General features: G+C 68.7%; 39 protein-coding genes. 19 read left to right on the top strand and 20 right to left on the bottom strand.

The window, feature by feature from the left end:
* Nucleotides 1–812 precede the first annotated feature (812 nt).
* Entirely contained in the window at nt 813–1,574 is a 762-nt protein-coding gene (locus DT074_RS21865) for an SDR family NAD(P)-dependent oxidoreductase (protein ID WP_119421993.1), read from the bottom strand.
* A 334-nt stretch (nt 1,575–1,908) separates the two neighbouring features.
* On the opposite strand from DT074_RS21865, the gene DT074_RS21860 reads away from it, so the two are divergent.
* Entirely contained in the window at nt 1,909–3,087 is a 1,179-nt protein-coding gene (locus tag DT074_RS21860) for a KamA family radical SAM protein (RefSeq protein ID WP_368744838.1), read from the top strand.
* A 1-nt stretch (nt 3,088) separates the two neighbouring features.
* Here the strand turns inward: DT074_RS21860 and DT074_RS21855 are convergent, their stop codons facing one another.
* Nucleotides 3,089–4,312, bottom strand: a complete 1,224-nt coding sequence (locus DT074_RS21855) for an MFS transporter (RefSeq protein WP_119421991.1) — start codon at nt 4,310–4,312, stop codon at nt 3,089–3,091.
* A 22-nt stretch (nt 4,313–4,334) separates the two neighbouring features.
* Entirely contained in the window at nt 4,335–5,255 is a 921-nt protein-coding gene (locus DT074_RS21850) for a DMT family transporter (protein ID WP_119421990.1), read from the bottom strand.
* Between the two features lie 133 nt (nt 5,256–5,388).
* Between DT074_RS21850 and DT074_RS21845 the strand changes: the two genes are divergently transcribed.
* From DT074_RS21845 to DT074_RS21830, 4 genes are all read left to right on the top strand, one after another.
* A complete protein-coding gene (locus DT074_RS21845) occupies nt 5,389–6,687 on the top strand; it encodes an LLM class flavin-dependent oxidoreductase (protein ID WP_119421989.1) in 1,299 nt (432 codons plus the stop codon).
* Between the two features lie 100 nt (nt 6,688–6,787).
* Nucleotides 6,788–7,828: an NAD(P)H-dependent glycerol-3-phosphate dehydrogenase gene (locus DT074_RS21840; protein ID WP_368744837.1), complete on the top strand. Its 1,041-nt coding sequence runs from the start codon at nt 6,788–6,790 to the stop codon at nt 7,826–7,828.
* A gap of 28 nt (nt 7,829–7,856) precedes the next feature.
* Complete coding sequence (locus DT074_RS21835) at nt 7,857–8,264, top strand: EVE domain-containing protein (RefSeq protein WP_162915095.1); 408 nt, start codon at nt 7,857–7,859, stop codon at nt 8,262–8,264.
* Between the two features lie 32 nt (nt 8,265–8,296).
* Nucleotides 8,297–9,916 carry an AMP-binding protein gene (locus DT074_RS21830; protein ID WP_119421986.1) on the top strand — a complete coding sequence of 540 codons (1,620 nt, stop codon included), beginning with the start codon at nt 8,297–8,299 and terminating at the stop codon, nt 9,914–9,916.
* Between the two features lie 3 nt (nt 9,917–9,919).
* Here the strand turns inward: DT074_RS21830 and DT074_RS21825 are convergent, their stop codons facing one another.
* Nucleotides 9,920–10,522: a 2-hydroxychromene-2-carboxylate isomerase gene (locus DT074_RS21825; protein ID WP_119421985.1), complete on the bottom strand. Its 603-nt coding sequence runs from the start codon at nt 10,520–10,522 to the stop codon at nt 9,920–9,922.
* An 18-nt stretch (nt 10,523–10,540) separates the two neighbouring features.
* Complete coding sequence (locus tag DT074_RS21820) at nt 10,541–12,370, bottom strand: potassium/proton antiporter (protein WP_368744836.1); 1,830 nt, start codon at nt 12,368–12,370, stop codon at nt 10,541–10,543.
* Between the two features lie 120 nt (nt 12,371–12,490).
* Between DT074_RS21820 and DT074_RS21815 the strand changes: the two genes are divergently transcribed.
* The 6 genes from DT074_RS21815 to DT074_RS21790 are packed head-to-tail and all read left to right on the top strand — an operon-like array spanning nt 12,491 to nt 18,819.
* Nucleotides 12,491–13,753, top strand: coding sequence for an NADH:flavin oxidoreductase/NADH oxidase family protein (locus DT074_RS21815; protein WP_368744835.1), 1,263 nt, complete (start codon nt 12,491–12,493; stop codon nt 13,751–13,753).
* Complete coding sequence (gene gpt, locus DT074_RS21810) at nt 13,750–14,238, top strand: xanthine phosphoribosyltransferase (protein ID WP_119421983.1); 489 nt, start codon at nt 13,750–13,752, stop codon at nt 14,236–14,238. Before DT074_RS21815 ends, gpt begins: the two co-directional genes overlap by 4 nt.
* A 45-nt stretch (nt 14,239–14,283) precedes the next feature.
* Entirely contained in the window at nt 14,284–15,909 is a 1,626-nt protein-coding gene (locus DT074_RS21805; protein WP_119421982.1) for an efflux RND transporter periplasmic adaptor subunit, read from the top strand.
* A complete protein-coding gene (locus tag DT074_RS21800; protein ID WP_119421981.1) occupies nt 15,906–16,631 on the top strand; it encodes an ABC transporter ATP-binding protein in 726 nt (241 codons plus the stop codon). Before DT074_RS21805 ends, DT074_RS21800 begins: the two co-directional genes overlap by 4 nt.
* Nucleotides 16,628–17,863, top strand: a complete 1,236-nt coding sequence (locus DT074_RS21795; protein ID WP_119421980.1) for an ABC transporter permease — start codon at nt 16,628–16,630, stop codon at nt 17,861–17,863. Before DT074_RS21800 ends, DT074_RS21795 begins: the two co-directional genes overlap by 4 nt.
* A gap of 38 nt (nt 17,864–17,901) precedes the next feature.
* Nucleotides 17,902–18,819, top strand: a complete 918-nt coding sequence (locus DT074_RS21790) for an SMP-30/gluconolactonase/LRE family protein (protein WP_119421979.1) — start codon at nt 17,902–17,904, stop codon at nt 18,817–18,819.
* A gap of 9 nt (nt 18,820–18,828) precedes the next feature.
* Here DT074_RS21790 and DT074_RS21785 read toward each other — a convergent pair whose 3' ends face one another.
* The 4 genes from DT074_RS21785 to DT074_RS21770 are packed head-to-tail and all read right to left on the bottom strand — an operon-like array spanning nt 18,829 to nt 22,321.
* Nucleotides 18,829–19,470, bottom strand: a complete 642-nt coding sequence (locus DT074_RS21785; protein ID WP_162915094.1) for an ABC-type transport auxiliary lipoprotein family protein — start codon at nt 19,468–19,470, stop codon at nt 18,829–18,831.
* A 4-nt stretch (nt 19,471–19,474) separates the two neighbouring features.
* Entirely contained in the window at nt 19,475–20,503 is a 1,029-nt protein-coding gene (locus DT074_RS21780; protein ID WP_119421977.1) for an MlaD family protein, read from the bottom strand.
* 5 nt (nt 20,504–20,508) lie between these two features.
* Nucleotides 20,509–21,288, bottom strand: coding sequence for an ABC transporter ATP-binding protein (locus tag DT074_RS21775; protein ID WP_119421976.1), 780 nt, complete (start codon nt 21,286–21,288; stop codon nt 20,509–20,511).
* A complete protein-coding gene (locus DT074_RS21770) occupies nt 21,272–22,321 on the bottom strand; it encodes an MlaE family ABC transporter permease (protein WP_368744834.1) in 1,050 nt (349 codons plus the stop codon). The genes DT074_RS21775 and DT074_RS21770 overlap by 17 nt, the downstream gene beginning before the upstream one ends.
* A 136-nt stretch (nt 22,322–22,457) precedes the next feature.
* Between DT074_RS21770 and otnI the strand changes: the two genes are divergently transcribed.
* Together otnI and DT074_RS21760 are read left to right on the top strand one after the other, a co-directional pair.
* The gene (gene otnI / locus DT074_RS21765; RefSeq protein ID WP_119421974.1) at nt 22,458–23,240 is read left to right on the top strand and encodes a 2-oxo-tetronate isomerase; all 783 of its coding nucleotides are present in this window, start codon (nt 22,458–22,460) and stop codon (nt 23,238–23,240) included.
* A gap of 57 nt (nt 23,241–23,297) precedes the next feature.
* Nucleotides 23,298–24,752, top strand: a complete 1,455-nt coding sequence (locus DT074_RS21760; RefSeq protein ID WP_119421973.1) for an amidohydrolase family protein — start codon at nt 23,298–23,300, stop codon at nt 24,750–24,752.
* Here the strand turns inward: DT074_RS21760 and DT074_RS21750 are convergent.
* Genes DT074_RS21750 through DT074_RS21735 form a run of 4 tightly spaced genes read right to left on the bottom strand, consistent with a single transcriptional unit; the run spans nt 24,749 to nt 27,398 of the window.
* Nucleotides 24,749–25,822, bottom strand: a complete 1,074-nt coding sequence (locus DT074_RS21750) for an alkylhydroperoxidase-related (seleno)protein (protein ID WP_438503704.1) — start codon at nt 25,820–25,822, stop codon at nt 24,749–24,751. The genes DT074_RS21760 and DT074_RS21750 overlap by 4 nt on opposite strands.
* 60 nt (nt 25,823–25,882) lie before the next feature.
* Complete coding sequence (locus DT074_RS21745; RefSeq protein ID WP_119421970.1) at nt 25,883–26,416, bottom strand: chromate transporter; 534 nt, start codon at nt 26,414–26,416, stop codon at nt 25,883–25,885.
* On the bottom strand, nt 26,413–26,958 hold the full coding sequence (locus tag DT074_RS21740; RefSeq protein WP_119421969.1) for a chromate transporter: 546 nt from the start codon (nt 26,956–26,958) through the stop codon (nt 26,413–26,415). The genes DT074_RS21745 and DT074_RS21740 overlap by 4 nt, the downstream gene beginning before the upstream one ends.
* Entirely contained in the window at nt 26,955–27,398 is a 444-nt protein-coding gene (locus DT074_RS21735; RefSeq protein ID WP_119421968.1) for a DUF3237 domain-containing protein, read from the bottom strand. The genes DT074_RS21740 and DT074_RS21735 overlap by 4 nt, the downstream gene beginning before the upstream one ends.
* 82 nt (nt 27,399–27,480) lie before the next feature.
* Between DT074_RS21735 and DT074_RS21730 the strand changes: the two genes are divergently transcribed.
* From DT074_RS21730 to DT074_RS21720, 3 genes are all read left to right on the top strand, one after another.
* The gene (locus DT074_RS21730; RefSeq protein ID WP_119421967.1) at nt 27,481–28,659 is read left to right on the top strand and encodes a M20 aminoacylase family protein; all 1,179 of its coding nucleotides are present in this window, start codon (nt 27,481–27,483) and stop codon (nt 28,657–28,659) included.
* A 31-nt stretch (nt 28,660–28,690) separates the two neighbouring features.
* A complete protein-coding gene (locus DT074_RS21725) occupies nt 28,691–30,109 on the top strand; it encodes an FAD-binding oxidoreductase (protein WP_119421966.1) in 1,419 nt (472 codons plus the stop codon).
* Between the two features lie 81 nt (nt 30,110–30,190).
* Complete coding sequence (locus DT074_RS21720) at nt 30,191–31,777, top strand: lysine--tRNA ligase (RefSeq protein WP_119421965.1); 1,587 nt, start codon at nt 30,191–30,193, stop codon at nt 31,775–31,777.
* Here DT074_RS21720 and DT074_RS21715 read toward each other — a convergent pair whose 3' ends face one another.
* From DT074_RS21715 to ispH, 3 genes are read right to left on the bottom strand one after another with little or no spacing between them, the layout of a single operon-like run.
* The gene (locus DT074_RS21715) at nt 31,778–32,671 is read right to left on the bottom strand and encodes a S1 family peptidase (RefSeq protein WP_119421964.1); all 894 of its coding nucleotides are present in this window, start codon (nt 32,669–32,671) and stop codon (nt 31,778–31,780) included. It lies immediately after the preceding gene.
* Nucleotides 32,658–33,620, bottom strand: coding sequence for a homoserine kinase (locus DT074_RS21710; protein WP_119421963.1), 963 nt, complete (start codon nt 33,618–33,620; stop codon nt 32,658–32,660). The genes DT074_RS21715 and DT074_RS21710 overlap by 14 nt, the downstream gene beginning before the upstream one ends.
* Nucleotides 33,621–33,639: 19 nt before the next feature.
* Nucleotides 33,640–34,593: a 4-hydroxy-3-methylbut-2-enyl diphosphate reductase gene (gene ispH, locus DT074_RS21705; RefSeq protein ID WP_119421962.1), complete on the bottom strand. Its 954-nt coding sequence runs from the start codon at nt 34,591–34,593 to the stop codon at nt 33,640–33,642.
* Between the two features lie 134 nt (nt 34,594–34,727).
* On the opposite strand from ispH, the gene DT074_RS21700 reads away from it, so the two are divergent.
* Both DT074_RS21700 and DT074_RS21695 read left to right on the top strand, forming a co-directional pair.
* Nucleotides 34,728–34,967, top strand: a complete 240-nt coding sequence (locus DT074_RS21700; protein ID WP_119421961.1) for a CDGSH iron-sulfur domain-containing protein — start codon at nt 34,728–34,730, stop codon at nt 34,965–34,967.
* Between the two features lie 53 nt (nt 34,968–35,020).
* A complete protein-coding gene (locus tag DT074_RS21695) occupies nt 35,021–35,500 on the top strand; it encodes a hypothetical protein (RefSeq protein WP_162915093.1) in 480 nt (159 codons plus the stop codon).
* Here DT074_RS21695 and DT074_RS21690 read toward each other — a convergent pair.
* From DT074_RS21690 to DT074_RS21675, 4 genes are all read right to left on the bottom strand, one after another.
* Nucleotides 35,494–36,018 (bottom strand): Mpo1 family 2-hydroxy fatty acid dioxygenase, encoded by a 525-nt coding sequence (locus DT074_RS21690; protein ID WP_119421959.1) that lies wholly within the window; start codon nt 36,016–36,018, stop codon nt 35,494–35,496. The genes DT074_RS21695 and DT074_RS21690 overlap by 7 nt on opposite strands.
* Nucleotides 36,019–36,056: 38 nt before the next feature.
* Nucleotides 36,057–36,929: a 4-(cytidine 5'-diphospho)-2-C-methyl-D-erythritol kinase gene (locus tag DT074_RS21685; RefSeq protein ID WP_119421958.1), complete on the bottom strand. Its 873-nt coding sequence runs from the start codon at nt 36,927–36,929 to the stop codon at nt 36,057–36,059.
* Nucleotides 36,926–38,668, bottom strand: coding sequence for a tetratricopeptide repeat protein (locus tag DT074_RS21680; protein ID WP_162915092.1), 1,743 nt, complete (start codon nt 38,666–38,668; stop codon nt 36,926–36,928). The genes DT074_RS21685 and DT074_RS21680 overlap by 4 nt, the downstream gene beginning before the upstream one ends.
* A 94-nt stretch (nt 38,669–38,762) precedes the next feature.
* Complete coding sequence (locus DT074_RS21675; RefSeq protein ID WP_119421956.1) at nt 38,763–40,787, bottom strand: methylmalonyl-CoA mutase family protein; 2,025 nt, start codon at nt 40,785–40,787, stop codon at nt 38,763–38,765.
* A gap of 206 nt (nt 40,788–40,993) precedes the next feature.
* Here DT074_RS21675 and ccrA point away from each other — a divergent pair, with 206 nt between their 5' ends.
* Complete coding sequence (ccrA, locus tag DT074_RS21670; RefSeq protein ID WP_119421955.1) at nt 40,994–42,295, top strand: crotonyl-CoA carboxylase/reductase; 1,302 nt, start codon at nt 40,994–40,996, stop codon at nt 42,293–42,295.
* Nucleotides 42,296–42,471 lie beyond the last annotated feature (176 nt).

The raw sequence follows: 42,471 nt of genomic DNA, 5'->3' as shown, positions 1-42,471 counted from the left end.
ACCGTCGAGGACACCTGGCGCCACATCGGCGACCTCGTCGAAGCCATCACACCCGTCGAATGTCAGAGCTACTTCGCCAATGCCGGATACGCTTCAACCAAATCGTGAAACGCTCTAGAGAGAGTGAGGAGTAATGGGTTGACCTGGCAGTTCCATCTTGCCGCCCTGGCCAGACCGCCCAGGACGGTTGCCCCGTCAATTTCCAGCCAGAGGAACAGCTGCGCCGCATTGGCGAGAGGGCGAAAGGACGAGGCGGCGCCGAGGAACGGATGCGCCGCCCGCTTTGCTCCAAGGAAGGGGTCAAGGGAACAGATGCGCCGCAGAACGGGTACGCCATGCTCCTACCAATGGGCCTCGGCCGGGGTCGGTCCTGCGGAACAAATGCGCCGCAACGGCCAGCATACGGAAGGAACAGAGGCGCCGAGGAACAGACGCGCCGCCCCGTTTCTCCCAGAACGGGCCCCCGGAACAGATCCGCCGCGCCGGATAAGCAGGCGACGCGAGGAACAAATGCGCCACGGAACAGCTGCGCCGCGCTGGCTGGCGACGCCGGAGGAACAGATGCGCCGAGGAACAAATACGCCGCTACCCCGTCCCCACCTCCCCGTGGGCGATTGCGGAACAAATGCGCAGCCGACGCTGTCCCCAGGAAGGGCTGAGGGAACAGATGCGCCGCGCCGCTGGAGTAGACGACACGAGGAACAGATGCGCAGCGGAACAGACGCGCCGCCTAACCCGCCCTGGCCACCCGGCCTCCGCCCGGAATGAGGCAGGCGGAACAGATGCGCCGCCGCCCGCCTCCCCCGTCTCTCTCAGCGGACCGTCACCCCGCCATCCGCCACGATCACCTGCCCGGTGATGAACGAGCCCGCCTTCGAGGCGAGCAGCACGGCGATGCCGCCGATATCGTCCGGCTCGCCGAGGCGGCGCAGCGGCGTCTCGCTCTCGCGGGCCGCCTTGCGCGCCGGGTCCTCGTAGAGGGCGCGGGCGAAATCGGTCTTGATCAGGCCGGGCGCGATGCAGTTGACGCGGATGTTCTTCGGCCCCCACTCCACCGCGAGGTTGCGGGCGAGCTGGAAATCCGCCGCCTTGGAGATGCAATAGGCGCCGAGCTCGGCCGAGCCCTTCAACCCGCCGATCGACGACACGATGATGATGGCGCCGTCCTTGCGCTCCGCCATCTCCGGCTGCACCAGCTTGCAGAGCCACAGGTTGGAGAGCACGTTGTTCTGCATGATCTTGCCGAACACCTCGTCCGGCAGGCCAACCATCGGGCCGAAATAGGGGTTCGAGGCGGCGTTGCAGACCAGGATGTCGACGCGGCCCCAGGCCTTGCGGGTCGCGGCCACCAGGTTCTCGAGCTGCGCCTTGTCCGAGATGTTGGCGGGCACCACCATCGCCTCGCCGCCGCGCTGGCGGATGCCGGCTGCCACCTCCTCGCAGGCCGGCGCCTTGCGGCTGGAAATCACCACCTTGGCCCCCGCCTCGGCCAGGTTCTCCGCGATCGAGCGGCCGATGCCCTTGCTGGAGCCGGTGACGATGGCGACCTTGCCCTTGAGATCGAACAGACGCATGCGCTTCCTCCAAATGAACCGTGTTGTGTTCGAGCGAAGATTAGCGCGATGTCCGTTTGGATTGCATCGCGGATCTGGCGGCCTCGTGCCGGCAACGGGGGAGCAGGCGGCGCAGCCCCCCATCCTACCTTCCCCCGGCGGGGGAAGGTTTTCCGTGCTGCGGCGGCCGAACTCTCGAAGCCTCCCCCGCCGGGGGAGGTTGGTGGGGGGCGTCGGCCGCGGCTGTTCGCCGTTCCAGACGGCATCACGGGCGGGGCTGGCGCCAGGCGCCCCGCCGCACTAGGTTCCGCCGGCTTTCCCGAGGAGCCTCGCCCTGTCCGCTGACCGCAAGCCCGTGGCCCGATTTCCGCTGAGCCCGGCCGCCCGCGCCTTCAAGCGCCGGTTCTTCCCCGACGCCACGCTGGCGGAGTGGAACGACTGGCGCTGGCAGCTCCGCGCCCGCATCCGCGACCTCGCCGGGCTCGAGCGCGTCTTCGCCCTCTCGGGCGACGAGCGGGCGGCCGTGGCGCGCCACCGGGGCCCGCTGCCGGTCGGCATCACCCCCTACTACGCCCATCTGCTGTCCCGCGACGACCCGAGCCAGGGGCTGCGCCGCACCCACATCCCGGTCGGCGCCGAATATGTCCGCGCGCCTGGCGAATACGACGACCCGCTCGGCGAGGACGCGCATATGCCGGTGCCCGGCCTGGTGCACCGCTACCCGGACCGCGCCCTCTTCCTCACCACCGGCTTCTGCTCGACCTATTGCCGCTACTGCACCCGCTCGCGCCTGGTCGGCGAGGTCGGCGGCGAGCACACCTTCAGCCTGCCGCAATGGGAGCGCGCGGTGGCCTACATCGCCGCGACGCCCCAGGTGCGCGACGTGCTGCTCTCCGGCGGCGACCCGCTCACCATCCACGACGACAAGCTCGGCTGGCTGCTCGGCCGCTTGCGCGCCATCCCGCATGTCGAGTTCATCCGCCTCGGCTCCAAGGTGCCGATGGTGCTGCCGCAGCGCGTGACGAAGGATCTCGCGCGCCTGCTCGGCAGGCACCGAATCTGGCTCAGCCTGCACGCGACGCATCCGGACGAGCTGACGCCGGAGGCTTCCGAGGCGCTCGACCGTCTCGCCGATCGCGGCGTGCCGCTGGCGAGCCAGACCGTGCTGCTGAAGGGCGTCAACGACGACGTCGCCACCATGACGCGCCTGATGCACGGCCTGCTCCGGAACCGGGTCAAGCCCTACTACCTGTTCCAGAGCGACCCGATCGCCGGCTCCGCGCATTTCCGCACCTCGGTCGACAAGGGGATCGAGATCATCCGCGGCCTGCGCGGTCACACGTCAGGCTATGCGGTGCCGCATTACGCGATCGACGCGCCGGGCGGCGGCGGCAAGGTCACCCTGGTGCCCGACTACATCCAGGGGCGCGACGGGGCCGACCTGCTGGTGGAGAATTTCGAGGGCAAGGTCTATCGCTACCACGACCCGGAGGGGACACTGGGCAGCGCGGCGCTGCTGCTCGCCGCCGAATAGCTCAGTCGCTGTCGCTGGTGCGCGGGTCCATCTCGGCGGCGGCCGGGGTGGTCGGGGTCTTGCCGACGAACGGCGCCGCCATCGGCGAGGGCCGCCGCGTCATCCGCCACAGCGCGAAGACGAAGACCAGCCCGGCGATGCCGGTGAGGTAGAAGAACAGGCCCTGCGGCCCCAGGTGATCGACGGCGATGCCGGCCAGGGTCGGGCCGGCGATCGAGCCCGAGGCCCAGGCGAGCAGCATGCCGGCCGAGACCGCGATGCGCTGGCTCTGGCTCGCGAAGTCGTTGGCATGGCTGAGACTCAGCGAATAGATCGTATAGGCGAAGCCGCCATAGGCGGCGCCCAGCACGATCAGCAGCAGGTGCGACCGGCCGCCGAACAGGGCGACGACCAGCGCCAGCGCGGCGACCGCGGCCAGCACCCCGGCGATCACCTGCCGCCGGTCCAGCCGGTCGCTGAGCCGCCCGAGCGGCCATTGCAGCAGCAGCGCGCCGAAGAACACCGCCGACAGGAACTGGCCGATCTGGCCCGGGGTCAGCCCGGTCTTCACGCCATAGAGCGGCGCCATGCTGCCGAAGGCGGTGTTGATCAGCCCGGCCGCCACCGCGCCGACGATGCCGAGCGGCGACAGCCGGTAGAGGTCGACCACGTTGAGCGCGGTCGCCTGGCGATGCGCCGGCGCCGGCTGGGTCGACAGCGCCACCGGGATCAGGCTGAGGCTGAACATGGCGGCGGCGATCATGAAGAAGGTCTGGCCATGCGGGTCGGCGATGCCGAGCAGCCACTGGCTGGAGCCGACCGCGCTCATGTTGGAGATCATGTAGACGGCGAAGACCTTGCCGCGGATCGCCGGCGGCGTCTTGTCGGAGAGCCAGCTCTCGCCGATCATGAACAGGCCGGCCGCCGCGAACCCGGTCGCGGTGCGGACGACCAGCCAGAACCACGGATCGATGATCGCGGCGAAGACCAGGGTCAGGCAGCTCAGCAGGGCCGCCATCGCGGCAAAGGCGCGGATATGGCCGACCGCGCCGATCAGCCGCGGCGAGACCAGGCAGCTGATCAGGAAGCCGAGCGGGTAGCCGGTCGCCACCAGGCCGATGACCGGGGTGGAGAAGTTCTCCAGCGCCATCCTGAGGGTCAGGAAGCTGCCGAACATCCCGTTCGCCCCCTGCAGGACGAAGATGCCGGCCATGATGGCCGCGAGCTGGACCAGGGCTGCGTTCATCGCCCGAGGCTAGCCCGGATTCTCAAGGCTTTGGAGGGGCCTTCGCTTTCCGCGCCATGGCCTCGCTGCGGGCCACCCAGCTGGCGGCGACGAAGATCATGGTGCCGCCGGCGAACACCCAAATGCCCGGCACCTGGCCGAACAGCAGATAGCCCAGCACCGCGCCCCAGATCAGCTTGGTGAAGTCGAGCGGCAGGATGGCGCTGGCATCGGCCTCCTTCATCGCCTGGTTGAAGGTGATATGGGCGAGGGTGCCGAAGGCGCCGATCAGCAGCAGCAGCAGGAACTGCTCCGGTGTCGGCCATTGCCAGACGAAGAAGGCGGCGATGCCGGTCAAGGGCGTCAGGTAGATCACCATATAGGCGGCGATCGCCGAGGCGCTGTCGGTCCGCGTCAGCACCTTGATGCACATCATCGCCGCCGCCCAGAACACGGTGGAGCCGACGATCAGGATGGCGCCGAGCTCGATCGGGATGAAGCCGGGCTGGATGATGACCAGCGCGCCGGCGAATCCGACGGCGAGCGCGATCAGGCGGTCGCGGCCGAGCCGCTCGCGGAACACGACAGCCGCGCCGATCACGCCGAACAGCGGCGCGGTGAAGCTGAGCGCGGCGGTGGTGGCGAGCGGCGTGATGCTGACGGCGTAGAAGAACGACAGCATGGCCCCGACCTGGATGAAGCCGCGCGCGGCATGCAGGCCGGGCCGGCTGGTCCGCAAGTCGCGGAACCGGTTGCGGGCCAGCACCGGCACCAGGAAGACCAGCCCGAAGAAATTGCGGAAGAAGGCGATCTCGAAGGGATGCAGGCCCTCCCGCGCCACCAGCTGGATCGTGGCGTGCATGCAGGCGAAGGTGAAGACCGAGAACAGCATCAGCCCCACGCCGCGGAGACCGGGCGGCACGGCGAGATAGCGGCTGCTGACGGCTTGGAGAATGGCGTTCATCGGGAGGGCGGCGGCATCCTGCCGGCCCCCTCCCCGATTGTCAGCCTTCGTATGTGCAGGGCTGGCTTGCAGGGCGATTGAGGCCGCTCTTCGCAGTTCCTACACTCGCGCCCGAACGCGGCGGAGGAAAGCAATGAAGTTCGGCATCTTCTACGAGCACCAGCTGCCCCGGCCCTGGGCCGAGGGGGCGGAGCTCCGCCTGTTCCAGGAGGCGCTCGACCAGGTCGAGCTCGCCGACAAGCTCGGCCTCGATTACGCCTGGGAGGTCGAGCACCACTTCCTCGAGGAATACTCGCATTCCTCCGCGCCGGAAGTCTTCCTCGCCGCCTGCTCCCAGCGCACCAAGCGCCTCCGGCTTGGGCACGGCATCGTGCTGATGCCGCCCGGCTACAACCACCCGGCCCGGGTGGCCGAGCGGATCGCGACGCTCGACCTCGTCTCCGGCGGCCGGGTCGATTGGGGCACCGGCGAGAGCGCGGCGGCGGCCGAGCTCGGCGGCTTCGGCATCGCGGTCGACGACAAGCGCGCGATGTGGCGCGAGACCGTCGAGCAAGCCGCCAACATGATGGCGATGACCCCCTATCCCGGCTTCCAGGGCAGATATTTCTCCATGCCCTGCCGCAACGTGGTGCCGAAGCCGGTGCAGAAGCCGCATCCGCCGATCTGGGTTGCCTGCTCCAAGCGCGAGACCATCCACCTCGCGGCGCGGCTCGGCATCGGTGCGCTGACCTTCGCCTTCATCGATCCGGCCGAGGCGGCGAAATGGGCCGGCGAGTACTACGAGATCATTAAGTCCGATGAATGCGTGCCGATCGGCCACAGCGTCAACGCCAACATCGCCATGGTCTGCGGCTTCTCCTGCCATGGCGACGCGGCGGAGGCCGAGCGGCGCGGCCTCGACGGCTTCCGCTTCTTCGGCTACGCGCTCGGCCATCACTACATCTTCGGCGAGCACATACCGGGCCGCACCGACATCTGGTCGGCCTACGAGCAGGCGCGCGACCACATGCCGCCGGGCGGCGGCCGCGCCGGCATCGGCACGCCGGCGCAGATCACCGCCAACCTCGCGCAATTCGCCGAGGCCGGCGTCGACCAGGTGATCTTCGTCCAGCAGGGCGGCCGCAACCAGCACGCCCATATCTGCGAGAGCCTGGATCTCTTCGCCCGCGCGGTCATGCCGGCCTTCAAGCGCGACGAAGCGGCACGGGAGGCAAAGAAGCAGGCCGAGCTCGCGCCCTTCATCGCCCGCGCCATGGCGCGCAAGCAGCCGATGGCGCCGCTCGCCGATGCCGAGATTCCGAAGATCCTCGCCCTCGGCCGCCTGGTGGCGCAGACCCAGGAGATCTCCAGCGACGGCAAGACCGCCGATTTCGGCCGCGGCGACATCGCCGTCCCGCTGCAGGACCCGGCGAAGCAGGCGGGGGTGCGGTAGCGGCGATGCGTGAACCTGACTTCACCAGCATCGTCAGATCGTCATGGCCGGGCTTGTCCCGGCCATCCACGCCGGCGGGCAGTGCGGCGGAGAGCCGTGGATGCCCGGGACGAGCCCGGGCATGACCGCGGAGGGCTACTTGCCATTGCACCGCGCCGCCGTGATCGGCGCCGGGGCGTGGGGTACGGCGCTGGCCAATGTGTGCCGGCGGGCCGGGCTGGATGTGGTGCTGTGGGCGCGCGAAGCGGAGGTGGTGCAATCGATCGCCGCGCGGCGGGAGAACGATCTCTTTCTTCCCGGCGTGCCGGTTGACCCGGCCGTTCGCGTGACCGGCGATCTTGCGGAAGCGGCCGGCACGGATCTCGTCCTGATGGTCGTGCCGACCCAGCATCTGCGCAGCGTCGCTACCGGACTGGCTTCGCATCTCGCGCCGAACGTGCCGGTGGTCGACTGCGCCAAAGGGATCGAGATCGCGACCGGCGAGTTGCCGAGCGAGATCCTGGCCGAGGCGCTGCCCGGCCATCCGATCGCCGCGCTCTCCGGCCCGACTTTCGCCGCCGAGGTGGCGCGCGGGCTGCCGACGGCGATCACCTTGGCGGCGCCCGATCTGGACCTCGCGCGCCGGCTCGCCCAGGCGATCGGCCTGCCGACCTTCCGGCCCTATGCCAGCGACGACCTGCCCGGCGTCGAGGTCGGCGGCGCGATCAAGAACGTGCTGGCAATCGCCTGCGGCATCGTCGAGGGCAAGGGGCTCGGGCAGAATGCCCGCGCGGCGCTGATCACCCGGGGCCTCGCCGAGATCGTGCGGCTCGGCCGTGCCAAGGGCGGCCGGACCGAGACGGCGATGGGCCTGGCCGGCCTCGGCGATCTGGTGCTGACCTGCTCCAGCACGGCGTCCCGCAACTATTCGCTCGGCCTCGCCATCGGCCGTGGCGAAAGCCTGGCCGACATCCAGGCCCAGCGGCGCTCCATCGCCGAGGGCGTGCCGACCGCGGCGGCGCTGGCGGCTCTGGCCAGCCGTCTCGGCATCGAGCTGCCGATCGCCGCCGCCGTGAACGCGATCCTGCACCAGGGCGCCGAAATCGACGCTACCATTGCCGCCCTGCTCGCCCGTCCATTCCGCGACGAGGCGGAGACCTGACGAGGCCAAGAAACAAACGAGGATGCGCATGGCCTATTGGCTGATCAAATCGGAACCCAGCTCGTTCTCCTGGGACGACCAAGTGAAACGCGGTGTTGCCAACTGGGACGGTGTGCGCAACCACCAAGCGGCGGCCAATCTGCGCGCCATGAAGAAGGGCGATCGCTGCTTCTTCTATCACTCGGTCGACGAGAAGCAGATCGTCGGCATCGTCGAGGTGGTGAAGGAAGCCTATCCCGACCCCAAGGACCCGACGGGCCGGTTCGTGCAGGTCGACGTCAAGGCCGTGAAGCCGGTGCCAAAGCCGGTGACGCTGGCGCAGATCAAGGCGGAGCCGTCGCTGAAGGACCTCGCCTTGATCCGCCAGTCGCGCCTCTCCGTTTCGCCGGTCGACGCGGCGGCCTGGAAAACGCTGAGCCGGATGGCGGGCCTGTAGAGTTCGAAGAACAAGAAGAGTCGGAGGAAGCGATGACCCGAAGCGATGCGGCGGTGCCGGCCGCCGCCGATTGCGTGATGCGCGATCTGATCGAGCGCTGGGCCGGTGCCCAGCCGGAAAAGACCTTCGTGCGCTTCGATGACGGCCGCCGCTGGACCTACGCGGAAACCCGCGCGCTGGCGCGGCGCGCCGCCAATGGCTTCGCCACGCTCGGCGTCGGCCAGGGCGAGCATGTCCTGTCCTGGCTGCCCAACGGCAGCGATGCGCTGCGCACCTGGTTCGGCCTCAACCACCTCGGCGCCGTCTACGTGCCGGTGAACACCGCCTATCGCGGCCGGTTGCTGGAACACATCATCGGCATTTCCGACGCGCGTCTGATCGTGGTGCATGCGGATCTGGCGCCGCGGCTGGCGGAGATCGATCGTGGCAGGCTCGAGACCGCCGTCATCGTCGGTGGCGCGGCTCCGACGATCCCGGGCCTGCGCTGCATCGGCGCCGAGACCTTGACGCCGTCTGATGAAAACCTACCTGCCCTCACCCGTCCGATCGCGCCCTGGGATACGCAATCGATCATCTTCACCTCCGGCACCACCGGCCCTTCCAAGGCCGTGCTGTCGTCTTATGCCCACGCCTATGCGATGGCGGTGGAAGGGCTGCACTTCCTGACCGGCGACGATCGCTACATGATCAACCTGCCGCTGTTCCATGTGGGCGGCACGGTCGCCGTCTCGGGCATGCTGGCGCGCGGCGGCTCAGTCTCGGTGGTCGATGCCTTCGACACGGCGAGCTTCTGGCGCGTGGTGCGCGAGACGGAGACGACGGCGCTCTGCCTGCTCGGCGTCATGACCGGCTTCCTGCTGAAGGAGCCGCCCGGCCCGGCCGACCGCGACCATCCTCTGCGCACCATCCTGATGGTGCCCTATACCGAGGACGGTCCGCGCTTCGCCGAGCGCTTCGGGGCCACGGTCTACACCGTGTTCAACATGACGGAGGTCTCCTGCCCCACAGTGTCGGAGCCGAACCCATCGACGCCCTTCACCTGCGGCAAGGTGCGCACCGGCAACGAGGTGCGCCTGGTGGACGACAACGATTGCGAAGTGCCGGTCGGCCAGGTCGGCGAGATGGTCATCCGCACCGACCGTCCCTGGGCGCTCAACCACGGCTATTACGGCAACCCGGAAGCCACCGTGAAGGCCTGGCGCAACGGCTGGTTCCATACCGGCGACGCGTTCCGCCGTGACGCCGAGGGCAACTTCTATTTCGTCGACCGTATGAAGGACGCGATCCGCCGGCGCGGCGAAAACATCTCCTCGTTCGAGGTCGAGTCCGAGGTCGCCACCCATCCCGACGTGCGCGAGGCGGCGGCGATACCGGTGCCGAACGAGGTGTCGGAGGACGACGTGATGGTGGTGGTCGCCCCGGCACCGGGTCGCGCCGTCGACCCGGCGGCGCTGATCGAGTACCTGCGGCCGCGCATGGCGCATTTCATGATCCCGCGCTATGTGCGGGTGCTGCCGGAGCTGCCGAAGACGCCGACGCAGAAGGTGCAGAAGCACGTGCTGCGCGCGGAGGGCGTCACCGCCGATACCTGGGACCGGGACAAGGCCGGCATCCGCATCACCCGCGAGAAGATCGGCCGGCTGGCGAGCTGACGCTTACCACCCGCCGCGGGCGAGCCAGCGGTCGACCATGTCCAGCCGGTCGGCGCCCCAGAACGGCTCCCCATCGACGAAGACGAAGGGCGAGCCGAACACGCCACGACCCACCGCCTCGTCGGTCATGTCGCGCAGCTTTGCCTTCCACGTCTCCGCCGCCGCGGCCGTCAGCATCGCCCCCGCATCGATGCCGAGCGACGACGCCAGCGCGCTCAAGACAGACGCATCCGTGATGTCGCGGCCGTCGGCGAAATAGGCGGCATAGGCCGCCTTGGCGAAGCGGCGCGCCAGATCGGCATTCCCGGCATCGAGCCAGTAGAAGCTGCGCGCCGCCATTTGCGTCGCCAGCGGAAACCTGGCCGGCATGTTGAAAGGGATCGCGTGCTCGCGCGCCGACCGGGCAAAGTCGGCACGGGAATAGTCGCCCTTCATCGGATAGTCGACCAGGGGCTGCCCGCCGCTCGACCGAAACGCCACGCCCAGCAGAAAGGGCAGCCAAGTCACCCCACGGCCGTGCTTGGCGGCGATGGCATCGATCCGATTGGCGGCGATGTAGCCGTAGGGCGAGGAGAAGTCGAAATAGAACTCGAGCGGTGCGGGCATGCGGTCTCCTGCGAGGCGCTAAGTTCGCCGCCGACGGCCGAGGCGTTGCAGGCGCCGCCATGCGCGTGCGATCTCCTCCCGCATGCGTTGCCGCGCCCGGGCGATGGTCAGCTTGCGGGTTTCCGGCTCCAGCGCGACCCCGATCTTGGCGATGGCATCGTCGATGAGCTCGGTCACCACCAGCTCGACCTCGCCCACCTTGACCCAGTCGCCGACCACCGGGCGCGGCGGCAGCCGACGCTTCAGGAAGGCGCCGAGCGGCAGGTTGCGCTCGTCCGGATCGACCGGCACGCCGTAGAGATCGGCCACCATGCCGGCCGGCGCATCGGCGCCGAGCATGAAGTCGCCGAATTCGCGCCCGCGCAGCTCGTCTTCCTCCTCGTCGTGCCGATGCGAGGCGAAAAGGCCGTCCAGCGCATGCAGCTGTTCCGGCGGCCCCAGCGCCAGCACGTAGTCGCCGATGCGAAGCGAGGGCAGCTTGCCGCGGTCCATCACCGTGCCCTCGCGGATTACGGTCAGGATGCGGGTGCGCCGGGGCAGCGGGATGGCGTGATAGGGATAGGTCAGCGCCCGGCTGTCCGGTGCCAGGCGATAGCCGGCGATCTCGCGATCGGTGCCGGTCGGCAGGTCGAGGTCGAAGCGATTGGCCTCCTCCGGCACCGGCGGCAGCACCAGGCGCAGCAGGCGCGCAGCGAAATTGATGCTCCAACCCTGCAGGACCAGCGAGGTGAGCACCACGACGAAGGCAACGCTGAAATAGGTGGTGCCGCCCGGCACGCCGGCCAGTACAGGCACGGTGGCGAGGAAGATCGGCACGGCACCGCGCAGGCCGACCCAGGAGATGAACGCCACCTCGCGCCAGGCGAAGCGGAACGGCAGCAGGCCGATCCAGACGGCGAGCGGCCGGGCGACCAGGATCAGCACCGCGGCGATGACCACGCCCTGCCCGAGCTCCAGCGCCATCTCGTGCGGCGTGACCAGCATGCCCAGCATGAGGAACAGGCCGATCTGGCACATCCAGGCCAGGCCGTCGTGGAATCGATTGATGGCGCGCGCCGCGCGGTGCCGGCGATTGCCGAACACGAAGCCGGCGACATAGACGGCGAGGAAGCCGCTGGCACCGGAAAGATGCGTGCCGCCGAAGATGGTCACGGCAGCGGCCACCACCAGGATGGGATAGAGCCCGGTCGCGATCTCGACCCGGTTGACCAGCCAGGCGAGCGCATAGCCCCCGACGATCCCGATCGCCGCGCCGCCAGCCATCTGGAAGACGAAGTTTACCGCAATCTCCAGCCCCGGCGCGGTCCCGCCGGCGCGCGCCAGCTCGGCGAACATCACCGTCAGGAACACCGCCATCGGGTCGTTGATGCCGGATTCCACTTCCAGGGTGGCGCTCACCCGCTCCTCGATCCGCACCCCCTTGGCGTGCAGCAGCAGGAAGACCGCGGCCGCATCGGTCGAGGCGACGGTGGCGCCGACCAGCAGGCCGCCAATCCAGCCGAAATCGAACAACAGGGCCGCGACGGCGCCGGTGATGATAGCCGTGAGAACCACGCCGAAAGTGGCGAGCGAAGTCGCCGGCCAGAGCGCCAGGCGGAAGGTCCTGACCGGGGTCCGCAAGCCGCCATCGAACAGGATCACCGCCAGGGCGACGCTGCCAAGCAGGTAAGCGGCCGCAAAGTCATCGAAATGCACCCCGCCCGGCCCGTCCTCGCCGGCCAGCATGCCGAGGCCGAGGAAGACCAGCAGCAGCGGCGCCCCGATCCGGTTGGAGAGCATGCCGGCGAGGATGCTCACCACCACCAGGGCGGCGCCGAAGAAGATGAAATGCTCGCCGAAGAGATGCACCTGTGCCCGCCGGATCCCGCGTTTGCGCTTGCCTTCGAATATGCCGGATTTCAGGGGATTGTCAGGCCGGCAATGCTCGGCCTAAATGCCGCCAGTGCATAAAGTTGGGGGAAACCGTTCATGTCCAGGGGGCCCATGACCGCGGCGCTCGATACGCCGTTCCGCCTGCCCTGCGGCGCGGTCTTGAAGAATCGCATCGGCAAGGCGCCGATGACCGAGGGCCTGGCCGATCCGATGAACCGGGCGACCGAGCGCCATGTCCGGCTCTATCGCCGCTGGGCGGAAGGCGGCTCGGGCCTGCTCGTCACCGGCAATGTCCAGGTCGACCGACGCTATCTGGAGCGGCCCGGCAACGTGGTGATCGACGGCAATGGCGGCGAGAGGGAGCTCGAGGCCTTCGCCCGTGCCGGGACCGCCAACGGCACGCATCTCTGGATGCAGATCGGCCATGCCGGCCGGCAGACACCGAAGCATGTCAACCCCGTGCCGGTGGCCCCCTCGGCGATCCGGGGCAATTTGTCGGAGAGCCAGCACGGCATGCCCCGCGCGCTTTCGTCGGACGAGGTCTGGGACGTGGTGCGCCGGTTCGGCTATGTGGCCAGGGTCGCCAGGGAAACCGGCTTCACCGGCGTGCAGATCCACGGCGCCCATGGCTATCTGATCAGCGAGTTTCTGTCGCCGCTCGCCAACCAGCGCACCGACCAGTGGGGCGGCAGCGCCGAGAACCGGGCGCGGCTGCTGCTGGAGACCGCCAAGGCGGTGCGCGACGCTGTCGGGCCGGATTTCCCGGTCTCGATCAAACTCAACTCGGCCGATTTCCAGCAGGGCGGCTTCTCCAACGACGACTGCCTCGATGTGCTCCGCTGGCTCGCCCCGATCGGCATCGACCTGATCGAGGTGTCGGGCGGCAACTACGAATCGCCGCGCATGATGGGGTTCGGCCGCGAGCAGCCAGGCGCGCGCGCCAGCACGCTTGCCCGCGAAGCCTATTTCCTCGACTACGCGACGCGCATCCGCCAGGCGACCCGCATCCCGATCATGCTCTCCGGCGGCTTCCGCAGCCGCGTTGCGATGGAGGAGGCGCTGGCTGCCGATGTCTGCGACGTGATCGGCATCGGCCGGCCACTCTGCGTCGACACCGACCTGCCCAACCGGCTCATCGACCGGACGGTCGAGGGCGCCACCAGCTATGAGAGCACGATCAAGCCGGAACGCGGCGGGCTCGCCTGGTTCTGCCTGCAGCTGATCCGGATGGGCGACGGCGAGGAGCCCGACCGGGCCTTGACCGGCGAGCAGGCAATCCCACGATATGTCGCGAACGAGAAGGCGACGGCCGCCGGCCTGGTCGGCCGCCGCCTGGAACCGGAGGCCGCCCCGGCATGACCGATCCTGCCTACAACAAGGTCTTCCCCGTCTCCTGGGAGGAGCTGCACCGCAATGCCCGGGCGCTGGCCTGGCGGCTGAGCGAGGTGCTGCCGTTCAAGGGCATCGTCGCGGTGACGCGCGGCGGGCTGGTGCCGGCGGCGATCATCGCCCGCGAGCTGGAGATACGGCTGATCGACACCGTCTGCATCGCCTCCTATCACGATTATGACCGCCAGGGTCAGGTCGACGTTCTGAAGAGCGTGCCGGGCGACGGCGAAGGCTGGCTGATCGTCGACGACCTGGTCGATACCGGCGACACGGCAAAGCATGTCCGCAAGATGCTGCCGAAGGCGCATTTCGCCACCGTCTACGCCAAGCCGGCCGGGCGGCCGACGGTCGATACCTTCATCACCGAGGTCAGCCAGGACACATGGATCCTGTTCCCCTGGGACCAGGAGCCGCAATACGCCAAGCCGGTGGCGGAGCTGCGCGGCAAAACCTGATTTCGGCCCCGCAGGAAACCGGCCGTTCCGCCGTATAATGCGATCATGCGGGGGCTGACACTGGGACTGGTCGCGGCGGCGCTGCTCGGCGGGGGCGGCGCGCTGGGCTATGCCGTCTGGCGGCCCGATGACGGCCAGGCGGCATTCCGCGTGGCCAAGGTGGAACGCGGCGACATCACCGCCGCCGTTTCGGCCAGCGGCACGGTGATGCCGGTCGTCACCGTCCAGGTCGGCTCCCAGGTTTCCGGCCAGATCCGCGAGCTGCTGGCCGACTTCAATACCGAGGTGGTCAAGGACCAGCTGATCGCCCGCATCGATTCCGACACATTCGAGACCCGGGTCGCCCAGGCCGAGGCCGACCTGCAGGTAGCCAAGGCCAATCAGGTGCTGCAGGAGGCCTCGCTCGAGCGCCTGGCGGCCGAGCTCGAGACCACGCGCCAGACCCTGGCCTCGCTCAGGGCCCAGACCCGCAAGGCGGCGCTGGCCGAGACCGACGGCGAGCGCGAGTTCAAACGCCGGGCCGAGCTGCTGCAGACCGGCGCCGCCTCGCGCAGCGACTTCGACAAGTCGAAGACCAACTACGACAGCGCCGTCGCGCAGTCGCGTTCGGCCCAGGCCCAGGAGCAGGGCCAGGTGGCCGCGGTGCGGGCGGTCGAGGCGCAGATCAAGATGGGCCAGGCCCAGGTGCTGACCGCGCGCGCCCAGGTCGCCCAGCGCGAAGCAGCCTTGCGCCAGGCCCAGATCGATCTCGACCGCACCTTCATCCGCTCGCCGGTCAAGGGCACCGTGGTGCTGCGCAATGTCGATGCCGGGCAGACCGTCGCCGCCAGCCTGCAGGCGCCGATCCTGTTCCAGATCGCCGAGGACCTGACGCGGATGCAGATCGAGACGGCGGTCGACGAGGCCGATGTCGGCCGCGTCAAGGTCGGCCAGAAGGCGACCTTCACGGTCGACGCCTTCCCGACCCGCACTTTCGATGCGGAAGTGCTGCAGATCCGCAAATCGCCCAAGGTGCAGAGCAACGTCGTCACCTACACGGTGGTGATCTCGGCCGACAACAGCGACCAGGCGCTGCTGCCCGGCATGACCGCCAATGCGCGGATCGTCACCGACCAGCGCCGTGGCGCGCTGAAGATCCCGAACGCGGCTTTGCGCTTCCGTCCCCCGGGTGCCGAGGCGGCGCCGGCCGCGGCGCAGCCGGCATCCGGCGCACCAAGCCCGGCGGCGCAACAGGCGGCGGCAGTGCGCGAACGACTGATCACCGCGCTGTCGCTGACGCCGGACCAGCAGGAGAAGCTGACCCAGATCTTCGCCCAGGCGCGCAGTCAGCTGGCCGGATTGCAGGGCGCGAGCGAGGCCGAGCGCAAGCGGCGCGGCGATCAGGTGCGGGCCGAGAGCCGGCGCCAGATCGCGGAGATGCTGACGCCGGAGCAGAAGGCGAAATACGACGAGCTGGTGGCCGAACAGGCCGGCCGGCAGGCGACGGCCGGGCGGGTCTTCGTGCCCGACGGCAGCGGGCAGCCCAAGCCGGTCCAGGTCCGGCTCGGGGTCGGCGACGGCAGCACGACCGAGCTGCTGGGCACGACGCTGAAGGAAGGCGACCAAATTCTGGTCGGCCTCGCGCCCAAAGGAACGGCGGCGAGCCAGCCCCGGGCGGCGGGCCTCAGATGAACCCGGCCATCCCGGCAGGCGAGCTGATCGCGGTTCGGGACCTGGTGAAAGAATACCGCCTCGGCGACCATGTGGTGGCGGCGCTGCGCGGCGTCACGCTCGACATCGCCGCCGGCGAGTTCGTTGCTGTGATGGGCCCCTCGGGTTCCGGCAAGTCGACCTTCATGAACCTGGTCGGCTGCCTCGACAGCCCGACCGCTGGCGCCTACCGCCTGGCCGGCGAGGATGTCGCCCGCATGTCCGGCGATGCGCTGGCCGGCATCCGCAACCGGCGCATCGGCTTCGTGTTCCAGAGCTTCAACCTGCTGCCGCGCACCTCGGCGCAGGAGAATGTCGAGCTGCCCCTGCTCTACAGCCACGTGCCGCGGGCCGAGCGGCGGCGCCGGGCGGGCGAGCGGCTGAGCCAGGTCGGCCTCGGCAACCGTGCCGGCCATCATCCCAACCAGCTCTCCGGCGGCCAGCAGCAGCGCGTCGCCATCGCCCGCGCGCTGGTCAACGATCCAGCACTCATCCTGGCCGACGAGCCGACCGGCGCGCTCGACACCACGACCAGCGCCGAGGTCATGGCGCTGCTGACCGAGCTGAATGACAGCGGCATGACCATCGTGCTGGTGACGCACGAGCCCGATGTCGCCGCCTATGCCAAGCGCATCGTCACCTTCCGCGACGGGCAGGTGGTCGAGGACCGCGCGAATGCCGCGCGCCGGACCGCCGGCCAATGATCGCGCTGCTCGCCAATACCCGGATGGCGCTGCGCGCGCTGGCGGTGAACAAGATGCGGAGCCTGCTCACCATGCTCGGCATCATCATCGGCGTCGGCGCCGTGATCGTGATGATCGCGGTCGGCGCCGGCGCCAAGGCGCGCGTCGCCGAGCAGATCCGCTCGATCGGCGCCAACCTGCTGATCCTTCTGCCCGGCACCACGACCTCGGGCGGCGCCCGGCTCGGTTTCGGCTCGGCGCCGACCCTGTTCGACGAGGACGCCGCGGCGATCCGCCGCGACGTGCCGGGCGTCACCGTGGTCGCGCCGCTGATCCGCGGCGGCGGGCAGATCGTGATCGGCAACATGAACTGGGCGACGGTCGTGTACGGCATCACCGCCGACTATCTGCCGGCGCGGGACTGGGAGATCGCCACCGGCCGGCCGTTCACGACCGAGGAGTCCGACAACGGCGCCAAGGTCGTGCTGATCGGCCAGACCGTCGCCGTCAACCTGTTCGGGGCCGAGGACCCGGTCGATCAGATGATCCGTGTCAACCGGGTGCCGCTCCGCGTCATCGGCGTGCTCGACCGCAAGGGCCAAAGCATGCAGGGCGTCGACCAGGACGACACCATCCTGGTGCCCCTGACGACCGCGCGCGGCCGCGTGCTCGGCACCAGCATCGCGCGCCGCCGCGCCGTCGGCGCCATCTGGGTCAAGGGCGAGGATGGCGGCGACCTGAAGCAGACCGAGACACTGGTGCGCGAGCTGGTCCGGCAGCGACACCGGCTGCAGGCCAACCAGGACGACGACTTCTCCATGCGAAACCTGACCGAGGTGCAGGATGCCGAGGCGGCGTCGAGCCGCGTGCTCGCCACCCTGCTCGCCGCCGTCGCCTCGGTCTCGCTGATCGTCGGCGGCATCGGCATCATGAACATCATGCTGGTCTCGGTCACCGAGCGGACACGTGAGATCGGGCTGCGCATGGCGGTCGGCGCCCGCGGCCGCGACATCCTGGCGCAGTTTCTGACCGAGGCGGTGCTGCTCTCGCTGATCGGCGGCGTGATCGGCATCGCCATCGGCGTCGGCACGTCCTATGCCGTCGGCCATTTCGCCGGCTGGCGCATCGAGCTCTATCCGGAATCGGTCGTCCTGGCGGTCGGCTTCGCTGCGGCGGTCGGCATCTTCTTCGGCTTCTACCCGGCGCGGAAGGCCGCAAGGCTGCAACCGATCGAGGCGCTGCGCTACGAATAGGCGCTATTCTCCCCCCGTCATCACGAGGGGACTTGCCGATGTGGCCGAGTGCTAGCCATCCGATCGAGACCGAAATCTTCACCCGCATGCCGGACAAGCTTCGGCGCAAGACCCGCACCAGCTGGGCGGATGCGAATTTCGCCGGCCAGCCGGCCGATTGCTTCCTGGAGGGGCCGAGCTTCGACACCGCCGGCAATCTCTGGGTCACCGACATCCCGCATGGCCGCATCTTCCGCATCTCGTCCGACGGCGAATGGACCCAGGTCGCGGAATATGACGGCTGGCCCAACGGGCTGAAGATCCATCGCGACGGGCGCGTCTTCATCACCGACTACAAGCGCGGCATCGTCACCCTCGACCCCGCTTCCGGCAAGGTGACGCCGCATCTGGAGACCCGCCACAGCGAGGGCTTCAAGGGCGTCAACGACCTCTGCTTCGCCGAGAACGGCGACCTCTACTTCACCGACCAGGGCCAGACCGGCCTGCACGACCCGACCGGTCGAGTCTACCGGCTGACCGCCGGCGGCCGGCTCGAACTGCTCGCCGCCACCGTGCCGAGCCCGAACGGCATCGTGCTCAACCTGCCCGAGACCCAGGTCTATGTGGCGGTGACGCGCGGCAATGCGGTCTGGCGCATGCCGCTGATGGGCGACGGCTCGCCCTCCAAGGTCGGGCTCTATATCCAGATGTCGGGCGGCCTCGGCGGCCCGGACGGGCTCGCGCTCGACAGCGAGGGCGGCCTGATCGTCTGCCATATCGGGACCACGCTCTGGCGCTTCGACCGGCTCGGCCGGCCGACCCATCACCTGGTCATGGAAGAGGGCCTGAGCCCGACCAACTGCGCCTTCGGCGGCCCGGAGAATGGCTGGCTCTATGTCACCGAGTCACGCACCGGCACGATCCTGCGGGCGGAAATGCCCTATCCCGGCAAGCCGATGTTCTCGCACGCCCGCTAGGTTCCGGCGTCAGGCACCGTCGCCCCGGCGGCGGCCGGGCCGCTCCGGCGGGACCGAGGTCAGCGTCCACTCGACGACGCCCTTCAGCACCTTGTTCAGGGCATCGTCGAAAGCCGCCAGCGCGGAGCTGAAATTGGCATCCGCCGCCTTGACCACGGCCTCGAAGGCACGATTGGCGACGATGTCCTGCCGCGGCTGGCGCACCAGCCGGGCCCGGATCCCGACGCGGATGGTCGGCACCATCGCGTCTTCGATGTACTCGGCCTGAAATTCGCGCAGATCGGTCTTCAGGTTGTAATCGGAGCGCAGGCCCACCGTCTCGCGGCCGACGGCGACGATCTTCTTCGAGTTCTCGAAGCTCTCCACCATCAGGGTCTGCACCATGACGGGTGCGCGTGCCGTCCACCGGCTCTCGGCGAAATAGCGGACCTCGTAGGCATTCGGCTTCAGCGCGATGCGCGGGGAATCCAGCCCGCCGGATGCCGTCGGCTCTTCGACGATGAGCTGCCACTCGACAGTCGGCAAGTCGGGCGCGAAGGTGCTCTTCGGCGACAGGTCATAGACGTTGGATGGCGGGCCGAGGCCCGGAATGCCGCTGCAGGCACCGAGCGCCAGCGGCGCGAGCAGAAGGAAGCGTCGATCCGGTTGCATGCACCTACTCCCGCTGCCGCTCGGGCGCCTTGTCGCCGAACAATAGCCGCGACGGATCCTCGTCGAGCCGTCCGGCCAGCCGGTTGAGCGATGCCATGAGCTGACGCGCATCGGACAGGAAGCGCGTCACCTGCGCCAGGCCATCGTTCATGAACTCGTCGATCGAGCCGCGGTTGTCGTTGACCAACGCCTCGACGGTCGCGGCCGCACTGTTGAATCCCTTGGCCGTGGACCGGAACTCCGCGATGGTGGCCTGCGCCTCCTTCACCGCCTGGGTCACCTCGGTGCGCACCAGCGTGTCGACACCGCCGATCGTCGTCCGCGCCGAAGCCAGCGTGCGCTCGGCTTCCGCCGCGACCTGGTCGACCCGCTGGGTGGTGGCACGGACCGAGGCGGCGGCGGCGGCGAAATCGGCCGAGGTCTGATCGGCATTCTTGACGATGCGCTGCACCTCCGGGCCGAGCGCGGCAAGCTGCCCGGTCAGGCTCGCAACATCGGACAGGATCTGGTTGATCAGGCGCTGGTTCTCCGGTCCGACGATCTGGCTCGTGCGCTCCAGCAGCTCAGTCCCTTTCAGGAGCAATTCCGGCGCCCGCTCGAGCAGCTGCGCGATCTCGGAGGGCCGCGACTGGATCTGCGGCGGCGGCTCGCCGCGCTTGTACTTCACGATCGGCGAACCGCGCGTGCCGCCGCTGATCTGCACGAAGGAAAGGCCGGTGATGCCCTGCAGCTGCAGCGAGGCCACGGAATCGAGACGTATCGGCGTCTCCTGCCCGATCCGCACCAGTACCCGCACGCGGTCCGGATTCTCGTGGTCGATGTCAATCTCGGCCACCTCGCCCACCTTGATGCCGTTGAACCGCACGTCGCCACCGACGCCGAGGCCCGCCACGGAATCGGTGAAGTAGATGTCGTAGAACGCGAACTCGCGGTCGCCGGTGTAGCGCGCCAGCCACAGGATGAACCCCAGGGCGGCACCGACCAGCACCAGCATGAAGATCCCGATCAGGAGGTGGTTGGCGCGGGTTTCCATCGGCTCTACTCAGCTGCAGTGGCAAGGGCGGCGCGGGCGCGCGGCCCGTGGAAGTATTCCCGGACCCAAGGATGATCGAATGCCATCATGTCCTGATAGGTACCGGTTACGATTACCTTACGCTCGGCCAGAACGGCGATGCGGTCGCAGGTGGCGATCAGGGTGTCGAGATCGTGCGTCACCATGAAAACCGTCAGGCCGAGATTACGCTGCAACTCGCGGATCAGGTTGTCGAAGGCGGCGGCGCCGATCGGGTCGAGGCCCGCCGTCGGCTCGTCCAGGAACACGATCTCCGGATCCAGCGCCAGGGCACGGGCGAGGCCGGCGCGCTTGCGCATGCCCCCCGAAAGCTCGCTCGGATACTTCTTGCCGGCATCGGGGGGCAGGCCGACCAGCGTTACCTTGAGCGCCGTGATCTTGTCGAGCAGGCCGCCCGAGATGCCGTAATGCTCGCGGATCGGCACGCCGACATTCTCCGCCACCGTCATCGAGGAGAACAGCGCGCCATCCTGGAACAGCACGCCCCAGCGTTGCTCGATCGCTTCGCGTTGCGCCGCGGAGGCGCGGCCCATGTCCTGGCCGAACACCTCGATCGTTCCGGCGGCCGGGCGATTCAGGCCGACGATGGAGCGCAGCAGCACCGACTTGCCGGTGCCGGAGCCGCCCACGATTCCGAGCACCTCGCCGCGATAGACGTCGAGATCCAGGCCGTCATGCACGATCTGCGCACCGAAGCGGTTGACCAGTCCGCGCACGCGGATGACGGGTTCAGACGCCGACGACATTGAACAGGATCGAAAACCCGGCATCGACGATGATGACCAGGAAGATTGATTCGACGACGGATTTGGTGGTCATGCGGCCGACGCTCTCCGCCCGGCCGCTGACCTGGAAGCCTTCGTGGCAGCCGACCAGCGCGATGATGATGGCGAAGCACGGCGCCTTGATCAGCCCGGTGTAATAGTGCCAGGGCTTGGTCACCGACAGCCGGTCGATGAAGACATCGGGGCTGATGTCGAGCGTCGCCCAGCACAGCAATCCGCCGCCGAGCAGGCCCATGACATTGGCGAAGAAGGCGAGCACCGGCAGCGTCAGCAGCAGCGCGATCATCCGCGGCAGCACCAGCGCGTCGACCGGGTTGATGCCCAGCACACGCATCGCGTCGATCTCTTCGCGGAACTTCATGGCGCCGATCTCGGCGGTGAAGGCGCTGCCCGACCGGCCGGCGACGATGATGGCGGTGAGCAGCACGCCGAACTCGCGCAGGATCGACACGGCGAGCAGGTCGACCGTGTAGATCTGCGCGCCGAAGCTGCGCAGCTGCACCGCGCCCTGATAGGCCATGACCACGCCGATCAGGAACGAGACCAGGCCGATGATCGGCAGCGCGTTGAGGCCGGTCTGCTCCATGTGGTGCACCATGGCGGTCCAGCGGAACCGCCATGGTGTCGACGCGATGCGAAACACCCGCTCGACCACCAGGCCGATGAAGGAGACGAAGGTGCGGGCTTCCTCGGCCGCCGCCGCCGTCGCCGCGCCGATCCGCTCCAGCACCGCCACGGCCGGGTGGCGCTCCGGCGGCGGCGGCGCGAGGTCCTTCTCATTGGCGGTGACGAGGCGCAGCAGGTCGAGATGGCTTTCGCGCCCGCCGACCACCTGGCAGGCGAGGCCGGCTTTCCGCCAACGGCGCATGGCGTGATAGAGCACTACCGCGCCTGCGGTATCGAGGCTCTCGAGGTCATCCAGTTCGACATCAACCTTCGGCCCGCGCGGCTTCAGCCGGCGAATCGCGGCGTTGATCTCGGCCACCGATGCCACCGTCCAGCGGCCCTCCGGGCGAACTCTGAACCCTTCGGCCGACTCGGCTTGCGTGAATCCTGCCCCCGGCATGGGCCGGAACTTCTCACGGCCCTCCCCGGCTGACAAGGCGAGATGGGCCGTTTACCCTTTGGCCATGCCCCGTTTCGACGCCAACCTCAACTACCTCTTCACCGAGCTGCCATTCCTCGACCGCTTCGCGGCGGCGGCCGACTGCGGCTTCAAGGCCATCGAGATCCTGGTGCCCTACGAGGCGCCGGCGGCCGCTATCCGCCAGCGGCTGGAGGCCGCCGGTGTCGAGGCGGTGCTGATCAACACGCCGATGGGCGATCCGGCCAAGGGCGACCGTGGCCTCGCCTGCTTGCCGGGGCGCGAGGCGGATTTCAAGGTCGCCCTGAGCCGCGCGCTCGAATACGCCGCCGATCTGCGCTGCCCGCGCATCCACGTCGTGGCGGGCGTGATGCCGCAGGGCGCCGACCGCGCCCGGTTCGACGGCACCTATCGCGCCAACCTCGCCTGGGCGGCGCCGGAGGCAGCCAAGGCCGGGATCACGCTCTGCCTAGAACCGATCAATCCTTACGACATACCGGGTTTCTTCCTGAACACCGCGGCACAGGCGCGGACCGTGATCGAAGCGCTCGGCCAGCCCAATATCCGCCTGCAATACGACCTCTATCACGCGCAGATCGTCGAGGGCGGCCTGACCCGTACCCTGGAGCGCGAGATTGATCTGATCGAGCACATGCAGATCGCCGGACCGCCGCAGCGCAACGAGCCCGATACAGGCGAGCTGAACTATCCCTACCTGTTCGAGGTGATCGACCGACTTGGCTATAGCGGCTGGATCGGCGCCGAGTACCGGCCGAAGCACGGCACGCGCGCCGGCCTCGGCTGGGCCAAGCCGTACGGCATCGGCTGATGGCATCATTCGTGCACGCGGCAGCGACGACCTGTTAGACCCGAGGATCCCTTCCGCATGTCGGACACGCCCACGACAACGCTGATCCGCAACCTCGCCTGGCTGGTCGCCTGGGATGCGCCCAACAAACGGCATGTCTACCTGCGCGATGCCGACATCGCCTTCCGCGGCGGGGAGATCCTGCATATCGGGCCGGGCTTCGCGGGCAAGGCCGACCGGGTTATCGAAGGCGCCAAACGGCTGGTCATCCCCGGCCTCATCAACGTGCACACGCATCCGACCAGCGAGCCGCTGCGCAAGGGCATCACCGACGAGACCATCTCGCCCGGCTTCTGGCATTCCTCGCTCTACGAGTTCCTCACCGTGTTCAACACCGACGATGCCGGCGCCAAGGCCTGCATGCAGGTGGCGCTGGCGGAGCTCCTGATGTCGGGCGTCACCGCCGTCGCCGATCTCTCGGTGCCGTTCGACGGCTGGCTCGACACGCTCGCCGAGAGCGGCATCCGCGCCTGCATCGCGCCGATGTTCCGCGACGCGCGCTGGTACACCGAGGACGGCCACCTGCTGAAATACGAGTGGAACAAGGCGAACGGGCGCAAGGGCTTCGACAATGCGCAGCGGCTGATCGAGCTGGCGCGGCAGCATCCGAGCGGGCGGCTGATGGGCATGGTCTGCCCCTCGCAGGTCGATACCTGCACGCCGGAGCTGCTGCGCGACGCGCATGACTTCGCGAAAGAGCGCAACCTGCCCTACCAGATCCACGCCTCGCAGAGCGTGGTCGAGTTCCACGAGATGACGCGGCGCACCGGCCTGACGCCGGTGCAATGGCTCAATTCGCTCGGCGTGCTGGACGACCGCTCCATCATCGGCCACTGCATCTTCGTCGACGAGCATCCCTGGCTGCACTGGACCACGCGGACCGACCTCTCGATCCTGGCCGAGACCGGCACCACGGTGGCGCATTGCCCGACCGTGTTCGTGCGCCGCGGCATCACGCTCCGCACCTTCGGCGAGTACCGCCGCAAGGGCATCAATGTCGGCATCGGCACCGACACCTATCCGCATAATTTCCTGGAAGAGCTGCGCATCGCCATGCACCTCTCCCGCACCACGGCGGGCACGGTGCCGGATGCGATGACCGCCGACGTGTTCGACGCCGCCACCATCGGCGGCGCCAAGGCGCTCCGGCGCGACGATATCGGTCGCCTCGCGGTCGGCGCCAAGGCCGATCTCGTGCTGGTCGATATCGAGCACCCGGCCATGCGGCCGATGCGTGAGCCGCTGCGCAGCCTGATCCACGTGGCGGCGGAGCGCGCCGTGTCGGACGTCTTTGTCGACGGCCAGCAGGTGGTGGCGAACGGCAAGTGCCTGACCATCGATCTCGACGCCGCCTCGGCAGCGCTGGAGGAAGCCCAGGCCCGATCCCTCAGGGACGTGCCGAAGCACGACTGGGCGAAGCGCAGCGCCGACCAGCTGGCGCCGATGTCGCTGCCGATCGTCGACCGGATCTAGCCGAGCCTGGCCCGTTCGGCATCGAAGGCGTCGATGCCGAGCGTGGCGCGCATATCGACGGAGCGCGCCGCCTTCTCCGGCTCGAGCGGCGTGCCCGTCGCATCGGCGACGCGCGTGATCGCATCGAAGCCGCCGATCACCGCCGCCGCGTCGATCAACGCCGCCTCGCTCAAAGCCTGACGCACAGCCGACTGTGCCGCCCCGATCCTGGCGGCATCGCGGCCGATGCCCGCTTCGGCCAGTTCGAGCAACGGCGCGGCACACCGCACGCCGGTCTCGCCGCCCGCCGCCATGAGCCCGACGAGCTCCACCGGCATCCCGTAATGCTGAGCGCTCGCCCGGAGCAGCTCCGCGTGGCTGACGGTTCAATAGGTACAGTGGTTCAGCGCGGCGACCCGGGCGGCGAGCATCTCGATCTGCGCGTGATCGATGGCACGGAACTCGCGGTCGAATTCCCGCATCGCCGCCTGCGGCAGGTACATACGCTCGAACAGATCCCAGAAATGCATCATCGATCGCGGCACCAGGCTCAGCGCCCGGTGGATATGGGCGCCGGCCCGGTCGGCATAGAGCGGCGGGTCGTCCGGGCCGACATCGCGCGGCGCCAGGTGGCACACCCAGGCGGCCGACGGCGCCGCACCGCGCGGCAGCGCCATCGTCGGTCTGCCGGGAACGACCTCAGGCAGAGGCAATGGCGCCAGCCCGGCGGTGCGGCGGAAAGTGTCGATCCCCGTCACGATGACGGTGATGCTGACCAGCTCGACATAATGCGTCTCGTCGAACCCTCCCCGCCGCACACGATCGAGCCAGCGCGCGGTCAGCCGCCCGGAATCGGTGCGGATGCGATGGATCGCCTCGATCCAGGCTTCCGGAAGGTCGGTCGCGCGGTCGTGCGCGCCGTCAATGCCGTAGGGGCTGACCGCCGCGGCCCGCGCGGCACAGAGCCGGCAATCCGGCGCGGCTCGCGTCTCGGCCGCCACCTGCACCCGCTCGGCGCCAGTCAGCCAGGTACCGGCACGCCCGATGGCGTTCCAGGCTTCGGTGATCGCGGTCGCCAGGTCCTCCCGCATCCATCCCCCCCTTATTCTGGCGCGAGCATCCACGGGACCAACACGCAAGGCAAGCCGCCGTCAAACGAATGCCATCACCAGTCCCACCAAAGCGGCCGTCGCCAGGATCCAGAGCGGATTGAGCCGGGTCGCCGTCGCCACCACCGCCGCCGCGACGAAGATCAGCAGGTCGCCGGCCTGGGTGAAGGCGGCATCGGCCATGATGACGCCGCTCGCGATCACCAGGCCGACCGCGACCGGCACCATGCCGGCCTGGGCCGCCCGCACCAGCCGCGCACCCGACAGCCGCTCGCGCAGATGGCCGGCCAGGTAGGCCAGCAGGCTGGACGGACCGCACATCGCGATGGTGGCGGTGAGCAGGCCGAGCGGGCCCGCGACGTGCCAGCCGATCAGCGCCACCACCAGCATGTTCGGCCCCGGCGAGGCCTGAGCGACGGCGAACAGCCGCGCCAGCTCCTGGCCGCTCATCCAGTCATGCACCTCGACCACTTGGCGGTGCATGTCGGGCAGCACCGCATTGGCGCCGCCGATGGCGATCAGCGACAGCACGGCGAAGACCTCGGCGAGATCGATCAGCCGGTCGGACGGGTTCATTCCGCCTGCATCCAGGCGATCGCCACGCCGACAGGCGCCAGCGCCAGCACGATCCAGACCAACTTCAGGCCGAACACCGCGACTCCGGCGAAGGCGGCCGCGGCGACCAGCGCCAAGGGCCAGCGCCAGGGCAGCCGCGCGACGATCTTCGCCCCCATGGCGACGATCAGCCCGGCCGCCGCCATGGCGACGGCGCCGATCGCGCTCTGCACCAGCGGGTGGCTGCCGATCGCGTCATAGACCAGCGCGACCAGCGCGATCACGCAGACCGGCGGCAGCAGGATACCGCCGAGCGATGCCAAGGCCCCGCTCGGCCCGCGGAACCGCGCGCCGACGAAGACCGAGAGGTTCACCACGTTCGGCCCGGGCAGGATCTGGCCGAGCGCCAGCATCTCGGCAAATTCGCGGTCGTCGAGCCATTTGCGCTCCTCCACCATGATCTGGCGGGCGAAAGCGAGCACGCCGCCGAAGCCGGACAGCCCCATCTTGGCGAAGCCGAGGAACAGCTCGCCATGACCCGGCGGCGGGCGCGCGCCGCTCATTTGACCGCGTGCACGGCGAGATGCACCGCATCGAGCCGCCGCTCGCCCTGCGCGACGGCCAGAGTGAGCTTTAGCCAATCGAGCGCCGGCGCCGCCGTCTCGAACCGCATCGCGGTGCGGAAATAATAGGCGTCGCGCGGCACCGGCTCACCGGCCGCGAGCCGCGCGATGACGTCCGGCGGGCCGTGGCGGAGACCGCGGCTCCTGACCTCGATGCGATGGCCGTCATCGGTTTCGAGCTGATAGCGGGCATCGATGTCGGCGAAGCCGTCGCTCCGCAGGATCTGCCAGTCGGCCCCGCCGGGCAGCACCTTGCCGGTCAGCCGGCCGCGGAAATGCCCGCCCAGGATCGGCACCAGGCGGCGCTCCCCCATCGGCGTCGCGCCCAGGCTCTGCGGCGGCCCGACCCGCGCCTCCAGCTCGAACAGCAATTCCAGCATGCCTCCCCTCCCCGTACGCGACTTGCCGGCAAGGCGGCCGGCCTGTTCAATGTGGCCTCCATTTTGGCACGGAAATCCTCCTATGAAGATCGAGCCTCGGATCGCCGCCTTCCACGCCGACCTGACCACCTGGCGGCGCGACATTCATGCTCATCCGGAGCTCGGCTTCGAGGAGACGCGGACCAGCGCCGTGGTGGCCGAGAAGCTGAAATCCTTCGGCTGCGAGGTGGTCACCGGCATCGCCAAGACCGGCGTGGTCGGCACCATCCGGGTCGGCAACAGCCCGCGCGCCGTCGGGCTCCGCGCCGACATGGATTGCCTGCCGATGGACGAGCTGAACGATTTCGAGCATCGCTCGCAGAACAAGGGGCGCATGCATGCCTGCGGCCATGACGGCCACACGACGATGTTGCTCGGCGCCGCGAAGTACCTCGCCGAGACGCGCAACTTCGAGGGCGCCGTGCACTTCTTCTTCCAGCCGGCCGAGGAAGGCGGCGGCGGCGGCAAGGTGATGGTCGACGAGGGCCTGTTCCAGAAATTTCCCTGCGAGGCGGTGTTCGGCATGCACAACCGGCCGAGCGTGCCGGCCGGGCATTTCGCCGTGCGCGGCGGGCCGCAGATGGCGGCGGCCGGCATGTTCGACATAAAGATCACCGGCAAGGGCGCGCATGGCGCGCGGCCCGAGAGCGGCATCGATCCGGTCGTGGTCGGCGGCCACATCATCACCGCGCTGCAATCGATCGTCGCCCGCAATGTCAGCCCGCACGACACCGCGGTGATCAGCGTCACGCAGATGCATGCCGGCGACGCCTACAACGTGATCCCCGAGAGCGCCGTGCTGCGCGGCACCATCCGGGCCTTCAAGATGGAGGTCATGGAGCTCATGAAGGCCAATATCGAGCGCATCTCGCGCGGCATCGCCGAGGGTCTCGGCGCCGAGGTCGAGCCGAAGGTGCGCTTCAGCTATCCGCCGCTGGTCAACAACCACGACGAGGCGCGCTTCGCCGCCGACATCGCCGCCGGCATCGTCGGCGAGGAGAATGTCGACCGCAACGGCCCGATGGTGATGGCGTCGGAGGATTTCTCCTACATGCTGAACGCCTGCCCCGGCGCCTTCGTCTTCATCGGCCAGGGCGGCGTCGAGGGCGGCTGCGAGGTGCACAATCCGAAATACGATTTCAACGACCGGATCCTACCGCTCGGCTCGACCTTCTTCGCCCGCCTGGTCGAGACCCGATTGAAGCCCGCCGCCCGCGATTGACGGCCGCGCCGCCCCGAACCATGTCGACCCGATGAACGCGATCCCCGACCTGACGCTCGCCCGCCTCAAGGCGGCGGCCGGCCCGAACGGGTCGATCGACGATCCGGCCGACATGGCGCCGTATCTGACCGAGCCGCGCGGCCTCTATACCGGCCGGGCGGCGCTGGTGCTGCGCCCCGACACGACCGAGCGCGTCGCCGAGATCGTCCGTATCTGTGCGGAAAGCGGCACCAAGATCGTGCCCCAGGGCGGCAACACGGGCCTGGTCGGCGGCAGCGTGCCGTTCGAGGGCGGCGACGAGATCGTACTGTCGCTGACCCGCATGCGCGCGGTGCGCGCCATCGACCTGGAGAACGACACCATCACGGTCGAGGCCGGCTGCCCCCTCACCGCTGTGCACGACGCCGCCGAGGCCCGGGGGCGCATGTTCCCGCTCCGCATCGCCTCGGAAGGCACCTGCACCATCGGCGGCAATCTCGCCACCAATGCCGGCGGCAACGCGGTGCTGCGCTACGGCAACATGCGCGAGCTGGTGCTGGGCATCGAGGTGGTGCTGCCGGACGGGCGGATCTGGAACGGGCTCAGGGGCCTGCGCAAGGACAACACTGGCTACGACCTGAAGCAGATCTTCATCGGCGCCGAGGGCACGCTCGGCATCATCACCGCCGCGGTGCTGAAGCTCTATCCGGGACCGGCGGTGACCGCGACCGCCTTCGTCGCCGTGCGCGACGTGCATGCCGCAGTGGCGTTGCTCGGCATCGCCAAGCGCGAATCCGGCGGCCAGGTCTCGAGCTTCGAGCTGCTGCCCCGCATCGGCATCGATTTCGTGCTGAAGCACACCCCCGGCACCCGCGACCCGCTGGCCGAGCGACACAAGTGGTGCGTGCTGATGGAGATGACCTCGGGCCGGGCCGGCAACGAACTCCGCGCCACCATGGAAGCGGTGCTGGCCGAAGGCCTGGAGCAGGGCCTCGTGCTCGACGCCGTACTCGCCGAGAGCGAGCAGCAGGCGAAGGATTTCTGGCGGCTCCGCGAGAGCATGTCGGATGCCCAGCGCCCCGAGGGCGGCTCGATCAAGCACGACATCTCGGTGCCGGTCTCGCTGATCGCCGATTTCATCGAGCGGGCGACGCGCGAGGTCGAGGCGGTTGTCCCCGGCACCCGCATCGTCGCCTTCGGCCATATCGGCGACGGCAACGTCCACTTCAACCCGAGCCAGCCGCCCGACGCCGACAAGCAGTGGTTCCTCGAGCAGTGGGACAAGGTGTCCGACATCGTGCACGGCATCGCGCACGAGCTCGGCGGCTCGATCTCGGCCGAGCACGGCCTTGGCCGCATGAAGCGCGAGGAGATCACCCACTACAAGTCGGCCGTCGAGATCGACCTGATGCGCACGCTCAAATCGGCGCTGGATCCGAAGCGGATCATGAATCCCGGCAAGGTGGTCTGAGCGAGCCCCCTGGGCCGAAAGGCTTGGATCTGGGCGATTTCTGCCCTCGCCCGCGGCATGCCGAGCCGCTAGTTTGCCCGCATGAACCACGACCGCGACCTATTGCTGGCCAGCAATGCCTGGCCGTTCCAGGAGGCCGAGAAGCTGGTCCAGCGCTTCGCCAAGGCGCCGCCGGCCAAGGGCTATGTGCTGTTCGAGACCGGCTACGGCCCGTCCGGCCTGCCGCATCTCGGCACCTTCGGCGAGGTGGCGCGCACCAGCATGGTGCGCCGCGCCTTCCGCGAGCTGTCCGACCTGCCGGCCCGCCTGTTCGCCTTCTCCGACGATCTCGACGGCCTGCGCAAGGTCCCGGACAACGTGCCGAACCAGGCGATGCTGCGCGAGCATCTGGGCAAGCCGCTGACGAAAGTGCCGGACCCGTTCGGCACGCATGAGAGCTTCGGCCATCACAACAACGCCAGGCTGTGCGCCTTCCTCGACCGCTTCGGTTTCGAATACGAGTTCCAGAGCGCGACCGACTGGTACAGCTCCGGCCGCTTCGACGCGGCGCTGCTTTCCGTGCTGCAGCACTACGAGAAGGTGATGGCGGTGATGCTGCCGAGCCTCAGGGCCGAGCGCGCCGCCACCTACTCGCCCTTCCTGCCGATCTGCGCCAAGACCGGCCGCGTGCTGCAGGCGCCGGTCATCGCCACCGACGCGGCCAAGGGCACCATCACTTACCGCGACGACGACGGCGACGAGATCGAGGTGCCGGTCACCGGCGGCCATTGCAAGCTGCAATGGAAGTGCGATTGGGCGATGCGCTGGGCCGCGCTCGGCGTCGATTACGAGATGTCGGGCAAGGACCTGATCGACAGCGTGAAGCTGTCGAGCCAGATCGCCCGCATCCTCGACGCGACGCCGCCCGAGGGCTTCACCTACGAACTGTTTCTCGACGAGAAGGGCGAGAAGATCTCGAAGTCGAAGGGCAACGGCCTCACCATCGACGAGTGGCTGACCTACGCGGCGCCGGAAAGCCTCGCGCTCTACATGTTCCAGAAGCCGAGGCAGGCGAAGCGGCTCTATTTCGACGTCATCCCGCGCGCCGTCGACGACTACCTGACCTTCCTGGACAAGTTCCACGGCCAGAACGGGCCCGAGCGCTTCGCCAACCCGGTCTGGCACATCCATGGCGAAGGCCATGTGCCGCGCGAGCAGGTGCCGGTCACCTTCAGCATGCTGCTCAACCTCGCGAGCGTCTGCAACGCGGAGGCGCCGGAGATCCTCTGGGGCTTCATCCGCCGCTACGCCCCGGGCGCGACGCCGCAGGCGAACCCGATCCTGGACCGCATGATCGGCTATGCGATCGCCTATTACCGCGACTTCGTGAAGCCGCAGAAGCGCTACCGCGCGCCGGGCGCGACCGAGCGCGCGGCGCTGTCCGACCTGCTCGCCATGCTGGAACAGATCGGCGGCGGCGCCGATGCGGAAGCGCTGCAGAACGAAGTCTATGAAATCGGCAAGCGGCACGGCTTCGCCAATCTGCGCGACTGGTTCAAGGCGCTCTACGAAGTGCTGCTGGGCCAGGAGACCGGCCCGCGCATGGGCTCGTTCATCGCGCTCTACGGCGTCGAGGAGACCAAGGGCCTGATCCGCAAGGTGCTGGCCGGCGAGAGCCTCGCCGCCTGATCACTGCTTCCAGCACACCACCCGGGCGATGAAGCCCTTGGCGGTCTGGAACACGGCGTCACCGTTGAGCGGCGTGGCGCCGGGGAAGCCGCCGGCCGGATTGACGCCGTGCGCCTTGAGGAAGGCGATGGCGACGCCGCTCGGGATCGCATAGCCGATATCGTCGGCCGGCGCGCCCATCGCCTTCGAGGCGGCGACCGTGTCACGCTTGCCGAACACCACGCCGACGACAAGGCCGTTCGCGTCCAGCACGGGGCCGCCGCTATTGCCGCGCCGCACCTCGCCCAGCATGGCGAAGCGCGGGATGGTGCCCGCCGGCGGGCCATAGCCGGCGAACTCGCCGGTCGTGGCGATAGGTTGCACGCGCGCCATGCCGCGATTGGGATATCCGACCACGATCAGGCTCTCCGGCCGGCGCAGGGTCTGCTCGTTGCGGAACCGCGCCACCGCCTGGCCCCGTATGTCGCTCTGCAGCAGCGCGAGATCGCGCGCCTCGTCGAGCGCGCTCACCTTCGCCTTGCCCGAATTGCCTGCCGCGGTCTCGATCGTGATGCCGGCGCATTGCCGAACCACGTGATGGTTGGTCAGCAGCGTGCCGTCGGCCGCAACGAAGAAGCCGGTGCCGCTGCCGCCGATCCGCGTGTCCTCATAGGCTGGCGGCTCTTCCTTGATGGCGCGGCGCACCCGCGCGGCCCGCCGCTCGCGGATGCGCGCCGCCTCCGCCTCGTCGACCACGACGCCCTTGCAGTCATAGGCGGTGGTGCGGACCACCATGTCGCGGGCGACATCGTGGCAGAACACGGTTTCGGTCTGCGCCGCCGCGGGTGCCGCGGCGAAGGCGAGGAAAACCAGGCTGATGACGAAGTAGAGCCGCATGTCGTCAGTCCAAGCCATAGGCCGAAGCCCCGGTCACCGCCCGGTGGAAACTCAGCTTCCGCCAGTATTCCACCGGGTCCTTGGGCCGCACCAGCGCACCGGGCACCTGGTTCAGCCAATCGTACAGCCGCGTCAGCAGGAAGCGGAACGCCGCCCCGCGTGCCAGCACCGGCAAAGCCGCTGCCTCCGCTTCTTCGAGCGGCCGCACCGCCCGGTAGCCGCGCAGCATGGCACGACCCTTGGTCAGATTGAAGGCGCCATCCGCCTCGAAGCACCAGTCGTTCAGGCAGATGGCGATGTCATAGGCCAGGAAGTCGTTGCAGGCGAAATAGAAGTCGATCAGGCCGGAAAGCCGCGGTCCGCGAAAGAACACGTTGTCGCGGAACAGGTCGGCGTGGATGACGCCCGCCGGCAGGCCCTGAGGCCACTCCTTCTCCAGCACGGCAAGCTCGGCCGCGATCTCCTCGCCGAGGCCGGGCCGCACCTTGCCCGCATCGGCCCGGCTGGCGGCCACCAGGCCGCGCCAGCCGTCGAGCGACAGCGCATTGGGGCGGCGGAGGCCGAAGCCCTCGCCCGCCAGATGCAGCCGGGCCAGCGCCTCGCCGACCTGGCCGCAATGCGCGACACCGGGATTGCGCACCCATACGCCCTCCAGGAAGCTGACGATGGCGGCGGGGCGGCCCGCCACCGAGCGCAAAGCCTTGCCGTCGCGGCCATGGATCGGCACCGGGCATTCAAGGCCCTTGGCGGCCAGGTGATCCAGCAGGCCCAGGAAGAACGGCAGGTCCTCCGCGCGCACGCGCTTCTCGTAGAGGGTGAGGATGTACTCCCCCTTCTCGGTCCGCAGCAGGTAGTTGGAATTCTCGACGCCCTCGGCGATGCCCTTGCAGGCGGTCACCTCGCCGATATCGTACTGGCCGATCAGCTCGCAGAGCTCGGCGTCGGAAATCTCCGTATAGACCGCCATCGGTTGCCCCCGCCCCGCCTCACGCCTCGAGCGCCCGCGGCAGCTTGAAACGAATGTCTTCCCGAACCGTTTCCAGCATTTCGAGCCGGACGTCGAAGCGGTCGCGGAACGCCGCGATAACCTCGTCGACCAGCACTTCCGGCGCCGAGGCGCCGGCGGTGAGCCCGACCGCCCTCGCACCTTCGAGCGCAGCCCAATCGATGCCGCTGGCGCGCTGCACCAGAAAGGCGCGCTTGCAACCCGCACGTTCCGCCACCTCGACCAGGCGAAGCGAGTTGGACGAGTTCGGCGCGCCGATCACCAGGATCGCATCCACCTCGCCGGCAAAGCTCTTCACCGCCGCCTGGCGGTTCGTCGTCGCATAGCAGATGTCCTCCTTGCGCGGTCCTTCGATCGCGGGAAATCGCACCTTCAGGGCGGCGACGATATCGGCGGTCTCGTCGACGGAGAGCGTCGTCTGCGTGATGTAGGCGAGCGGCGCCGCGGAATCGAGGTCGAGCCGCGCCACATCCTCGACCCGCTCGACCAGCATGACCGCGCCCTCCGGCAGCTGGCCCATGGTACCGACCACTTCGGGGTGGCCGGCATGGCCGATCAGTACGATGCGCCGGCCGATCTCGTGCAGGCGCTCCGCCTCGCGATGCACCTTGGAGACCAGCGGGCAGGTGGCGTCCAGATAGAACATCCGCCGCCGCTCCGCTTCGTCCGGCACCGATTTCGGCACACCATGGGCCGAAAACACCACCGGACGGCCCTCCGGCACCTCCGCCAGCTCGTCGACGAACACCGCGCCCTTGGCCTCCAGGCTCTCTACCACGAAGCGGTTGTGCACGATCTCGTGGCGCACATAGACCGGCGCGCCGTACTTGGCGAGTGCCAGTTCGACGATCTGGATGGCGCGATCGACGCCGGCACAGAAGCCACGCGGGCTTGCCAGCTTGAGCGTGATCGAAGGCTTTCGTTCCGCGGTCATGGCGGCCCGTTCGGCTTGTGCGACCTGGGTGGGTTGCCTAATCTCCGCGCCAAGCTAGCCGCCGACATGACCCTTGCCAAGCGAGGGGCCCAAGCGCGGGCGAAGTGCGGCAGCGCAGGGTCGGGAGGGTCGTAATGTCGGAGCCGGTCGTTGCCCAGAAATCGCCGATCGCAGTCGATGTCGAGACGGGAAAGAGCTATTGGTGGTGCGCCTGCGGGATGAGCAAGAAGCAGCCCTTCTGCGACGGCTCGCACAAGGGCTCGGCCTTCAGCCCCCTGAAATACGATGCCGAAGCAACCAAGAAGGTGTTCTTTTGCGCCTGCAAGCATACCGGCAAGTCACCGCTCTGCGACGGATCCCACAACCGGGTCTGAGACGGCTCCGCTCCTGCTTTCTGTTGCTGCCGCTGGCCGTGGGGGCCTGCGGCATGTTCGACCGTTCGGCGCCACCGCCCTGTCCCCGGATCGGCATCCTGGCGGACGCGGCGACGCTGGTGAAGTTCCGCCCCGGCAAGGGCCGCGACCTGACCGATGTCGAGCACGAGGCCGAAGTGTTCAGCGTCGACCGCACCTGCGAGCTGCGTGACAAGGGCGCCGCCGTCGAGGTGGTCGTGACGATCCAGATGGCGGCCTCGCGCGGCCCGGCGGCACCGGAGGCGGCGACCACGATCGCGCTGCCCTATTTCGTGGCGGTGGTGGAGCGCGCGAGCCAGCGCATCGTCGCCCGCGAATCCATTCCCGGCCAGGTCGAGCTGCCGCCCGGCCGCCGCCGTGCCGGCGTCGGCGAGGAAATCACCGAGCGTATTCCGCTCGCCGCCGGCCGCAGCCCAGCCGATTACGAGATTCTGGTCGGCCTGGAGCTCACCGAGGAGCAGCTCGAATACAACCGCCGCCGGCGCGGCTACTGAGGCGCGGGCTGGGCCGTCGCCGTGCCGAAGCGGTATTTCGGCCAGCGCGCTTCCATCTCGGTTTCCAGGTCGCGGCGCAGGCCGAGCGCAAACATCGTCTCGGCGGTCAGGAACATCGGCGCGACGAGGGCCTGGAACAGGTTGTCGAGCAGCGCCGGCCGGCGTCCTTCGAAGGCGTGGCCGACCAGCTGGAACACCCATCCGCCAACGAACAGCGCGGCCACGGCCGACCAGGCGGCGACGCGGTCCAGGGCCGCGATCCATTCGGCCAGAACAAAGAGCAATACCGAGACGAGGATGGTCGGGAATGCCACCCGCCAGTCGAGCCAAAGATAGAGCAGGCTCGCGGCGGCCAGGAATGCCAGCGCCGCATCGACCGGCCCGATCGGCAGCCAGGCCAGCATCACAAGCAGCGACAGCACGATCATCGGAATGCCGATGAAATGCGTCGCGCGGTTGCGCGGGTGACGGTGATAGGCCGAATACATCGCCATCTGCTCGACGAAGAACATGTTCATCGCCGGATTCTCCGAAGCGTTTCCCGGCCTCTATGATCTCAGACTTGCGGCGCCGGGGAAATGGCCGTAGCGGCACCCCACCAGCCGGGCGGAAGCGTCATGCCGGCAAAGGCCCGCCTCGCCGCCGCTTCGCCGTCGAACAGGCCGTAGCAGGTGGCGCCGCTGCCTGCCATGCGCACGAGGCGTACGTCCGGCGAGGCCCGCAGGATCTGCAGCGCCGTGCCCACCGCCGGAGCGAGCGCGGTCGCCGCCGGCTCCAGGTCGTTGCCGCAGCCGGCCAGGAAGTCGGCCAGGCCGGGCAGGTCCCCGAATGTGGCCGGCAGCGCGGCCGGCGCCGAGAAGGCGCCTTTCCGGGCCTCGAACACATCACGGGTCGCCAACGGCAGGCCGGGATTGAGCAGCACGATGCCGGCGGGCGGCAGGTCCGGCGCCGGGACGAGGCGCTCGCCGATACCTTGCATCCGGGCCGCCCGGCCGAGCAGGCAGACCGGCAGATCGGCGCCGAGGGCAAGTCCGATCTCGGCCAGCCGGGCCGGTTCATGCGGCAGCTGCCACAGCTCGACCAGCGCCAGCAAGGTGGCCGCGGCATCGGCCGAGCCGCCGCCGAGGCCGGCCGCGCTCGGCAAGCGCTTTTCCAGCACGATCCGCGCACCGCCGGTGACGCCGTAGGCCCGGGCGAGCGCCCGCGCCGCCCGCAGCGCCAGGTTGTCGCCGTCCGCGGGGGCGCCCGCGGCCATCGGCCCGGTCACCTCCAGGCTCAGCGTGGGGGCCGCCTGCACCTCGACGTCGTCGCCGAGATCGAGGAAGGCGACGAGGCTGTCGAGCTCGTGATAGCCGTCGGGGCGGCGGCCGGTGACGTGGAGATAAAGATTGAGCTTGGCCGGTGCCGCGCGGCGGATCGGCAGGCTCATCCGCCGTTCTTGACCGGTACCAGCGGCCGGTCGGCGGCGTTCTCGACCAGCCCGGATTCGAGCTTGGCCTTGATGCGCGCCACCTGGTCGGCATCCGGCTTCATCGCCAGCGCCCGCTGCCACTGGAAGCGCGCCTCGTTGTGGCGACCGACTTTCCAATAGGCATCGCCCAGATGGTCGTTGATCGTCGGATCGACCGGCTTCAGCTCGACCGCGCGCTCGAGATGCGTGACCGCCTCCGCGTAATGGCCCAGGCGATAGAGCGCCCAGCCGAGCGAGTCGACGATATAGCCGTCATTCGGCCGGAGGCTGACAGCGCGCTCCACCATCTGCCGCGCCCGCTGCAGGTGCAGGCCCTGCTCGATCCAGGAATAGCCGAGATAGTTGAGTACCAGCGGCTGGTCGGGCCGAAGCTCCAGCGCCTTCAGAAAATCGGCTTCGGCCTGTGGCCACTGCTTGGCGCGTTCCAGCGCAATGCCGCGCGCATAGAACAGCGTCCAGTGCCGCTCCTCGGGCTGGCCGACCCGCTCGATGGCGCGGCCATACTCCTCCGCCGCCTCGGCATAGCGGTCGCCGCTGCGCAGGATGTCGCCCAGGGTCATGAAGGCTTCGGGGTCGCTGCCGTCCAGCGCCGCCGTCTTGCGCAGGATCGTCACCGCCTCATCGTCGCGCTTCAGCTGGTGCAGCGCCCAGGCGTGGCGCAAGCCCGCCGAGCTGGCGAAGATCGAACGGTCGCCGATGCCGCGATAGACCTCCACCGCATCCTCGTAGCGCTTGAGCCGCTCGAGCCGCTCGCCGAGCAGCAGCCGTGCCACGTCGAATTGCGGATCGGCATAGAGTGCGAAGCGGTCGAACAGCAGGCCGGCATCGCCGTCCTCGTCGCGCACCAGGGCCGAGGCGGCGCCATAGAAGGCTTCGGCCACGCCGCCGATCGCGGTGGTTACCAAAGGCTTGGACGGCTGGCCGGCAAGCAGCCGCGCCAGCGCCGCCTCGATCGGCGGCGCGTCGCCCTGGCGGCCGATCACGTCGCGATAGAGCTTCTCGGCATCGCCGATCCGCCCGGTCCGCTCCAGGAACGAGCCATAGGCCTCGACCAGCCGCATCGCCGCCGGGCCGGCCTGGCGCAGCGCGTCCGAATAGGCGCTCTCGGCCGCCTCGCGCCGGCCGGCGGCGTCATTGAGCAGCGCCAGGTGGTAATGCGCGAAGGGGGCGAAGGGCCCGTTCTCGCGCAGATTGCGCAGCTCGCCCTCGGCCTCGTCGAAGCGGCCGTCGCCGTAGAGCGCCCAGGCGCTGGCGATCGGCATCAGCAGGGCATAGATGCGCGTCCGCGAGGCGACGCTGAACCGGCCCGATGCCTCGGCCGGCCGGTCGGCATGCAGGGCCCGGACGCCGAGCAGCAGGTTGCCGATCGGGTCGCGCGTATCGGCCTTGACGATGCGGTCGGCCAGCCTGACGGCATCCTCCATCCGCCCGGCGGAGACGGCGGCGATCATGGTGCTGCGGGCCAGGTTCAGATTGTCCGGATCGGCTTCCAGCGCGATCTGGAAGAAGGTCGCTGCCGCGCCGAGGTCGCGATCGTCCCGCGCCACCAGACCGGCGAGGTAGCTGCCGGCCGGTGACACCATGGTCACCGGCATGCCGTCGCGGCCGCCATTGCCGGAATGCATGCTCTGGCAGGCGGTCAAGAGCAGCGCCAAAGCCGTGCCGCCGACACCTGTCCTACGGAAGATCCTGGTCAATGCGGCTCTCACAGCTTGGCCCGGGGAGCTTGGCCCCAGCGGGCGGATGGGTTGGCGGCTATTGTAGTGAGGACTGGTTGCCAGACCAGCCACCTCACGCAGCTGTGGCCTGCCCTTCGGCATAGCGCACGGCGATATCGGCCATGTCGCGCATAATGGCGTTCAGATCATAGTCGCGCGGCGTATAGATGGCAGCAATTCCCGCCGCCGACAGCCGCTTTGCATCCTCCGGCGGGATGATGCCCCCGACCACGACAGGGATATCGTCGAGCCCCGCTTCGCGCATCCGCGCCACCACCTCGCCGGCGAGCGTCACGTGGCTGCCGGACAGGATGGAAAGGCCGACCAGGTGCACCCCCTCCTCCAGCGCCGAGTTCACGATCTGGGCCGGGGTCAGGCGGATGCCCTCGTAGACCACTTCCATGCCGCAATCGCGCGCCTTGACGGCGATCTGCTCGGCACCGTTGGAGTGGCCGTCCAGGCCGGGCTTGCCGATCAGCACCTTGAGCGGCCGGCCGAGCCTGGCCGCCGCCGCCTTGACATGCTCGCGCGCCTTCTGCGTATCACCGGCCGTGCCGGCGGTGATGCCGGAAACGCCGGTCGGCGCCCGGTACTCGCCATAGGTGCGGCGCAAGGTCTCGGCCCATTCGCCGGTGGTGACGCCGGCCCGGGCGCAGTCGATCGAGGCCGGCATGATGTTGCGGCTCTCGCGCGCCGCCGCCGCGAGCTCGGCCAGGGCCTTCTCGACCGCGCCGCCGTCGCGCTGCGCCCGCCAGGCCTGGAGCCGCTCCGTCTGCTCGCGCTCGGCGCTGTCATCGACCGTCAGGATGCCGCCATCATTGCCGGCGACCAGCGGCGAGGGCGCGCTCTCGGTGAACATGTTGACGCCGATCACCGGCAGGTCGCCGGCCTCGATGGCGCGCACACGCCGCGCATTGCTCTCGACCAGCGCCTGCTTCATGTAGCCACTCTCGACCGCGGCGACGGCGCCGCCCATCGCCGTGATGCGGCCGAGTTCGGCCGTCGCTTCCGCCATCAGCTCGGCGACCTTCGCATCGATCACCTTCGAGCCGTCGAAGATGTCGCCGAATTCCAGCAGGTCGGTCTCGTAGGCGACGATCTGCTGCAGGCGCAGCGACCATTGCTGGTCCCACGGCCGGGGCAGGCCGAGCGCCTCGTTCCAGGCCGGCAGCTGCACCGCGCGGGCGCGCGCGTTCTTCGACAGCACCACGGCCAGCATCTCGAGCAGGATGCGGTAGACGTTGTTCTCCGGCTGCGGCTCGGTCAGGCCGAGCGAATTCACCTGCACGCCGTAGCGGAACAGCCGGTGCTTCGGGTCGGTGACGCCATAGCGCTCGCGGCAGAGCTCGTCCCACAGCTCGGCGAAGGCGCGCATCTTGCAGATCTCGGTGATGAAGCGCACGCCGGCATTGACGAAGAAACTGATCCGCCCGACCACGCCGGAAAACTCCGCCGCCGGCACCCGGCCCGAGGCCTTCACGGCATCCAGCACGGCGATTGCATTGGCCAGCGCGAAGGCGAGCTCCTGCACCGGCGTCGCCCCGGCCTCCTGCAGGTGATAGGAGCAGACGTTCATCGGGTTCCACTTCGGCAGTTCCCGATAGGTGAAGGCGATCACGTCGGTGGTCAGCTGCAGCGAAGGACCGGGCGGGAAGATGTAGGTCCCACGCGAGAGATATTCCTTCAGGATGTCGTTCTGGGTAGTGCCCTGCAGGCTGGCCCGCTTCGCGCCCTGCTCCTCCGCCACCGCGACATAGAGCGCGAGCAGCCAGGGCGCTGTCGCATTGATCGTCATCGAGGTGTTCATCCGCTCGAGCGGAATGCCCTCGAAGAGCGTGCGCATGTCGCCGAGATGGCCGACCGGCACGCCCACCTTGCCGACCTCGCCCTTGGCCAGCGCATGGTCGCTGTCGTAGCCGGTCTGGGTCGGCAGGTCGAAGGCGACCGAGAGCCCGGTCTGCCCACGCGCCAGGTTGGTGCGGTAGAGCTCGTTCGAGGCCGCCGCCGAGCTGTGCCCCGAATAGGTGCGCATCAGCCAGGGTTGATCCTTCCTGGGCTGATCGCGCTTCACACCGTTGTCGGAACCAAACTTGGCCATACGGGTTTTCCTGACCGTCCTTTCGCACCTGCAACATTTATCACGCAGCACGGGAGGCGAGAACGCCAATTCGGCCACTTGGGTAATTAAGTTTCAATTTACCCCGTTCACTTTGAAATCTGTTGCGCTGCGGAAAAGCCAAGCTATGCATGTTGCAGTGCAGCAGGCTCCACCTGCATACGTTGAGGGCATAAGGAGGCGAGACGATGGCACAGGGCGCAGAGGCGCTGAAGCTCGCGACCGATAACGGTGCGGCCTACAAGGACCTCTACGAGGTGGGCGAGATCCCGCCGCTCGGCCATGTACCGAAGAACATGTATGCCTGGGCAATCCGGCGCGAGCGGCACGGCCCGCCGGAAGAATCCATGCAGCTCGAAGTGCTGCCGACGCCGGAGATCGATGCCGACGAGGTGCTGATCCTGGTGATGGCCGCCGGCGTCAACTACAACGGCGTCTGGGCCGGCCTTGGCATCCCCATTTCCCCCTTCGACGTGCACAAGGCGCCGTTCCACATCGCCGGCTCCGACGCCTCCGGCGTCGTCTATGCCGTCGGCCGCCGGGTGAAGCGCTGGAAGGTCGGCGACGAGGTCATCGTCCATTGCAACCAGGACGACGGCGACGACGAGGAATGCAATGGCGGCGACCCGATGAACTCGCCGACCCAGCGCATCTGGGGCTACGAGACGCCGGATGGCAGCTTCGCGCAGTTTGCCCGCGTGCAGTCGCGCCAGCTGATGCCGCGGCCCAAGCACCTCACCTGGGAAGAGAGCGCCTGCTACACGCTGACGCTCGCCACCGCCTATCGCATGCTGTTCGGCCACCGGCCGCACATTCTGCGCCCCGGCCACAACGTGCTGGTCTGGGGCGCCGCCGGCGGCCTCGGCTCGATGGCGATCCAGCTCATCGCGGTGTCGGGCGCCAACGCGATCGGCGTCATCTCCGACGACAGCAAGAAGGATTTCGTGCTTTCGCTCGGCGCCAAGGGCGTGATCAACCGCAACAAGTTCGATTGCTGGGGCCAGCTGCCGCCGGTCAACGACGTCAAGGGCTATGCCGAGTACATGAAGAAGTGCCGCGAGTTCGGCAAGGCGATCTGGGACATCACCGGCAAAGGCAACGACGTCGACTTCGTGTTCGAGCATCCGGGCGAGGCGACCTTCCCGGTCTCCTGCTTCGTGGTGAAGCGCGGCGGCATGGTGGTGTTCTGCGCCGGCACCACCGGCTACAACCTGACCATGGATGCCCGCTTCGTGTGGATGCGCCAGAAGCGCATCCAGGGCAGCCATTTCGCCAACCTGCTGCAGGCGAGCCAGGCGAACCAGCTCGTCATCGAGCGCCGCCTGGATCCCTGCATGTCGGAAGTGTTCTCCTGGAACGACATCCCGCGGGCCCACACCAAGATGTGGAAGAACCAGCACAAGCCCGGCAACATGGCCGTGCTGGTCTCGGCCAAGACACCGGGACTCCGCACCGTCGAGGACGCCATCGAAGCCGGCAACGGCGGCTGATGGCGGCGCCTGCGCCCTCGTCCGCGCACCTGAAGCCCTCTCCGCCCACCTTGGTGGGGGGGGGAGAGCGACTGTGTTTGAGTGTCAAGGTTTGGCATGGGCATTTTGGTAGTGCCTGGCGAGGATTGCGTTGAGATGGACGACGATCTTTCGCATGCAGGCGACGATGGCGAGCT

Source organism: Desertibaculum subflavum, assembly GCA_003576705.1.
Taxonomy (GTDB): Bacteria; Pseudomonadota; Alphaproteobacteria; order Ferrovibrionales; family Ferrovibrionaceae; genus Desertibaculum; species Desertibaculum subflavum.
This window is presented reverse-complemented; position numbering and strand designations above follow the sequence as displayed.

Bases quoted from the DNA above. Each gene is read 5' to 3' on its own strand.
- DT074_RS21865 (WP_119421993.1), bottom strand. From the start codon at position 1,574: ATGCGTCTGTTCGATCTCAAGGGCAAGGTCGCCATCGTCACCGGCTCC.
- DT074_RS21855 (WP_119421991.1), bottom strand. From the start codon at position 4,312: ATGAACGCAGCCCTGGTCCAGCTCGCGGCCATCATGGCCGGCATCTTC.
- DT074_RS21850 (WP_119421990.1), bottom strand. From the start codon at position 5,255: ATGAACGCCATTCTCCAAGCCGTCAGCAGCCGCTATCTCGCCGTGCCG.
- DT074_RS21845 (WP_119421989.1), top strand. From the start codon at position 5,389: ATGAAGTTCGGCATCTTCTACGAGCACCAGCTGCCCCGGCCCTGGGCC.
- DT074_RS21840 (WP_368744837.1), top strand. From the start codon at position 6,788: ATGCCCGGGACGAGCCCGGGCATGACCGCGGAGGGCTACTTGCCATTG.
- DT074_RS21835 (WP_162915095.1), top strand. From the start codon at position 7,857: ATGGCCTATTGGCTGATCAAATCGGAACCCAGCTCGTTCTCCTGGGAC.
- DT074_RS21830 (WP_119421986.1), top strand. From the start codon at position 8,297: ATGACCCGAAGCGATGCGGCGGTGCCGGCCGCCGCCGATTGCGTGATG.
- DT074_RS21825 (WP_119421985.1), bottom strand. From the start codon at position 10,522: ATGCCCGCACCGCTCGAGTTCTATTTCGACTTCTCCTCGCCCTACGGC.
- DT074_RS21815 (WP_368744835.1), top strand. From the start codon at position 12,491: ATGTCCAGGGGGCCCATGACCGCGGCGCTCGATACGCCGTTCCGCCTG.
- gpt (WP_119421983.1), top strand. From the start codon at position 13,750: ATGACCGATCCTGCCTACAACAAGGTCTTCCCCGTCTCCTGGGAGGAG.
- DT074_RS21805 (WP_119421982.1), top strand. From the start codon at position 14,284: ATGCGGGGGCTGACACTGGGACTGGTCGCGGCGGCGCTGCTCGGCGGG.
- DT074_RS21800 (WP_119421981.1), top strand. From the start codon at position 15,906: ATGAACCCGGCCATCCCGGCAGGCGAGCTGATCGCGGTTCGGGACCTG.
- DT074_RS21795 (WP_119421980.1), top strand. From the start codon at position 16,628: ATGATCGCGCTGCTCGCCAATACCCGGATGGCGCTGCGCGCGCTGGCG.
- DT074_RS21790 (WP_119421979.1), top strand. From the start codon at position 17,902: ATGTGGCCGAGTGCTAGCCATCCGATCGAGACCGAAATCTTCACCCGC.
- DT074_RS21785 (WP_162915094.1), bottom strand. From the start codon at position 19,470: ATGCAACCGGATCGACGCTTCCTTCTGCTCGCGCCGCTGGCGCTCGGT.
- DT074_RS21780 (WP_119421977.1), bottom strand. From the start codon at position 20,503: ATGGAAACCCGCGCCAACCACCTCCTGATCGGGATCTTCATGCTGGTG.
- DT074_RS21775 (WP_119421976.1), bottom strand. From the start codon at position 21,288: ATGTCGTCGGCGTCTGAACCCGTCATCCGCGTGCGCGGACTGGTCAAC.
- otnI (WP_119421974.1), top strand. From the start codon at position 22,458: ATGCCCCGTTTCGACGCCAACCTCAACTACCTCTTCACCGAGCTGCCA.
- DT074_RS21760 (WP_119421973.1), top strand. From the start codon at position 23,298: ATGTCGGACACGCCCACGACAACGCTGATCCGCAACCTCGCCTGGCTG.
- DT074_RS21745 (WP_119421970.1), bottom strand. From the start codon at position 26,416: ATGAACCCGTCCGACCGGCTGATCGATCTCGCCGAGGTCTTCGCCGTG.
- DT074_RS21740 (WP_119421969.1), bottom strand. From the start codon at position 26,958: ATGAGCGGCGCGCGCCCGCCGCCGGGTCATGGCGAGCTGTTCCTCGGC.
- DT074_RS21735 (WP_119421968.1), bottom strand. From the start codon at position 27,398: ATGCTGGAATTGCTGTTCGAGCTGGAGGCGCGGGTCGGGCCGCCGCAG.
- DT074_RS21730 (WP_119421967.1), top strand. From the start codon at position 27,481: ATGAAGATCGAGCCTCGGATCGCCGCCTTCCACGCCGACCTGACCACC.
- DT074_RS21725 (WP_119421966.1), top strand. From the start codon at position 28,691: ATGAACGCGATCCCCGACCTGACGCTCGCCCGCCTCAAGGCGGCGGCC.
- DT074_RS21720 (WP_119421965.1), top strand. From the start codon at position 30,191: ATGAACCACGACCGCGACCTATTGCTGGCCAGCAATGCCTGGCCGTTC.
- DT074_RS21715 (WP_119421964.1), bottom strand. From the start codon at position 32,671: ATGGCTTGGACTGACGACATGCGGCTCTACTTCGTCATCAGCCTGGTT.
- DT074_RS21710 (WP_119421963.1), bottom strand. From the start codon at position 33,620: ATGGCGGTCTATACGGAGATTTCCGACGCCGAGCTCTGCGAGCTGATC.
- ispH (WP_119421962.1), bottom strand. From the start codon at position 34,593: ATGACCGCGGAACGAAAGCCTTCGATCACGCTCAAGCTGGCAAGCCCG.
- DT074_RS21700 (WP_119421961.1), top strand. From the start codon at position 34,728: ATGTCGGAGCCGGTCGTTGCCCAGAAATCGCCGATCGCAGTCGATGTC.
- DT074_RS21695 (WP_162915093.1), top strand. From the start codon at position 35,021: ATGTTCGACCGTTCGGCGCCACCGCCCTGTCCCCGGATCGGCATCCTG.
- DT074_RS21690 (WP_119421959.1), bottom strand. From the start codon at position 36,018: ATGAACATGTTCTTCGTCGAGCAGATGGCGATGTATTCGGCCTATCAC.
- DT074_RS21685 (WP_119421958.1), bottom strand. From the start codon at position 36,929: ATGAGCCTGCCGATCCGCCGCGCGGCACCGGCCAAGCTCAATCTTTAT.
- DT074_RS21675 (WP_119421956.1), bottom strand. From the start codon at position 40,787: ATGGCCAAGTTTGGTTCCGACAACGGTGTGAAGCGCGATCAGCCCAGG.
- ccrA (WP_119421955.1), top strand. From the start codon at position 40,994: ATGGCACAGGGCGCAGAGGCGCTGAAGCTCGCGACCGATAACGGTGCG.